Below are 56,324 nucleotides of genomic sequence, written 5' to 3' on the forward strand. Positions count from 1 at the left end.
TCATCAGCGTGCTCGCGATCGTGGTGTGCACGGTTGCCGCGTGGTTCATCTACTACCACGCGCTGGAGATCCTGAAGCACCCGTTCGAGGAGGCCGTCAGGCCGTTCGCGGAGAAGCGCGGCCTGAAGCCCCAGCTGACCTTCCAGGGCGTCGGCGACCCGCTGACGTTCCGGATCAAGGTGTCGGCGCTGCTCGGCCTGATCGTGGCCGGGCCGATCTGGCTGTTCCAGCTGTGGGCGTTCATCGCGCCCGGCCTGCACCGCAGCGAGAAGAAATGGGCGTACCTGTTCGCCGCGATCGCCGCGCCGCTGTTCGCGACCGGCATCCTGCTCGGCTACTGGACGCTGCCGAAGGGCATCAACATCCTGCTCGGCTTCACCCCGGACCAGGTGCAGAACCTGATCGAGCTCGGCAAGTACCTCGACTTCGTGATCCGGACGCTGCTCGTGTTCGGGATCGCGTTCCTGATCCCGCTGGTCGTCGTCCTGCTGAACATGGTCGGTGTGGTGCCGGCCAGTGCGCTGTCCAAGTTCCGGCCGTACATCATCTTGGTGATCTTCGTGTTCGCCGCCGTCGCGACCCCGTCCGGCGACCCGTTCACGATGTGTCTGCTGGCGCTCCCGATGTGCGTACTGTTCTTCGCCTCCGAGGTCATCGCCCGGATCAACGACAAGCGCCGCAAGGCCCGTAGCGACGCGTTGCTGGCCGACTGATGACTGTGTCATGGCCGCGACTCCGTCGCGGCGGGTCATGGCGCTGTGCCTCCCGGCCTTCCCTCGTCGCTCCGGTCGCTTCGCTCCCTGCGCTCCTCAGTCCAGGCCGGGAGGCGCCATGACCAGGCGGATCGCGCTGGTGGTGAATCCCACCAGCGGTCGAGGACGTGGTGCCCGGATCGCCCCGGCGGTCCGCGAGCGGCTCGCCGGCGCGGGGCTGAGTGTCGACGTGCACACCACCACGTGTGCCGAGGATGTCGGGCGGATCTCCGCCGAGGTGGTCGCCTCCGGCGCGGACGCGGTCGCCCTGATCGGCGGTGACGGTACGGTCCACCTCGGTGCGCAGGTGCTGGCCAACTCCGGGATGCCGTTCGGCATCATCCCGGCCGGTACCGGGAACGACTTCGCCCGCGGCCTCGGCGTACCGCTGAAGGACCCGGGCGCCGCGGCCGATCTGGTGATCGCGGGCCGGACCCGCGCCATCGACCTCGCGGTGTCCAAGGACGAGTTCATCACCACGGTCGTCGCCGGCGGCTTCGACTCCTTGGTGAACAAGCGCGCCAACGCGATGACGTGGCCGAAGGGCAACGCGCGCTACACGGTCGCGACGTTCGCCGAGCTCCGGACGTTCAAGCCGCTGGAGTACGTCGTGACCGTCGACGGCGATCCGATCGAGACGCCGGCGATGCTGGTCGCGGTCGGTACCGGGCCTACGTACGGCGGGGGACTGCAGATCTGCGCCGAGGCCGTGCTCGACGACGGGCTGCTGGATGTGACGATCATCGAGCCGGTCTCCCGGCTGACGCTGCTGCAGATGTTCCCGAAGCTGTCCAAGGGCACCCATGTCGGCCATCCCGCCGTCCGGATGCTGCGCGGCCGTTCGGTACGGATCGAGTCGCCGGGCATCACGGCGTACGCCGACGGTGAGCCGCTCGGGCTGCTGCCGGTCGATATCGGTATCGCACCGGGCGCCTTGACCGTCTTCCACTGAACCGGACGGCGCGGACCGAGACGAAATCTTTGAGCTCCGGGGTGTTTCCTCACTGCCCGAGATCTGATAGGAAAGCTTCCTAACAGTTTATTTCCTCGGACGCCCCTCGGAGGACCTCATGGAGAACCGCCCCACCCGCCGGACCGCGCTGCTGCTCGGTCTGTCCCTGGCTGCCGTCCCGGCCGCCGGGTTCACTGCCTCCCGCTTCGCATCGCCGGCCGATGCCGCGGTGCGCGCGACCGGCCTCGACGATCCCGCGAAGAAGGAGATCGCGATGCAGATCGTCTGCAGCGCAGAGAACTCGTCGCTGGACTGGAAGGCGCAGTACAAGTACATCGAGGACATCGGCGACGGTCGCGGCTACACCGCGGGCATCATCGGGTTCTGCTCGGGGACCGGCGACATGCTCGAGCTGGTCGAGCTGTACGCCGACCGGAAGTCGGGCAACGTACTGGAGAAGTACCTGCCGGTCCTGCGCGACGTGGACGGGAGCGACTCGCACGACGGCCTCGACCCGAACTACACCAGGGACTGGAGGACCGCGGCCGGCGATTCCGTGTTCCAGCAGTGCCAGAACGACGAGCGCGACCGGGTGTACTTCAACCCCGCGGTGGCGCAGGGCAAGTCGGACGGTGTCCGTACGCTCGGCCAGTTCTGCTACTACGACGCGATCGTGATGCACGGCCCCGGGAGCGACTCGACCAGCTTCGGCGGGATCCGCAAGCGCGCGCTGGGAAACGCGAAGCCGCCGTCGCAGGGTGGTAACGAGACCGCGTGGCTGAATGCGTTCCTGGATGCGCGCGTCTGGGCGATGAAGCAGGAAGAGGCGCACAGCGACACCAGCCGGGTCGACACTGCCCAGCGGGTCTTCCTCCGCAACGGCAACCTCAACCTGGACACCCCGCTGGACTGGAAGGTCTACGGCGACCCGTACCACATCGGCTAGCCACCGGACCGCAGCCGGGCTCTCACCAGGGAAGAGAGCCCGGCTGCGTCACGCCGGAGTGGACCTGTGCCACTCATCAACCTCCGTAATGGCCCCGACCGCTGTCGCCGCTGAGCGTGGGCGGTGTCAGTTGTTGCTGGTTGATGAGTGGTGGCGGTCCGTGCGCGGATCGAGTTCGGCGCGCTGCCTGAGCATCGAGAGGGTGGAGCCGAGTTGCTCGAGGACCGCGGCCGGCAGCACCGATCCGAGCCAGATCTGCAGCTCGGCCTCGACGGTCGGCGTGGCGGCGGCCAGGATGTCGGCGCCTACGGGCGTGAGTTCGAGGAGTGACGAGCGTCGGTCGGAGGGGTTTGCCGTACGGCGGATGCGGCCGGCGGACTCGAGCCGGTCGACGGCCTTGCTCGTGGCTCCGACGGTGATCGCCATCTCCCGCGCCAGGTCGAAGACCCGGGTTGTGCCGTGAGCGGAGATGAAGCGCAGGAACTCGAACTGCCCGAGCGGGAGCTCGTGCTCGGCCTTCAGTCGGGCGTCCAGCGCGTTGTAGAGCCGCGTTTCCAACCGGACCAGGTCCGTGAACAATGCTGTGAGATCAGTCACGGAATTAGATTCCTAAGAATGTAGTTGGAGAGAACTATATTCCTCGGAATCTATCACTGGGAGTCAGACGATGAGCGTTGCACAACGTGAAGCAGCCCGCGGCATGATGCAGAAGGCCGAGCTCGGGCATACCCCGGAGGAGCAGCGGGCCGGGTTCGACGAGCTGTTCGCCGGCCGCCCCCTCGGGGACGACGTCGAACTGGTCGAGCGCACGCTCGGCGGAGTACCGGCCCTGGAGGTCCGCGTCGACGGGGCCGCTACCGACGGAGTCATCCTCTACCTGCACGGCGGTTCGTACGTCGTCGGCTCCGCCCGGACCGGCGCCAACTTGGCCACGCCCTTGTCCCGTCGCAGCGGCGTACGGGCGATCTCGCTGGACTACCGGCTCGCGCCGGAGCATCCCTTCCCGGCCGGCGTCCACGACGCGCTGGCGGCGTACCGGGAACTGGTCGAGGGTGGTCAGAACGTCGTCATCGCGGGCGATTCCGCAGGTGGCGGTCTGGCGCTGGCGACGCTGATCGCGGCGCGGGCCGAAGGGCTGGCGCAGCCGGCGGGCGTGGTGCTCCTGTCGCCGTGGACCGATGTCTCGCTCAAGAGCCCGAGCATGGACAGCCGTGATGAGGCAGACCCGCTGTTCAGCCGGGCCAACATGGCCGAGTCCGCCGAGCTGTACCTGAACGGCGCCGACCCCGCGAACGAGCTGGCCAGCCCGGTCTTCGGCGACCTGAGGGGGCTGCCGCCGCTGCTCGTCCAGGTCGGTACGGCGGAGATCCTGCTCGACGACTCGCTCCGACTGGTCGCCCGGGCCGCGGAGCAGGACGTGGACGTCAGCCTCGACGTGATCGCGGGAGCGCCGCACGTGTTCCAGTACTTCGCCGGCTTCCTGTCCGAGGCCGACGAAGCCCTCGATCGCGCCGCGACGTTCGTCAAGAACCGGCTCCAGGACAAATCTGTAGGTGTCGTCGCATAGATTGGGGCCCATGAGCACCCCGTCCGAGAAGTACGCCGTTTTCCGCTCGGACCAGGAGCATCCTGCGGTGCAGGAGTTCCGGGCGCTCTACGACTTCGCGCTGGACGACTTCCAGTTGCGCGCCTGCGCCGCCCTCGAGGACGGTCACCAGGTGCTCGTCGCCGCGCCGACCGGATCCGGCAAGACGCTGGTCGGTGAGTTCGCCGTGCACCTGGCGCTGGAGCGCGGGCAGAAGTGCTTCTACACCACGCCGATCAAGGCCCTCAGCAACCAGAAGTACGGCGACCTGGTGAGCAGGTACGGCGCGGACAAGGTCGGCCTGCTCACCGGCGACAACTCGGTGAACTCCGAGGCCCCGATCGTGGTGATGACCACCGAGGTCCTGCGGAACATGCTGTACGCGGGATCGCGGACGCTGCTCGGCCTGTCGTACGTCGTGATGGACGAGGTGCACTACCTGGCCGACCGGTCCCGCGGCGCCGTCTGGGAAGAGGTCCTCATCCACCTGCCCGACTCGGTGTCGGTGGTGTCGCTGTCGGCCACCGTGAGCAACGCGGAGGAGTTCGGCGACTGGCTGGAGACGGTCCGCGGCAACACCGTCGTCGTGCTGGAGGAGAAGCGGCCGGTCCCGCTGTTCCAGCACGTGATGGTGGGCAAGCGGCTGCACGACCTGTTCGCCGGCGAGGCGCCGACCGCGCGGACCGCCGCACCCGACAAGCCCGGCAGGTCCGGCAACCCGGCGAAGGCGAACGAGCCGGTCAAGGCCGATGTGAAGGACCTGGTCAACCCGCAGCTGGTGCGGATCGCGCGCGACGACAACCGGATCTTCCGCGACGACTCGCGCAAGCCGCGCCGGCGCCGCGACCTGCCGAGGAACCGGCCCGCGAAGTCCCACTTCACGCCGTACCGCTCGGATGTGGTGGAGGAGCTGGACGCGGGCGCGCTGCTGCCGGCGATCTACTTCATCTTCTCCCGCAAGGGTTGTGAGGACGCGGTCGTGCAGTGCCTGCGGTCCGGGCTGCGGCTGACCAAGCCGTCCGAGCGCGATGAGATCAAGCGCGTCGTCGCCGAGCGGACGGCCGACCTCCCGGACGAGGACCTCGGCGTGCTCGGGTACCACGACTTCGCCGAGGCGCTCAGCCGGGGCATCGCGGCGCACCACGCCGGCATGCTCGCGGCGTTCAAGGAGGTCGTCGAGGAGCTGTTCGAGCGCGGTCTGATCAAGGTCGTGTTCGCCACCGAGACGCTTGCCCTGGGCATCAACATGCCGGCCCGTACGGTCGTCCTGGAGAAGCTGTCCAAGTGGAACGGTGAGGCGCACGTCGACATCACCCCGGGGGAGTACACGCAGCTCACCGGGCGTGCCGGGCGGCGCGGGATCGACGTCGAGGGGCATGCGGTCGTGCTCTGGCAGCCCGGGTTCGACCCGCGTGAGGTCGCCGGCCTGGCCAGTACGCGGACGTATCCACTGCGGTCGTCGTTCTCACCGTCGTACAACATGGCCGTCAACCTGGTGCGCCAGGTAGGGCGGACGCGGGCGCGGGACATGCTCGAGCTGTCGTTCGCGCAGTTCCAGTCCGACCAGGCCGTGGTCGGGCTGGCGCGGCAGGTGCAGCGCAACACCGAGGCCCTGGAGGGGTACAAGGAGTCGATCGACTGCCACCTCGGCGACTTCCTCGAGTACGCCGACCTGCGCCGCCGGATCGGTGACCGCGAGGCCTCCGGGTCGAAGCGCCGCAAGCTGGACCGCCGCGTCGAGGCGCAGGAGTCGATCGAGAAGCTGAAGACTGGTGACATCATCCGGATCCCGGCCGGCCGGAGCGCGGGCTGGGCGCTGGTGCTCGACCCGGGCATGCGGTCCGAGCGGGAGGGGCCGCGGCCGACCGTGCTGACGCTGGACCGCCAGGTGCGGAAGCTGTCGATGGTGGACTTCCCGACCCCGGTCGAGGCGATCGGCGTGCTGCGGATCCCGCGGAAGTTCAACCCGCGCAACCCGCAGCAGCGCCGCGAGCTGGCCCAGGTGCTGCGGAACCGGACAGACCTGCTGGGCGAGGACGGGCCGCCGTCGTCGCGGCACCGCGACGTGATCTCGCACGCGGACGATCCGGAGCTGCAGGAGATGCGGGCGCAGTTGCGGGCGCACCCGTGCCACGGCTGCTCGGACCGCGAGGACCACGCGCGCTGGGCGGAGCGCTACTTCCGGCTGGACCGGGAGAACCGCGACGTCCAGCGCAAGATCGAGCAGCGGACGAACACGATCGCCCGCCAGTTCGACCGGGTCTGCCAGGTGCTGGACGCACTGCACTACCTCGACGGCGACAAGACGACCGAGGCCGGCGACCGGCTCGCGCGGATCTACACCGAGCTCGACCTGGTCGCGGCCGAGTGCCTGCGGCAAGGAGTTTTCGACGACCTGACGGTGCCGGAGCTGGCGTCGTGCCTGGCCGCACTGGTCTACGAGTCGCGGTCGAAGGACGAGCCGACCTCACCGCGGTTGCCGCGCGGCGACGTACGGCAGGCCCTCGAGCGGATGGGATCGATCTGGCGGGACCTGTCCGCGCTGGAGCGGGACATGCGCGTGGACTTCCTCCGGTCGATGGATCTCAACTTCTGCTGGCCCGCGTTCCGGTGGGCGTCGGGCGCCTCACTGGCCGAGGTGCTGTACGAGTCCGACCTGGCCGCGGGCGATTTCGTCCGGTGGGTGAAGCAGCTGATCGACCTCACCGAGCAGATCGCCGACGCGGCCGGCGACAGCGAATTGCGGCGGACCGCACGCGCTGTCGTCGATCAGATCCGTCGCGGTGTGATCTCGTACGCAACCGTGGTCGAGTAGACCTCTTCGGGTGACAGACTTCCTTCGTTGTAAACCCCTGCTCTGAAGGAGAACACGTTCGTGGAGCTGTCGCGCCGGAACTTCGGGAAGCTTGCGGTTGCCACTGGTGCCACCGCCGCAGCCGGTACCGGAGCCGGTTATCTGATCGGGCGGCCTGCCGATGCGGCCGCCACCTGGAAGACGACGGGTACGGCGGTGCCGGCGCTGGCCGGGTTCGACAACCAGATGAAGACGTACATGCAGGCCCGCGGGATCACCGCCGGGCAGGTCGCCGTGACGTACAAGGGCCGGCTGGTGCTTGCCCGCGGCTACAGTGCGTCGACCGCGCTGACCGTACAGCCGACCTCGCTGTTCCGGATCGCGAGCCTGTCGAAGTCGTTCACCGCGGCCGCGATCGTGAAGCTCGTGCAGGACGGCAAGGTGAGCCTGTCCACGCCGGTCGCGAACATCATCGACATCACGCCCGCGACCGGCCTGACCCGGGACCCGCGCTGGTCGCAGATCACGCTGTGGAAGGTGCTCCAGCACCTCGGCGGCTGGGACCGTGACGTGTCCGGCGACCCGGAGTGGAAGGACGCCACGATCTCCCGGACGCTCGGCGTACCGATGGAGCTGCACACGTCCGACGTGATCAAGTACGTCGCCGGTCAGAAGCTCGACTTCAACCCGGGCACCAAGTACGCCTACTCGAACTTCGGCTACACCCTCGCGGGCCGCGTGATCGAGAAGGTCAGCGGCCTGAGCTACGAGGAGTACGTCAAGCAGAAGCTGCTCGCCCCGCTGAAGATCAAGCGGATGGCGCTCGGCTGGAGCATCGCGAAGCACAGCGGCGAGACGTCGTACGAGTCGCAGTACACCGGCAAGACCGTGCTCGACATGTCCGGCAAGACCGTGCCCGCGCCGTACGGGTCGTTCAGCATGCGGATCCAGGACGCGAACGGCGGCTGGGTCGCGAGCGCGCCGGACCTGGTGCGCTGGGCGAAGATGTACGACGCGTCGTCGAGCGTACTGAACAGCACGTCGCTCGGCCACGTCTGGGCGAAGCCGTCCATCGGCGTGAACTCCGACGGCTGGTACTACGGCCTCGGCTGGCAGATCCGCCCGGTCACCGGCGGCACCGGCCGCAACACGTGGCACACCGGCAGCATGCCCGGCACCTTCTCGATCATCGTGCGCACCTACAACGGGATGAGCTGGGCGGCCGTCTTCAACCGCCGCGACGACCCGAGCGGCAAGTCGTACGGCGACATCGACGCGGCCCTGTGGACCGCCGCCAACGGCGTGAAGTCCTGGCCGGCGAACGACCTCTTCCCGCAGTACTTCAGCTGACCCCGTACTGGTCAGAACATCAGTGCGCGGAAGTGCGGCGTGCTGATCTGGGCTTCGCCGGCCATCTCGGTGAGGACGTCGCGCAGCGCATCGACGGCCTCGTCGCCGAGGCGGCCGCGGAGCCGGCGCTCGTACGCCTGGTGGAAGCGGCGGGCCGCGGACAATGCCGCCTGCCCGCGCTCGGTCAAGTGCAGCAGGCGGGCGCGGGCGTCGCTCGGGTCCGGGCGGCGTTCGACGTACCCGCGGCGCTCCATGTCGTCGACGATCTGACCCGCGCCCTGCTTGCTGATCTCCAGCCGCTCGGCGAGCCGGCTGATCGTGGTCGGGCCGTCGTTCAGCGTCCGGAACACGAAGCCGTCCGAACGGCCCTGGTCGTCGAACCCCTGGGCGGTCACGTGCTCGCGCAGTTCGCGGACGAACTCCTGATCGGCCAGGAGCAGAAGGATGCCGATGTCCGGCTTGCCCGATCGCGTCATGGAGGTCATGATAGTCAAGCTGGCTTGGTCAAGCTAACTTGTCTAAATGGTTGGGGGAACGATGCACGTCATTCGAGCGGCCGAGGCACCGCAGTTCCAGTTGCCGGGCGGCGTCGGGTTCACCGGGTATGCGGCGCCGAGCCGGGGTTCGGCCGGGCTGTGCACGTGGCGGCTCACCGTCGACGTCGGTCACGGCGGCGACGCGCCGCACACGCTGGACCGCGACGAGGTATTCATGGTGCTGACCGGCACGGTGCAGGTCGGCGAGGAGAAGCTCGGCCCGGGCGACGCCCTCGTCGTACCGGCCGGGGAGCCGATCGCACTGGCCAACCTCGGCGAGGACACGGCGGAGCTGATCGTCGCCGTCGCCGCGGGGTTCACCGGCTTCATGGCCGACGGCACCACGGTGCAGCCGCCCTGGGCCCAGTAGCCGGTCCTTCGATTCTGATCGAAACGAGTGCGGTGTGGATGGGCCGTTCCTATCGTCGCTGGTGACCCGCTGGACGACAGCGGGCACTGCGATCGGGAGGGAATCCATGAGAGTACGGCAGATCCTCGCCGCGGGAGTCGGAGTGCTGGCGAGCGCGATCACCGTCGGCGGCACGGTTGCGCAGGCCGACCCGCCGGCCGATCCGGACGGCACCCGCGTCACTGTGGTCGATCCGAACGGCACCCGGGTCACGTCGGTCGACCCGGACGGCACCCGGGTCACCTCCGCGGACCCGGACGGCACGCGCGTCACCTGAGCGGGCGCACCGTGCCCGGTTGCTGACCGGTGCGATCTCCGGCATTAGGTTGATTCCTGCGAGCTGTTCAGCGAGGAGGGATCGTCGATGCCGGAGATCGTGGAGTTGGAGGAGCGGCCGTACGTCGCTCTGCGGGGCAAGGTGCGGATGGACGGGATCAGCGCGTTCGCGGACCGGATGCGCGAGGTCGTCGACTGGCTGGCCGCCAAGGAGATCGCGCCGAACGACGCGCCGTTCTTCAAGTACGACGTGGTCGACATGGAGTCGGAGCTGACGCTCGAGATCGGGTTCCCGGTCGACGACCTGCGCTCCGGCGAGGGGGAGATCGTCACCGGCGTCCTTCCCGCGGGCCGCTATGCGACCGTCACGCACCACGGTCATCCCGCAAGCCTGGTCGACGCTACCCGCGACCTGCTGGCCTGGGCCGACGAGCAGGGCCTGGTCTGGGACGCCGAGGGCGACCGCTGGGCCGCGCGCCTGGAGATCTACCACTCGAATCCCCGCGAGGTCCCCGACCCGAACGACTGGGTCACCGACCTCCAGTTCAAACTGAAGGACTGAGTGCCAACTGTTCTCGCAGGTGTTGGCCAGCTCGATCCTGACCGGATCCGCCATGTTGCTTCACCGCTGATCGAGCTCGGTTCAGCCCTGCACGTGCTGGCCGAGCCTGCGCACCACGACCGCACTGACTGGGCGGCCGCAGTGCCGCTGTCGGCGGAGCTCCGTGAGGAGCTCGCACAGTGGAGCTGGACCGTGCGCGCGGTCCGGGCCCGCTTCTTCGCGACCTCCACCGCGACAGGTATGCCGTCGTGGGACGAGGAGCTCACGGCGCTCCGTAAGCGTCCGCCGGAGGACGTGGCCGCGGAGCTCGTACGCCCGCTCCGTGGCCGACCGTTGAGCAGCCGCACCACCGACACCACCGCGGTACTCCACTGGGCTCGCAGCCGCGGCCGGTCCACCGCAGCGCTCGTCGAGTCGTTGCTGACCGACCCCGCTGATCCCGTACGTCGTTTCGCGGACCTGCTGGACTCCTGCTGGCGGGAGTGGTTCAGCGACGTCTGGGCGGAGTCACGCGACGCACTGGCCGCTCGTGGCCGACAGGACCGCGACCTGGCAGTACGTGATGGTGTCAGCGCCATGCTGCGCTCGCTGGACGGCTCCGTCGCCGTACGAGATGCCGACAGCGTCGTGGTGCAGAAGGTGCAGAGCAAGCGGATCGACGTCAGCACACGCTCGCTGTTGCTTGTCCCGAGCAACTACATCGCCCCGCACCTGTTCGTGGGTGAGGTGCCGGGCGAGCCGATCACGATCATCTACCCGTCCGCTGGCCGGGTGGCCGACGTACCGAGTGCACAGCTGATTCGTGCCCGGCTGGACGCGCTGGCGTCACCGGACCGCCTGCAGGTCTGCCGGGCAGTGGCCAGCGAGCCGCGGACCGCGGGAGAGATCGCCGCGCTCTGGGGCCTGCACCCGACCCAGGTCACCCGCCACCTGCGCGCGCTGACGCGAGCCGGGCTGGTGACGGCCGAGCGCGAGGGCCGCTTCGTGGCGTACCGCCTCGACAACGACGTGCTCACCACCCTAGGCGCCGACCTGCTGACGCTGATCATGCGCTGACGGATCTGCGCAGTCGAACGGCCGGCCCGGCCGGCAGGTCGTTGGATGAGCAGCTGTGACCGAACACTTCACTCCTGCCGTTCGACGGCTCATTGCCGCAACCCTGATCAACACCCTGGGCAACGGTGTCTACGTAGCCGTCGGTGCGCTGTACCTGACCCGCGCCGTCGGCCTGTCCGTCGCGCATGTCGGTGCAGGGCTGACGATCGCGGCACTGGTCGGTCTGATCGTCAGCACACCCCTGGGCGTCGTCGCCGACCGGCTGGGTCCCAAACGGGCGTACGTCGGGTTCCTGCTGCTGCAGGCCGTCACGATGACCTCTCTGACCCAGGTGCGATCGTTCGAGTGGTACGTGGTGGTGGCCGCGGTGACTGCCGTCGCCGACTCGGGACAGCGTGGTGCGAAGGGTGCGCTGATCGCAGGCGTTGCGCCGTCCGATCAGCGGGTACGTACGCGTGCGCTCCTCCGGGTCGTGACCAACATCGGCATCGCGGTGGGTACTGCGGCCGCCGGTGTGGTGCTGACGATCGACCGTCGGGAGGTGTACGTCGCCGCACTGCTCGCGAACGCTCTGACGTACATGGTGGCGGCCGCAGTGGTGCGGTTCGGAATGCCGGCCGTCGCGAAGGTGCCCGCGAAGTCGGGGCCGTCAGGACTGACTGCGTTCCGCGACCGGCGGTTCCTGGTGTTCGTTGGGCTGGACGGTGTGCTGAGCATGCATCCCGCACTGTTACAGGTCGGCGTCCCGCTGTGGATCGCGACGAGGACGGACGCGCCACGGTGGATGATCTCGGTGCTCCTGGTGCTTAACTCGGTCGCGGTGATCCTGCTGCAGGTCCGGATCTCCCGCGGCACCGAGAACCTGTCCGGCGCGGCTCGGGCCGGTCGGAAGGCCGGTGTGTTGCTGGCGATCACCTGCGTCGGCCTGGCCCTGACCGACGTGACCTCAGGCGTCGTGACGATCGGCCTGCTGATTGCGGCGGCCCTCGCGCACGTACTGGGTGAAATGCTGCAGTCCGCCGGCGGGTGGGGCATCAGCTTCGAGCTGGCGCCGCCTGGTGCACAAGGGCAGTACCAGGGTGCGTACGCGATGGGGCATCAGGTGGGTGATCTGGTCGCGCCTCTGCTTGTCACGACGGTCGCGGTGTCTTGGGGCTGGCCCGGCTGGTTGCTGACAGCAGGTCTCTTCTTGGTGGCCGGCCTGTTCGTACCGGTCGTGGTCCAGGAGCCGGAGCTCGTTATGCAGCCACAGGTCTGAGGAGGTTCCGCAGCGCGCGGGCGGCCGTGAAGCCCGCCCGGTTGGCGCCGATGGTGCTGGCCGACGGCCCGTACCCGACCAGGTGGATGCGCGCGTCGGCGACGGTCGCGGTGCCGTCCATCCGGATGCCGCCTGAGGCCTCACGGAGGTGCAGCGGGGCCAGGTGAGCGAGGTCGGCGCGGAAGCCGGTCGCCCACAGGATGGTGTCGACGTCCTGGTGGCTGCCGTCCGCCCAGTCCACACCGTGCGGCGTGATCCGCGAGAACATCGGCAGGCGCGTGTAGACGCCACGATCCCAAGCAGCCTGCTCCTGTGGCCGCAGGTGCAGGCCGGTCACGCTGACGACGCTGCGTGGTGGCAGACCGGCTCGGACGCGCTCCTCGACCCGGGCTACGACCTGACGCCCGTACTCCGGTGTGAAGTCGTCACCGGTGCGCCACTCAGGCGGACGCCGCGTGACCCAGGTCGTCGTCGCGACCGCGGAGACTTCAGCCAGCAGCTGTACGGCGGAAGCGCCCCCGCCGACAACCAGCACGTGCTGTCCGGACAGCTCAGGAGCGCCACGGTAGTCAGCGGTGTGCAGCTGCCGTCCCTGGAACCTCTCGATGCCCGGATACCACGGGATGAACGGCCGGTCCCATGTCCCCGTCGCGTTGACCAGTGCGGCAGCGAAGTACCTCCCAGCGGACGTGTCCAGCTCGAACCCGCCGTCGGCCTCCCGCACGCTCTCAACCGCAACAGGTCGTACGACGGGAAGCTCGAAGCGCTTCTCGTACTCGGAGAAGTACGCCGGAACGAACTCGTTGGCCCGCTCCGCACCGGCACTCGACGGCACTGGTACGCCGGGCAGGTTCGCGATCCCGTGCACGTCGTGCATCGTCAACGAGTCCCACCGGTGCTGCCACGCACCACCTGGTTCGGCATTGCGGTCCAGCACCACCAACTCGTCGTACGGCGCGAATCCGAGCCGCAACAGGTGATACGCCGCCGACAACCCCGCCTGCCCCGCCCCGACCACCGCTACCTCGAGCACATCAGCACCAACGTCGGCGAAGCACTACATCTTCCCGGCCGGCTCAGCGGATGAGCTGGTCCACGTAGTCGGCGCCGAGGCCGTTGGATGCGTAGTGTTCGCGGCAGAGCTGGATCTTGGTGAAGGTGTCCTCGTAGCCGGTCTGGTTGCCGGCGTCGTCGACGTAGATCATCGCGCCGGAGATGTTGAAGAACGTGATCATCTCGGTGCAGTCCTCCGGGACCCGCAGGGTGTGGATCTCGCCGGGTGGCTCGTACACGAACGAGCCGGTGTCGGCGACCCAGCCGTGCTCGTCGTACTGCCACTTGCCCTTGATCACGTAGCCGAAGACGGCGCTCGGGTGCCGGTGCCGCGAGACGATGCCGGCCCGGGTGACCTTGAGCAGGTTGCACCACTGGCCGGTGACCGTGTTCAGCATCAGCGGCCGGAACCACACGCCGGGGGCCTGCGGCACCCAGAGCCGGTCGTCGTCGGGCACGGCCTGGACGGCGATCTCCGCCGGGACACCTGCGGATACCGGGATCATCAGGTTCTCCTCACATGCTCTGGTAGCCGCCGTCGACGGGGACGACGGCGCCGGTCACGAATCCCGCGTCCGCACCGGTCAGGAACGCGATCACGCCGGCGACCTCGTCGGGCGTACCCCAGCGGGCCATCGGCGTACGCGACAAGATCCGGCCGGACGCGACCGGGTCGGACTGCAGGGCGGTCGTCAGGTCGGTGCTGATCCACCCGGGCGCGACCGCGTTCACCCGGATGCCGTCGGTGGCCCACGCGACCGCGAGCGACTTGGTCAGCTGGACGATCCCGCCCTTGGACGCGCTGTACGCCGGCACCAGCGGCCCGCCGAAGAAGCTCAGCATCGAGGCCACGTTGACGATGCAGCCACCGCGCACCGCGAGCAGATCGTGCGCGGCCTCGGCCGCTCGCAGCGCGCCGGTCAGGTTGATCTCCACGACCTCGCGGAACACCTCGGGCCGATGCTCGTCTCCGCGCCGGATGATGCCCGCGGCGTTCACGAGTACGTCGAGACGCTCGAGCGACCCGATCAACTCCTCGACCGAGCCCGCCGCCCGCAGATCGAGCTCGACGCCGGACGGGCCGGCGCCCAGACCGGCCGCGACCACGTGCATCCCGTCCGCGGTAAGGCGCCGCGCCGCAGCCGCCCCGATCCCACTGGTACCCCCGACAACGAGTGCGGTAGCGGTCATGCAACTAGTCTGCCGGTCGCGCGGAGCCGGCGCCCGGGTCGGCGAGCCGGGGGTAGGGATGCTCGGGGGAACGGTTCTGGAAGGACAGGATGCCGGGATTGCGGATGGCGCCGGCCTCGATCTCGATCGCCCGGCTGAGAGTGGCGTCGGCGTGCCAGGCCTCCGGGCCCTGCAGCACCGCGGGCAGGAACGGCAGCAGCGCCTCGCTGATCTCCCAGGTCGCCGAGTTCCACAGGTACGACGGGCTGTGGTCGACGCCGTAGTACGTGACGTTGTCCCCGACCACGAACGTCGGATCGTCGAACCCGGTCGGCCGCGCCCAGCTGAACCCCATGCCGAGGTCGCAGGAGACGTCGATGATCAGGCTGCCCGGCTCGAGCAGCGCCAGGTCCTCCTCGATCAGGAAGGTGAGTGGCGCGTCCGGGTCCTGCAGCACGCAGTTCACGATGATGTCGTGCTCGGCCAGGAACCCGGCCAGCGGCACCCGGCCGTCGTCGGTCAGCGCGTGGCTGCGGCGGGGGTCGAAGGCGGCGCCGGGCTCGACCTCGTCCTGGTCGTACTGGACCATCCGCGCCGAGTGGATCGGTGAGCCGACGGCAGCCACGTCACGGCCGGTGAGGACGTCGACGTCGTGCACGCCGTGCGCGTTCAGCGCGGTGACGGCGCCGCGTGCGGTTGCGCCGAACCCGATCACCACCGCCCGCAGCCGGCGTCCGTAGTCGCCGGTCGAGCCGATCAACTCGAGTGCCTGCAGCACGGAGCAGTACCCGGCGAGCTCGTTGTTCTTGTGGAAGACGTGCAGACTGAACCGGCCGTCGGAGGTCCAGTGGTTCATCGCCTCGAACGCGATCAGCGTGAGTCGGCGGTCGATCGCGAGCTGCGTGAGCTGCTCGTCCTGGACGCAGTGCGGCCAGCCCCAGAGCACCTGCCCGGTCCGGAGCTGGGCAAGGTCTTCGTGCTGCGGCTTGGGCAGCACCACGACGTCGGTGGTGGCGATCAGTTCGTCCCGGCCGACGACGCCGGCCACCGACTTCGCCAGCTGCTCGTCGGAGATCCCGAACCGCTCGCCGTACCCTGCCTCGAGGAAGATGCGCCGCCGCAGCTCCTCGTCGATGCGTTCGAAGTGGTGCGGATGGATCGGCAGCCGATGCTCGTTCTCTTTGCGGGAACGGCCGATGACGCCGAGGGTTAGCTGGTCCACGAAGGCCCCTTTGGTTACCGCCTGTTCTAGCACAGCAACCCACACGGCCCCCTCAGCCGGACAAGCCCGCGTAACTACCGGGTACCCGGTAGGACACCAGTGCGACGGTGAGTCAGAGGAGTTGGTCGATGCGGTCGTGGTAGCGGCGGCCGGACTTGCCGCCGACTATTGCGGCGACCAGGGTGAGGATCAGCAAGGCGGCGGCTGCGGCGGCGCTGCCGAGCAGGAGCGTGTTGTCGGTGAGGGCGACATCTGGGCGGTTGAGGTTGTCGACCAGGCCGTACTGGCTGTCCAGGAACCAGCCGAGACCGCCGGCGAGTACTGCGACGAGCAGGGCGATCATCCACACGCCGAAGCCCTGCCGGCCGCCGTCGAAGCGTGCCAGGCGGCCCGCGACGTACCCACCGGTGTAGAAGGCCAGGGTGAGCATGAAGATCGTGACGGCGGCCGCGGTGATCGAGGCGGCGCCGGGCTGCGCCTTAGCGTCGGAGGTGGTGTAGTCGAGGACCTCCGCGGTCCCGAGGGCGGCCCCGGCCACGGCGGCCATCAGCAGCACGGACATCGAGATGGCGATCAGCCAGCCGAAGAACGCCGCACCGAACTTGAACCCGCGGTACGAGAGCAGTTCGGTGTCGACCGCAGGCTGCTCGCTGGTCGCCGGTGGGGTCCGCAGCGGCTCGTCCGGGTTGACGGCGATCGAGTTCATCGCCAGGCTCGCCGCCGCGCGTGCTTCCTCGTACCGCTGGGTGCTGGCGTCGCCGGCGGGGTGGGTGATCGTGGCGGTGTCGCCGGGGTACTGCTGACTCATGTCCGCTGGCTCCTCACAGATCGGCTTCCGGGGCGGTCCCTACCCGTCCACGCGGCGCCCGACACAAGCAGACAGCGGACTTAACCGACTCCTGGGGTGTCTTCACTGACCGTTGCCGGGTAGCGGCGCGGAGTGAAGACCAGCGGGCCGGCCGGGCGGGGCACAGTACGGGTCTGTGACGAGCCGACCAGCAGCAGGCACCGCATGTCAACCGTTTGCGGGTCGAGTTCGGCCAGAGTTGTCACGGTGACCGCCTCCTCCGGGCCGCCGACATCACGTCCGACCACGACCGGCGTACGGGGGGAACGGTGTTCGAGCAGCAGGTCACGGGTCGCGGCCACCTGCCATGTACGGGACTTGGAGGCGGGGTTGTAGATCGCAATGGCCAGGTCAGCCCGCGCAGCCGCGGTCAGGCGCTCGGCGATCACCTCCCACGGCTTCAACCGGTCCGAGAGCGACAGGACGCAGTAGTCGTGCCCCAGCGGCGCCCCGACCCGGCTGGCGACCGCCTGCGCGGCTGTCATCCCAGGCAGCACCTGTACGGCGATATCGGCGTACTCCGGCTCCGCCGCAACCTCTGTGACCGCACTGGCCATGGCGAAGACGCCCGGGTCGCCCGAGGAGACCACGACGACGCTGGAGCCCTTGCGGGCCAGATCCAGCGCGAACGCGGCCCGCTCGGACTCGACGCGGTTGTCTGAGCCGTGTTTGCGCTGGCGGGCGCGGTCAGGCAGCCGGTCGACGTACGTGGTGTACCCGATGACGTCGTCGGCACCCGCGATCGCGGCACGTACCTCGGGGGTCATCCACTCCGGTCCGGCCGGGCCGAGGCCCACCACGGTGACCGAGCCGTCGGACGCGGTCCGCCTGGAGGCCGGGGGAGCGAACGTGTTGTTGATGGGGCTTGGGAGGAGCGCCAGGGAGAAGTACGGGACGTCGTCCGGGTCGACCTCGTTGAGCGGGGCCGTGCGCTGGGCGTCGGTGGTTGCGCGCTCGACGTACCACGCCTCGTCGGCGCGCCCGGCGAGCTCGAACGCCTCGCGGACGCCGGCGAACGTACGGCCGAGCTTCATGACCGCGGCAGCGTCGGTGGAGCGCAGGCGGTCCGCGAGTACGTCCGGTGGGAGAGTGCCGGGGAGAACGGTGAGGATCTCGTCGCGTTCGCAGAGCGGGCGCCCGAGGACGGCGGCCGCAGCGCTGACCGACGTCACGCCGGGGACGACCTCGCACGGGTAGCGGTCGGCGAGACGCTTGTGCATGTGCATGTACGAGCCGTAGAAGAGCGGGTCGCCCTCCGCGAGGACGACGACGTTCCGGCCGGCGTCGAGGTGCGCGGCCAGGCGGGCGGCGCAGTCGGCGTAGAAGTCGTCCATCGCGCCCTGGTAGCCGCCGGGGTGGTCGGTGGTCTCGGTGGTGAGCGGGTAGACCAGGTGCTCCTCGAGCTGGCCTTCGGTCAGATACGGCGCGGCGACCGAGCGGGCGATGCTGCGCCCGTGCCGCGCGCTGTGGAACGCGATCACGTCCGCGGCCCCGATCAGCCGCGCCGCCTTCACGGTGACAAGCTCAGGATCGCCCGGCCCCAGGCCGACCCCCCACAACCGTCCGGTCGGCTCTGACTTCGTACCCATCACTCTGCCTCGCTTGCGATTGCGTTGACGGCCGCCGCGGTGATCGCGCTGCCGCCTCGTCGTCCTCGGACCACCAGGTACTCCAGCCCGAGCTCGTTCGCCGCCAGCGCCTCCTTGGACTCGGCCGCGCCGATGAACCCGACCGGAATACCAAGCACCGCCGCCGGCCGCGGACCGCCTCCCGCGAGCACCTCCAGCAACCTGAACAGTGTGGTCGGAGCGTTGCCGATAGCAACGACCGCGCCGTCCAGATGATCCGCCCAAAGGTCCACGGCGGCAGCGCTTCGCGTGGTCTGCAGGTGCTGAGCCAGCTCGACCGTCCGCGGGTCCTGCAGCGTACAGATGACCTCGTTGTCCGCAGGCAGGCGCCGCCGGGTGATGCCGGCCGCGACCATCTGCGCGTCGCACAGCACCGGTGCGCCGCCCTGGAGCGCGGCGCGGGCGTTCTTCACGACATTAGGCGACCACGCCAGGTCCGAGACCAGGTCGGTCATCCCGCAGGCGTGAATCATCCGTACGGCGACCTGTGACACGTCTGCCGGCAGGCCGTCGAGTGCTGCCTCGGCGCGGATCGTGGCGAACGACCGCCGGTAGATCTCCGAGCCATCACGCTCGTACTCGTAGCTCACACTCGTTCCCCGTCCACCTGGTAACCGTCACCGACAGCAAGCACATCCACGTACGACCCGGCCGGTTTCCCGCACCGTCGCTCACAACCCGACCAGTGCACCCGCCGCCCACGCCCGAACACCCGAGGCAGCCCATCACCCGCCGCGTCGGCCACCAGCCGCGTGGCGTCTGCCCGTACGTCGGCCAGCGCCTTTGCACAGCCCGGCTGACCGGCACAGGCGGTTACGCCCTCCCAGCGCGAGCCAGATGTGGTCACCAACCCGACCTCCTCGAGCCCACGCGCAACTGCAGGCACCACAACGGACCGCCAGGGAGTGATGCGTACCTCGGGCGCTACCTGTGCAAGGACAGCAGCCTGCTCCTGCGTCAGACTGCCCAGCGGCACCGTGGCGACCAGTGCAGTCCCGTGTCCACCAGCCACAACCCGTGTGCTCTCAGCAGGCAGCGGCTCAGTTGCCTGCAGCCCCAGTTCCTCAAGGATGCGCTCCGCGCCGTCGGGCACCTCAGCGATCCGCCACTCCTGGTCACGCACCAGCAGGAACGCAGCGGCCGCAGCAACCATCAGTGCGGGCACTCGAGCCCACTCCACGGGCACACCGCGGTCGCCGAGGCTCAGCAGACCAGTGCGGTCGTCCAGCGCGCGTACGGTCACATCGGCTCGCAGGTCTGCCAGATCGCCGCGGCCGTCGTCGAGTGCGAACAGGAACCGCCCAGGAAGGCCTGCCAGGGCAGGGTGTTCGCACAGCGCCTGATCAAGTGCAGCAACCACCGGCATCACGTCGTACCGCGACTCCTGGTCCAGACCGGACAGCGGTGACGCCAGGATGTTCCGTACGCGCTCATGAGCGAGGGAGGGCAGCAGTCCAGCGGCGAAGAGCCGGTCCGACAGGTCCTGCGGTCCGTCAGCGTCCAGCCCGCGGAGCTGCACGTTGCCGCGCGAGGTGAGCTCCAGGCGCCCGTCGCCCAGTTCGGTGGCAGCGAGTCGCAGTACGTCGAGTTGCGCCGCGGTCAGGCGCCCGCCGGGCAGCCGTACTCGTGCGAGACCTCCGTCAGCCGCCTGGTGCACTGCCAGCACACCAGGGCACCGGTCGACTTCGGTCCTCGCCACAGGCGTGATGCTACGTCCCCGAAACCTCCTGTGTTCTGGACCACAGCAGTACTCCGACCGTGAGCAGCGCGCAGGCACCACCGGCAACCATCACCACCGACACGGACCACTTGTCCACCACGAGGCCACCCAGCAGTGCGCCCGTCGACAGGACCGCCTGGAACGAGGACGTGAACCAAACAGTTGCCGCCTCCCGCGACTCCGGGACGGACCGGGCGAACATGCTCATGGAGCAGACCGGTACGCCGCCGTACCCGAGTCCCCAGACCACGAGCAGCAGCAGAGCTCCAGCCGAACTGCGACCGAGCACCGGCATCAGCAGCGTCGCCGTGGCGATCAAGGCGGCACAGGCCATGAAGGTGGTCGTGAGCCTGCGTGGCGCGTAGGTGCCCGCGATGGCGTTGCCGACGAGACCTGCGGCTCCGTACACGAGCAGGAACAGCCCAATCAGCTCTGGCCGCACCACTTCACGCAAGAACGGGGTGATGTACGTGTAGGTCGCGAAATGGGCCGTGACGATCAGGCAGGTGACGACCAGCGCCATCGGGCTGCTGCGCAGAGCCTTCCCGAGTACGGCGGCGCGGGTGACCTGTACCGGCGGCAGTGGGGGCACTGTGGTGCGCAGTGCTGCCAGGGCGATCAGTGCGAGTACGCCGAGTGCAGCGAACGACGTACGCCAACCAGCCAGCTCGCCGAGGAACGTGCCAGCGGGTACGCCGAGCACCGAGCCGAGCGGGACTGCGGAGAAGATGACGGCCGTCGCCCGGGTCGACCGAGGACCGGGGACGAGTCGTCCGGCGAGACTCGCGCCGATCGACCAGAAGGCACCGAGCGTGAGCCCGACGAGGAAGCGCGCGACCAGTTCGAGCCAGAACGCCGGCGCCGCGGCCGCGATGAAGCCGGCCGCCGCCAGCAGGATCATCAGGCTGCACAGCATCAGGCGCCGGTCCAGCCGGGCGGTGACGAGCGTGACGACCGGGGCGGCGACCGCCGCGACCAGGCCGGGCATCGTCATCAGCCAGCCGGTGCGACCGGGCGTGAGCGCGAAGTCCGCGCCGATCGGGGTGAGCAGGCCGATCGGGAGGATCTCGGTGGTGGCGATCACGAAGATCCCGAGCGTCACCGCACCCACGCCGTACCACTGCCGGGTCGAAGGCCGGGTTGCCGTCTGCGTTGTCATGTTCTCCAGGCAACCGGCTGCCGCCCTCGCGGGCTCGCGGTTTCACGCCACCGCGGTTCCACGCCGTCAACCTGTCGTTTTCCCGCGACCGCGGGCCGCGCACGAGACCAGGGATGATCCGGCTCGGGATCATCCCGGGGCAGATAGTCGCGCGTTACCCTCGGAGGTATGGCGCAACCCCCGGAACGCACCGTCCCCGACCTCAGCGGCTACCTGACGCACGCCGGCCACGTCCTGGAGACGCAACTGTCCGCGGCGCTGGCGGAGATCGGGCTGACGCTGCGGATGCAGTGCGTCCTGCGGCACGCGCTCGAGGCGGAGCGTACGCAGATCCAGATCGCCGAACTGTCCTACATGGACAAGACCACCATGGTGGTCACCGTCGACGCCCTCGAGAAGGCCGGCTACGCCGAACGCCGGCCGTCGGCCACCGACCGCCGCGCCCGGATCATCGCGGTCACCGACTCCGGCGCCCGAATCGCCGCCGAGGGGCAGCGGATCGTCGACCGGTTGCACGCCGAGGCCTTGGCCGCCCTCGCCGGACCGCTCCGGGAGCCGTTCATCGAGGCCGTCACCACGCTCGTCGAGGGTCCGCTCGCTACCGCGGTCACCGCCCAGCCCGTCCGCCGCTCCCGCCAGCGCACGCGCTGAACAGGATTCACTCCCAGTTCCCAGGGCCAGCGCTGTGCTCGTTGTGGCCCTCTTGTCCCCAGTCTGCTCCGGAGTACAGCTACTGTTGTCGGCCGTGAGTAGGACGAGAGATCCCGACCGGTTGGTGCTCTTCACGGATGCGGTCGTGGCGATCGCCATCACCCTGCTGGTGCTGCCACTGGTCGAGCTGGTGCCGGATGTCGCGGCAGAGGGCGGCAGCGCGCACAGTGTGATCAGCGAGCACTGGCAGCAGATCTCCACGTTCCTGCTCAGCTTCGTGGTGATCGCCAACTTCTGGCTGGGTCATCACCGGCTCTTCGAACACGTCCGCGCCTACACCTCGGCCATGCTGCGGCTCAATCTGCTCTGGCTGCTCGTGATCGTCTTCCTGCCGTTCCCGACCGAGATCATCGGCGCGTTCCAGAGCGGCAGGTTCATGGCCGGGCTGTACATCGGCACGATTCTGGTGCTCAGCCTCTGTCAGTCCGCGCTCGCCTGGATGATCCACGGGCACCAGGAGATCGAGAACCCGGACAACCCGGTCAGCAACCGGGAGCTGATCGGCTCCTTCTCGCTGACCGGGCTGACCCTGGTGGCCTTCCTGCTGGCGTCGCTCGTGCCGGGGGTCGGCTTCTACTCGATGTTCCTGCTACTGCTGTCGTCGGTCACGATGCGGGTCTGGCGCCTCAAACACCCAGACGAGCCCAGAACCCGCACTGGTGCTCAGAGCTGAGGTTGACCGGCTTGACGCCGCTCCCGTCCGCCGAGTCCAGTGACAGGCCGTTGATCGTCCGTGCGCCGGTCGGCGACCAGTGCGGACGGTCCGGTCCGTTCGGGTTGCCGGTCCGGGCGAACGCCGTCCAGTAGTCGATCATCTGGTTCGACAGCTGCTGCTGGGCGGGCGAGAGCGGGTAGTCGAAACCGCCGAGCCGGAACAGGAACGGCAGCTCCGTGGCGTGCGCGGCCCCGTTGCCCCCTGAGATCGGCGAGTGCTTGTCCGCGAACTCGTACGCGTACACCGGCACCCTGTTCGCGGCCTGTTGGTCGGTTGCCACCTGGTTGCACGACCAGATCCGGTCCGTGGTCACAGCACCCCACGCCGCGGCGGGCGACTCGTAGCGCGACTGCGGGTACTGCTTCAGCACCTGTGCAGCCTTCGAAGCGCCGACCATGTTCCTGACCAGGCCGGGGTAGTCCTTGATCTCGCCGAAGGCTCCCAGCCACGCGTTCCCCTCGTCGTGGTTGTTGCCGGAGATCATCGGCACCCGGTGGAACAGTCCGGCCTTCATCGCCTTCGCCGGGCTGAACGGGAGCGTCGCCGATCCGCCGTACCCGGGCTGGATGAACTGCTGGACGTCCTCGTACAGGACCTCGGTCTTCGCGCCACGCAGGCAGTCGAGCATCGCCTGACCGGGCTTGCAGCCGAGCTCCGCCGTCTTGCCGGCGGCCCACTCCTTGCCGTTGGCCTCGACCCGGCTGACCGGGATGAACATCGAGTCGGCAGCCTGGCCCGGATACTGGCTGTTGTCCGCCCAGTTGAACCCGCACGTGCCGCTCTGCATGACCGCCTTCGCGAACAGGCCGGTCGAGGTCGGGGACGTCAGCTGCGCACACGTACTCATGCCGCCGGCCGACTCACCGGCGAGCGTGACGTTCCGCGGGTCCCCACCGAACGCCCGGGCGTTGCGCTGCACCCAACGCAGTGCGGCCTGCTGGTCCTGCAGCCCGAACGTTCCGGAGCCCGGCAGGCCCGGGTAGCCGAAGAAGCCGTAGATGCCGAGCCGGTAGTTGACCGTGACAACGACCACGTCGCCGCGGTTCGCGAACTTCGACGCCTCGTAGCTGCTGCCGGCGCCGGAGAAGAACCCGCCGCCCGGCACCCAGACCACCACGGCGCGCGGCTTCGCCGACTTCTTCGCGGGCGTGGTCACGTTCAGGTAGAGGCAGTCCTCGATCGAGGATCCCTTCGGCGCCTCGGAGTTTGGTTGCTGTGGGCACACACTGCCGGCCTTCGACGGTCGTACGTCCGTCCAGGCCTTCGCCGGCTGCGGCGCCTTCCAGCGCAGCGCGCCGACCGGGGGAGCGGCGTACGGGATCCCGTCGTACACCAGTGCATCGCCAACGGTTCGGCTCGCCACGAGCCCTTTGTCGGTCCGTACGACGTCCGGTTGCGGCGCGGCCGGCTGGGCGGCCTGCCCAGGCCCCGCGAAACCCACCAGCAGTCCGGCCGGCACCACTGCGGCCGCCATCATCGCCAAGATTCTCTTCATACCGAAAGCCTCGTGCAGACGACGCCGCGCCGACTTCGGTCGGGAGACCAATCCGACTAAGACTTTGGTCTACTCGTCCGCCGCAGGAGGTAGGTGTCCATGATCCAGCCCTTGCGATCGCGGGCCTCGGCGCGGACCTTCTCGATCTCCGCCGCGACCTCGTGGAGTGGACCGGAGACCAGTAGCTCGTCGGGGGTGCCGAGGTAGGCGCCCCAGTAGATGTCGGCGTCGGTGCCGAGGTGTTCGGTGAAAGCGGTGTGGGCGTCGAGCATCACGACGACGTCGTCCACGCCGTCCGGCCACTGTTGCGCGAGCCGGCGGCCGGTGGTGATCTGGATCGGCTTGCCGACCTGGTTCAGGCCGACGCGGTGCCGGGCGGCGAGGGTCGAGACGCTGCTGATCCCGGGGATCACCTCGACGGCGAACGTCAGCTCGCCGCGCGCCAGGATGTCGTCGAGGATCGCCAGCGTGCTGTCGTACAGCGACGGATCGCCCCAGACCAGGAACGCGCCGACCTCGTCCTCGCCGAGCTCGTCAGCGATCATCGCCGCGCACACGTCGGCGCGGCGGCGGCGCCAGTCGTCGACAGCCTCGACGTACTCCGACGTGGTCCGGTCCCGTTCCGGATCGCGGCCGACGACGACCCGGTACTGCTTGCAGGTCGCGTACCGCCGGAGGATCTCCGACCGCAGGTCGACCAGCTCCTGCTTGACCTCACCCTTGTCGAGCACGAAGAACACGTCGGCCCGGTTCAGCGCCGACACGGCCTGCATCGTCACCTGCTCCGGGTCACCCGCACCGGCACCGATGACCAGAATCTCCCGCATGCCTACTCCCGCCACTCCCGCTCGAACGGCAGGCGCCAGGCGCGCGGCGCGATCAGCTGGTGGATCGCGTTCGGCCCCCAGGTGCCGGGCTGGTACGGCTTGGCCGGCGGCGGGTCGTCGAGCAGCGGCGCGGACCGGTCCCAGAGCGACTCGATGCCCTCTGCGGTGGTGAACAGCGTATGGTCCCCGCGCATCGCGTCCAGGATCAGCCGTTCGTACGCCTCCAGCACGTCGGCCGCCCCCGCCGTCTCCTGGGTGGAGAACTGCATCGACAGCTTCTCCAGCCGCATACCGGGGCCGGGACGCTTGCCGTAGAACGACAGCGACACCCGCGACGAGTCGGCCAGGTCGAACGTCAGATGGTCCGGGCCTTCGGACCCGACGCCGGAGCCGGCCGGGAACATCGTCTTCGGCGCCTCCTTGAAGGCGATCGAGATGATCCGCTGGCCCTCGGCCATCTTCTTGCCGGTGCGCAGGAAGAACGGCACGCCGGCCCAGCGCCAGTTGTCGATCTCGACCTTCAGCGCGATGAACGTCTCGGTGTCGGAGTCCGGCGCGACGCCGTCCTCGTGCCGGTACCCGGAGTACTGGCCGCGGACCACGCAGGCCGGATCGAGCGGCAGCATCGACCGGAAGACCTTGTTCTTCTCCTCCGAGATCGCCCGCGGCTCCAGGGCCGTCGGCGGCTCCATCGCGACGAACGACATCACCTGCATCAGGTGCGTGACGACCATGTCCTTGAACGCACCGGTCGGCTCGTAGAACGTGGCGCGCTGGTCCAGGCCGAGCGATTCGGGGATGTCGATCTGCACGTGGTCGATGAAGTTCCGGTTCCAGATCGGCTCGAACAGCCCGTTCGCGAACCGGAACGCGAGGATGTTCAGCGCCGCTTCCTTGCCGAGGAAGTGGTCGATCCGGAAGATCTGCGACTCGTGGAAGGTCTCGTGGACGAAGTCGTTCAGCTCGATGGCGCTGGCCAGGTCGTCGCCGAACGGCTTCTCCATCACGACCCGCGCGCGCTCCACCAGACCGGCGTCGCGGAGCATTGCGATCACCGCCTGCGCTGCCTTCGGGGGCACCGACAGGTAGTGCAGCCGCCGGGCGTCCGGGCCGAGCAGTTCCTCCGCCGCCTTCACCGCGGCCGCGAGCGCCTCCGGGCCGGCGGTCACCGGTACGTACTCGATCCGGTCGGCGAACTGGGCCCACTGCTCGTCGGTCATCTTGTGGGTGCCGAACTTCTCGATCGCCTGCCGCGCGCGGTCCCGGAACTCGTCGCAGCTGAGGTCCTCGGTCGCGGTCCCGATGATCCGGACGTCCGGCGCGAACTTGGACTGCTGCAGGTACGCCAGGCCGGGCAGCAGCTTGCGCTTGGCGAGGTCGCCGGTCGCGCCGAACAGCACGATCACGTGCGGCGCCAACGGCTCCGGATCCCGCCGCGACGGCCGCGATCCGGGAGCCGGATACGCGATGGTCTGGGTACGGTCAGGCATTCGGTCCTCCCGAGGACGCCGCTGCAAACACACCCGGCAGTCTAGGGCGCGCCGGTGACAGGCAGGCATCAGGCTGATGACCGATGCCCGGAGAAATTCTCGGCGCGGGTGTCTGTTCGCGGCTTCGGTGTCCGTCGGTGGTGTGAGAGAGAGGATGGACACATGAAGTACCTGCTGATGATCTGTGGTGACGAGTCGGCCGCTGCGCATGCCAACGACGGGTGCGGCGGGTGGTCGGAGGAGATGGAGGCCCGCGGTGTCGTGGCCGGTGGGGCCGGGCTGCGGCCGCCGGACGAGGCGACCACGGTCCGGGTGCGGGAGGGCGACCTCCTGCTCACCGACGGGCCGTTCGCGGAGACGAAGGAGCAGATCGGAGGCTTCGTGCTGATCGACTGCGCCGACCTCGACGAGGCGATCGAGATCGCGGCGAAACACCCTGCGGCCGGGTACGGGACGATCGAGATCCGGCCGGTGCTGGAACCGCCGGTGTGACGTTCGAGGAGATCTACCGCCAGGAGTGGGGCCAGCTGGTCGCCACCCTGATCCGGCTGACCGGCGACTGGCAGCTGGCGGAGGAGTGCGCGCAAGAAGCGTTCGCCGCCGCCCTCCAGCGCTGGCCGCACGACGGCGTACCGGACCGGCCGGGTGCCTGGCTCACCACGACCGCACGCAACCGTGCGATCGACTGGCTGCGTCGGGAAGCGGTAGGCGCACAGAAGTTGCAGGAGGTGGCTGCGATGACACATGAGCAGGAGCCGTCGTACGACGTACCGGACGACCGGCTGCGGTTGATGTTCACCTGCTGCCATCCCGCACTGGCCATCGAGGCACGGGTGGCGCTGACGCTGCGCACGCTGGCCGGTCTGAGTACGGGGGACATCGCGCGCGCGTTCCTGGTGCCGGAAACGACCATGTCGAAGCGGCTGACCCGGGCGAAGCAGAAGATCCAGTACGCCGGCATCCCGTACCGCGTACCGCCCGCGCACCTCCTGCCGGAGCGCACGCCCGCAGTACTGGCTGTGCTGTACCTGCTGTTCAACGAGGGGTACTCCGACGTCTCCCGGAGCCTGCTGACGAGTGAAGCGATCAGGCTGACCCGGCTGCTCGTCCAACTGATGCCCGACGAACCTGAGGCGTCGGGACTGCTCGCACTGATGCTGCTGCACGATTCACGCCGAGAGACCCGCCTCGCTCCGGACGGCGCACTGGTCACCCTGGACGAGCAGGACCGCACCCGGTGGGACCACGCCCAGATCACTGAAGGCACTGACGTACTGGAATCAGCCCTCAGACGTGGTGCACCAGGCCCGTACCAGGTGCAGGCGGCCGTCGCGGCTTGCCACGCGACCGCCCGTACGGCCGACGACACCGACTGGCCGCAGATCGCAGCCCTGTACGCGCAACTCCCGCAGACACCCGTGATCGCGCTGAACCGTGCCGTGGCAATCGGCATGGCCGACGGCCCCGCTGTCGGCCTACGGCTCGTCGACGAGTTGGCAGCCGGCCCCCTGACCGACTACCACCTGCTCCCAGCCACCCGCGCCGACTTCCTCCGCCGCCTCTCCCGCCACCCCGAGGCAGCAAAGGCCTACCGCGAAGCCCTCGCCCTGGCCACCACGGACGCAGAACGGCTCTATCTACAGAAGAGATCGCTGGAGGTAAGTGGATAGGGTTGGAGCCATGACGTCGGAGCCTGCGCCGCGGGACAAGTTCATGGTGATCTTTCGCGGCGGTGCTGTCGGCGAGCACGACCTGTCGCCCGCGCAGCTTCAGGCCCATCTCGAGAAGTGGCACCGCTGGTCCGACGCGCTGGCCCGCCAGGGCCGGAACAACACCGGCACCGCGCTGGACGACCAGGGGGTCACGGTCCGGGGTCGTGAACGGGTAGTCACCGACGGCCCGTACGCGGAATCGAAAGACCTCGTGACCGGCAGCATGATCTTCGAGGCAGACTCACTCGAAGATGCCCTCGAGGTGGCGCGTGGATGCCCGACCTACGAGTTCGGTGGTTCGGTCGAGGTGCGGCCGATTCCGGGCGATTGAGGCCCTGCACCTGATGGACGAAGAGCCCGCTACGACTGTGCTGGTCGAGGACCTGTTCCGCAGCGAGTACGCGCATCTGGTCAGCGCGCTGACCAGGGTTCTCGGTCCGTCCAACATCGCGCTCGCCGAGGACGTGATCCAGGATGCGCTGGTGAGTGCGATGCGCGCCTGGCGCTTCGGTCCGCCGCGGGACCCGAAGGCATGGATCATCCGCGCCGCCCACAACCGGGCGATCGACATCATCCGCCGGGACCGGCGGCACCGCTCGCTGCTGCCCGGACTGACCACGGTGGCGGCGCTGACCGACACGATCGAGGCGGCCCTGACGCCGGCCGAGGAAGGCGCCGGCCAGCTGGCGATGATGTTCGCGGTGTGCGACCCGGCCCTGAGTCGTGAGACGCATGTGACCCTGATCCTGCGCTGGCTGTGTGGCCTGTCGCCGAAGGAGATCGGCCAGGCGTTCCTGGTCGACACCCAGACCATCGACCGGCGCCTGCACCGCGGCCGCGGGCGGCTGCGGCAGTTGGACCGGCTGACCGACGTGGACGACCTGCCTGACCTCGAGACCCGCCGGACCTCGGTGCTGCAATCGCTCTACCTGCTGTTCAACGAGGGCTACCACGGCAGTAACCCACAGGATCCAGTACGTCCCGCGCTGTGCGATGACGCGCTGCGGCTGACCGAGCTGCTGCTGGGCGCTACTGCGACCACGCATCCGGATGTACACGCGCTGGCCGCCTTGTTCTGCTTCGACGCCGCACGGCTGTCGACCCGTCTGGACCAGGAGGGTGTGTTCGTTCCCCTTGCCGACCAGGACCGCAGTCGCTGGGACGGAAGCCGCATCATGCGCGGTCTGGACCACCTGTCCCGCGCGGCCAGCGGGGACCACCTGTCTCGCTGGCATCTGGAGGCCGGCATCGCCTGCGAGCATGCGATAGCGCCATCGATTCAGGAGACCGACTGGAATCGGATCGTCGGCTTCTACGAGGCCCTGGCCAGGCAGTCCTGGAGCCCGATCGTTGCGCTGAACCGTGCACTCGCGCTGGCCGAGCGCGACGGCGTCGAGGCAGGCCGCCGCGAGCTGATCGCCCTCGCCGACGAGCAGAAGCTGTCCCGCTACCCGTTCTACTGGGCGGCCCGTGCTGACCTGGAACGACGGGCCGGCCACCACACCGTGGCCCGGGAAAACTACGGCCAGGCCGTCGCGCTGTCCCGCAGCCCGGCCGAACGACTGTCCTACCAGCGGCGAATCGAGCAGCTGGAAAATTCCTGGTGAGCGTGTCCGGTTCCTGCGTTCCCCGGTCGTCGTTCCCCTGAGATCACCGATCGGTGACATCAGACAGGAGCGGGAAATGAACGAGCTACTCGAGTACGCGGTTGCCGCGCACGGCGGCCTGGACCGGTGGAACGCGGTCAGGTCGATAACCGTCGACGCCTCGATCACTGGCGCCCTCTTTCAGGCCAAGGGCCAGGCCGACGCGCTCAAGAACGTCCGCCTCGAGGTGGACACGACGCGCGAACTGGTGACGATCGACTTCGTCGGCGAGGACCACCGGGCGGTCTTCGTACCCGGGCGCGTCGTCCTGCAGGGACCGGACGGGACGGTCATCGAGGGCCGCGACGAGCCCGAGCGCTCGTTCGACGCGCACGGGTTCGAGACGCCGTGGGACGACCTTCACCTCGCCTATTTCACCGGGGAGGCGGTGTGGACGTACCTGAACATGCCGTTCCTCTACACCTGGCCCGGGTTCGGCACGGAGGAGATCAGCCCGATCGAGGTCGACGGTGAAACGTGGCGGCGGCTGCAGGTGACGTTCCCCGACCACCTCAAGACCCACACCCAGCGGCAGGTCGCCTGCTTCGGCCCGGACGGCCTGCTGCGCCGCCACGACTTCACCATCGACATCCTCGACGGCGCGCCCGGAATGCTCTATGCCACCGGCTACCGCGACGTCGACGGCATCATCGTCCCGACCACCCGGCGGGGTTACGCCTGGCACGGCGACTACCAGCTGGTCCCGGAACCGCAGTTGGTCGGCATCGATCTCAGCGAGATCTCCCTGCACTGACGACAACTAGACGACAACTAATGGCTTGCCGGCTAGAGGAGGTGGCGGGTGAAGGTGCTCGCGTTGCGGGTGCCGGTGGGGTGATAGCGGAACAGGCGGCCGCCGTAGCGGAGCCACTCGACCTGGCCGGTGGTGCCACGGACGAAGCTGGCGCGGGCGTGGGTGGACGAACCGTCCGGGTTCAGTGCGAGGACGAAATCCTTGCGGTAGAAGGCGAAGCCGAACAGGTTCTGTCCGCCCACCCCCGCGGCCAGCTGGCCTCCGTCGGCCGTGATGTCCAGGCCCAGGTCCTCCGGCTTGCCGTCCAGACCGATCTGCTGCGAGACGTACGTACCCACGTACTCCGCCAGCCGGCGCGGCGGCAGCTCCCGCGGCACGGCGGGCAGGTTGTTGACCCCTGCGAACTCCTGCAGCGCCCAGTCGTCGGCGAACAGCTCGGCCAGCAGCGCCGGCCCACTCTCCGAGTTGGTCAGCAGCGTGATCGCGAAATCCCGCTTCGGCACAAACAGGAAGCCGGAGTGCTGTCCCGTCCAGTCACCGCCGTGCTGCACCACAGTTGGTCCCTGAGCGGTAGGCCGCAGCATCCAGCTGACGCCCACACCGTTCAGCTCCACGAACAGCGTGCCGCCAGGACCAGGGTGTGCCTGCATGGCGACCCGGCCGCGGTCGCTCAGCAAGTGGGGGAGTCCACGGTGGCCGAGGTGGTACCGCGCGTACCGGAGCTGGTCGCGGGCGCTCGAGATCAGACCACCGACCGGGTGCAGCGCCCGCGGCATCGCGTCGAACGACGGCTCGACCACTGGCTTGCCGTCGACGATGTTGTGGGACGCGGCCACGCTGAACCCGTCGAGCTCGCTGCGGAAGAACCGGGTGTGCGCGAGCCCGAGCGGATCGACGACCAGTTCGCGGGCGGCGGTCTCGTACGGCTTCCCGGTCACCACCTCGATGATCCGCCCGGCGACGCCGATCGCTGCGTTGTTGTACGAGAACACCTTCCCGAGCGGGGTGAGCTGCGGGACCTTCGTCATGCCGGCGACGTACCTCGTGAGCGCGTCGTCGCCCTGGCCGGTGTCCTCGAAGTAGTCGCCCTGCCAGCCGGCCGAGTGGTTCAGCAGCTGCCGTACGGTGACTCGCGCCGCGACCGACGGGTCCGAGGTCGCGAAGTCCGGGAGGTACGCGCGGACCGGCCGGTCCAGGCTGATCAGGCCGCGCTCCACCAGCCGCATGATCGCGGTCGCGGTGAACGTCTTGGTGGTCGACGCGATCCGGAACACGGTGTCCCCGGTCACCGGGTCGCCGGTGTCCACGCTGGTGACGCCGAAGCCGCGGACGTACTCGCGGCCGCGGTACCAGACGCCGAGCCCGGCACCGGGGATCGCGTACTTCGCCATCCCGGCCTGGATCTTGTCGGCCAGCCGCCCGATCGCGGCCGGCTCCCGGACCGGCGTGGCCGACGAGGGCAGAGTATGTAGACCGGCCACCGGTACGGCGGCTGCGGCAGCTTTGAGCACGGTACGACGGGTGAGCGACACGTCAACGTCTCCTCAGGCGAACGATGAATGCTTCCGATGCCGCTATTATTACCAACGTTGGTATCAATGGATACCCTGAAAGAACCCTGATGGAGAGCCGATGGAGGAGTCGCCGACCCCGGTGCTGGACGTCCTGCTGCACCCGATCCGGTGGCGCATCGTGCAGCGTGCACTGGGCCGCGAGGTGACCACGACGGACCTCCGGCAGGAGCTGCCCGACGTGCCCGTGACCACCCTCTACCGGCACGTCGCCGCGCTGATCGACGCCGGCTACCTGACCGTGGTCCGGGAGCGGAAGGTCCGCGGTACGACCGAACGGACGCTCACGCTCGACCAGACCACGGCAGGCCGCATCGACGAGCGCGAGGCGCGCACGATGACACCGGACCAGCACCGGCAGGCGTTCCTGATGCTCCTGACCCGGCTGGCCGCCGACTTCGACCGCCTGGCCGACAGCGGCGAGCTGTATCCCCGGATGCACCAGCTGGGCTACTCACAGCTGGCGCTGTACCTGGACCAGAACGACATGGACGTGTTCCGTGCGCGCTTCACCGAGCTGGTCGAGCCGTACCTGGCAGAGGCGCCCGGCAAGGACCGCATAGTGCTGTCGACGTTCTCCCTGCCGGACAGCTGATTCTCAGCGGCGAGTGAGACGCAGTTGGGCGACGTCGAGGTAGCCGGAGGCGAAGCCGGCCTCGCTGTACGCCAGGTAGTACTCCCAGGCGCGCCGGAACGTCTCGTCGAAGCCTTCCGCCCGGACAGCCTCCCAGTTGGTGACGAAGGCGTGCCGCCACCGGCGGAGCGTCTCCGCATAGTCCGCACCGAACCTGTGGTCCTCGTCGACCACCAGTGCAGTGTGTCGCGCCAGCGTCTCGTCGATCGCGGTCCGGGACGGGATCAGTCCGCCCGGGAAGATGTACTTCTGGATCCAGCCGTACGAGTTGCGGGTGGCTAGCATCCGGTCGTGATCCATCAGGATTGCCTGCAGACCGATCGTCCCGCCCGGTGCGAGCAGGCGGTCCAGCGTGCGGAAGTACTCCGGCCAGTACTCCTCACCGACCGCCTCGATCATCTCCACGCTCACGATCGCGTCGTACGACCCGGTCACCGCGCGGTAGTCCTGCAACCGCAGGTCGACCAGCTCGGTCAGCCCCGCCTCGGCGACCCGCTTCGCGGCCAGCGTCAGCTGCTCGCCCGACAGCGTGATGCTGGTGACGTGTGCACCGCGCCGCGCCGCCGCGATCGCCAGCGTGCCCCAGCCGGTCCCGATCTCCAGTACGCGCGTACCCGGGCCGACACCGGCCTGGTCGAGGATGCGCTGCACCTTCCGCGTCTGTGCCTGCTCAAGATCCTGGCTGGGCCGCGGTACGCCCTGGTCGAACAGGGCGGAGCTGTACGTCAGCCCTGGATCCAGGAACGCCGCGAACAGCTCGTTGCTCAGGTCGTAGTGCGCACTGATGTTCTCGCGCGCACCGGTTGGCGTATTGCGCTGCCGTCGCGGGATGCGCTGCTCGACCACACGCCGGAAACGCAGCAGCCACGGGGGAAGGAGCTGTGCGAGCTGTGCCGCGAAGGGCGTCAGCAGTACGCCCAAGTCGGTGTCGTCGCCTGCCGTCCAGTCGCCGGCCATGTACGCCTCGCCGATCCCGATCTTGGGGTTGTGCGCGAGCCGTTCGAACATCCGGTCCGGCCGGACGAGCCGCAATACGGGAGCGTCCGGACCGCCGGCTCCGCGGACCGTGCCGTCCGGGTAGACCGCTCGGACCGGAACCCGGTCGAGCATCCGGTCGACGATCACCTTGGCAAGCCGGTTCATCGCAGTCCCTCCTGGAGTGAGTGGGCCGGCCGCTTCCGCACCCGCAGCCGCCGCGCCCACAGCCACACCCCGTGCAGCCGGATCAGCGCCGACACCCGCTGGGGCATCAGTGGCATCCGTACGGCGGCCGCCAGCATCGCCCTGCGCGTAGCCGGCCGCGGTACGCCGTCGAAGCTGGCGCCGAACGTGGCCCTGCTGCCGTGCGACAGGCTCACCTCGACCCGTACCCGCTCACGGTTCAGCTCGAACCGCAGGTGGTAGTCACCCGACACGTCGTTGAACGGCGAGACGTAGAACGCCTTGGCCGTCTCGGCGGTCCCGTCGGCGTCCGGTGCGAGCAGGTACGCGTGCCGTTCGCCGTACGTGTTGTGCACCTCGGCCACCACGTACGGGCTGTCGACGCACCAGAACACGGTGATCGGGTCGAAGACGTACCCGAACACCCGCGCGTTCGCGAGCATCAGTACGCGGCCGTCGTACTGGACGCCCTGACTGGCCAGGAAGCGCTCCAGGCTCGCCTTGATCGTCGGGCCGCGGCCGTTGAGATGGTCGCGGACCTCGAACCGGGCCAGCGGGCGCAGGTATCGAGGGAGGCGTGGCAGGTCATCGAGATCGACCAGCCACTGGTACATCCGGTGCCGGAACGCGTGCCGGATCGGCACCGAACGCCCGTGCCGGACGAAGCCGGTGACGATCGCCGGGAGTGTGGGGATCTCACCGACGACCGTCACCAGCGGACTCCGAAGGACTCGGCTGCCGCGACGCCGGCGCGACAGCCGTCCTCGTGGAAGCCCCAGCCGTGATACGCCCCCGCAAACGCGATCCGGCCGGTGTGGAGACCCATGAGCCTGCGCTGCGCGGCGACCGCCTCCGGAGTGTAGATGGGGTGCCGGTAGTCCATCCGGGCGATCACCTTCGCCGGATCGACCGCCTCCGCACCGTTCAGCGTGACCAGATAGTTCTCGTCCGACTCCAGTCCCTGCAGCCGATTCATCCAGTACGTCGTCAGCGGCGACCCGGACCGGACGACGTAGTTCCACGACGCCCTCGCGTTCTTGGTTGCTGGCAGCAACGATGCGTCGGTGTGCAGCACCGTCTGGTTGCGGCTGTACTCGAACGTGCCGAGCACCGCCTTCTCGTCCGGAGTCGCGTCGGCCAGTACGTCGAGCGCCTGGTCCGCGTGTGTTGCCAGTACTACCCGGTCGAAGTCGACGGTGTTGCCGTCAGCAACGGTCACTGTGACCCCATCGGGATGGCGCTGTACGGCCTGCACTGCGAGCCCCGCACGGATCGCGCCGAGCCGGCCGGCGAGCGCGTCGACGTACTGCCGGGAGCCGCCGGTGACAGTCATCCACTGGGGCGAGCCGCTCACCGACAGCATCCCGTGATGGTCGAGGAACCGGAACAGGTAGCGCGCGGGGTAGGTCAGCGCGGAGGTGCCGCCGCACGACCAGACACAGGCCACGACAGGTACCGCGTACAGCCGGACGAACCCAGGGCTGAAGTGCTCGGCCCCGAGGAACTCGCCGAAGGTCGCGAGATCGTCGTCCGTGGTCCGCGCGATGTAGTCGGCCGCGCACCGATGGAAGCGGCGGACCTCGGTCAGCAGACGCAGGAAGCCGGGGTCGGCCGCGCGGCGGCGTTGCGCGAAGATCCCGCTCAGGCCGCGACCGCCGGCGAACTCCAGGCCGCTCGCGGGATCGCTGATGCTCATGCTCATCTCGGTCGGCCGGGTCCGGACGTCCAGTTCGCCGAACAGCCGGCGCAGCAGCGGATAGGTCCGCGTGTTGTGCACGATGAAGCCGGTGTCGACCGCCAGCCGGCGACCGCTCGGGTCGGTGATTTCGTGCGTGTGCGCGTGACCGCCGAGGCGCGGCTCGGCCTCGAACAGGGTGACGTCGTAGCGTCGCGAGAGCAGGTAGGCAGCGGTCAGGCCGGACACCCCGGCCCCGATCACAGCCATGGACTCGGTCATCGGCAGGGCCTCCAGGCTGTCTAAGGTCTGTCTAGAGATTAGGGCGACTTGTCGACCTCTGTCAAAGGTCTGTCCAGGGTCTGTATAGTGTCGGCTGTGGAGACTTCGGTGCCGGGCGGTCTGCGGATCGGTGCGCTGAGCAAGCGCGCCGGGGTGAGCGAGCACGTCCTGCGCGCCTGGGAGAGCCGGTACGGGCTGCTGTCGCCGGCCCGCTCGTCCGGCGGCTTCCGGCTGTACTCGGAGGACGACGTGCGCCGCGTGCAGCGGATGCGGGCGTACCTGGCGCAGGGGCTGTCCGCCTCGGAGGCAGCGCGCGCGGTCCTCACCGACGGAAACCCGGTTCCGCCGTCGACGTCCCGGGCCGAGTCGAGCTGGGAGCCGAGCAGCGGCACCGCCGACCTGCAGGCAGCGTTGGACGAGCTCGACGAGCGGGCTGCGCACATCGTCCTCGACCAGCTCTTCGGTGCCTTGAGCATCGAGTCCGTGATCCGGGACGTGCTCATGCCGTACCTGCACGAACTGGGCGAGCGCTGGAGCCGCGGTGAGGTCAGCGTCGGCCAGGAGCACTTCGCGAGCAACGTGATCCGCTCGCGGCTGACCGCGCTCGCGCCCGGCTGGGGGAGCGGCCACGGCCCGCGGGCGCTGCTGGCCTGTCCGCCCGGCGAGCTGCACGACATCGCCCTGTTGTCATTCGGGCTGGTCCTGCGTCGGTTCGGCTGGCGGGTCGTCTTCCTCGGTGCGGACTCGCCGATGGCCGACGTCGAGCGGTCGGCCGGCGTTCTCGGACCGGACCTCGTGATGCTGGCTGCGTCCGACCGGGCCCGCCTCGACCCGATCCGCCCTCAGGTCGTCCAGTTGGCGCGCAGTTACTCCGTCGCGCTGGCCGGAGCCGGCGCCTCCGCGGAGTACGCCGCCGCGGTCGGAGCGCAGTACCTCGAGAACGACCCGGTCACCGCCGCGGAGCGATTGGCCGAACGATGACCCGCGTCCTGGTGACCGGAGCCACCGGCTACATCGGCGGGCGGCTGGTCCCGGAGCTGCTCGCGGACGGGTACGACGTCCGCGTCCTGGCGCGTCGTCCCGAACGGCTCGACGACCGGCCCTGGCGGGCGCGGATCGAGGTTACCGAGGGCGACGCGTCCGACCCGGCGACGCTCGCGCAGGCCCTGGACGGCATCGACGTCGCCTACTACCTGATCCACTCGCTCGGGACCGGACAGCGCTTCGAGGAGCGCGACCGGCGGACGGCGCTCGCGTTCGGAGTCGCCTGTCGCGAGTCCGGGGTCGGCCGGATCGTGTACCTCGGCGGGCTGTACCCCGAGGGCGAGGACCTGTCGCCACACCTCGGGTCCCGGCGTGAGGTCGGGGAGATCCTGCTCGCGAGCGGCGTACCGACGACGGTGCTGCGGGCGGCGGTGATCCTCGGGTCCGGCTCCGCGTCGTTCGAGATGCTCCGCTACCTGACCGAGCGGCTGCCGGTGATGGTCACGCCGCGCTGGCTGGACACACGGATCCAGCCGATCGCCGTTCGCGACGTACTGCATTACCTGGTCGGTTCGGCGCGGATGCCCGCGGACGTGAGCCGGGGCTTCGACATCGGCGGTCCGGACGTACTGACGTACCGGGCGATGATGCAGCGGTACGCGGCGGTCGCCGGGCTCCGGCCGCGCCGCATTGTGAGCCTGCCGCTGTTGAGCCCTGGCCTGTCGAGTCATTGGGTCGGGCTCGTCACACCGGTCCCCAGCGGCATCGCGCGACCTCTCGTCGACAGCCTGGTGCACGAGGTCGTGTGTAAGGACCACGACATCGACCAGTACGTCGATCCCCGGACCGGCGGCGGGATCGGGTTCGACGGCGCCGTCGAGTTGGCGCTGAAGAAGGTGCAGGACCTCGATGTCAGTACGTCCTGGGCCTCCGCCGCGACACCGGGTGCGCCGAGCGATCCACTCCCGAGCGACCCGGACTGGGCCGGCGGCTCGCTGTACGTCGACGAACGCGACTGCGTGGTGGACGCTCCGCCGGAGCGGCTGTGGAGGGTTATCGAGGGCATCGGCGGCCAACGCGGCTGGTACTCCTGGCGCTTCGGCTGGCGCACCCGCGGGCTGCTCGACCGTGTCGTCGGCGGTCCGGGGCTGCGCCGCGGGCGGCTGCACCCGGACACGCTGTCGGTCGGTGACCCGCTGGACTGGTGGCGGGTGGAGACGCTCGAGCGTGGCCGGCTGCTGCGGTTGCGTGCCGAGATGCGGCTGCCAGGGGAGGCCTGGCTGGAGCTGCGCAGCGGGACCGACGACGAGGGGCGGACGCTGTTCAGGCAGCGGGCGCTGTTCCATCCACACGGTCTGCCGGGAGAGCTCTACTGGGCGGCGATCCGGCCGTTCCACGACATCGTCTTCGGCGGCATGCAGCGCAACATCGCGCACGCCGCCGAACAACCGGAGGAGCCCCGATGATCGTCATCGAACGCGAGGTGGCTGTCGCCGCCACGCCCGAACGCGTCTTCGACTACCTCGCGGACTTCCGCAGTACGGAGGAGTGGGACCCCGGCACAGTGCGCACCACGCTGGTCTCCGGCGACGGTGGTGTCGGTACGACGTACCGCAACACGTCCCGCTTCAACGGCCGCGAGACCGAGCTGACGTACGTGGTCGAGGACTTCACGAGGCCGGAACGCATCGTGCTGCGCGGTGAGAACCGTACGGTCGTTGCCCGCGACACGATGACGCTGCGTACCGAGGAACACATCACCCGTGTGATCTACCGTGCGGAGTTCCAGCTCAAAGGGCTGGCCCGGCTCGCAGAGCCCTTCCTGCGCAGGCCTTTCGAGCACCTGGGGGAGGAGGCCGAGGAGGGTCTCCGCAACGCGCTGGGGAAGCTGGCCGCCTGATGCTGGACACCCTGCTCGATCGCAGTGTCGTACTGGGCTACAGCAAGCTCGGCTACCGCCTCCGCAGCCGTACGTGGCCCGCCGACGACCCGGCCCCGAACGCACTGGCCGGCAAGACCGCAGTAGTCACCGGAGCCCGTACTGGCCTGGGTAAGGCCACAGCCGCCGGTCTCGCACGGCTGGGCGCCACCGTGCACCTGGTAGTCCGAGACGCAGCTAAAGCTGCCGCAACCGTCGACGAGCTCCGGGGCGAGGTCCCTGACGCCACGCTGATCGTCGACGAGTGCGACATCGCCGACCTGGACGCCGTACGCCGCTACGCCGCCACCCTCACCACCGACATTCACGCCCTGATCCACAACGCCGGCGTGATGCCAGCTGTACGTACTGAGTCTCCCCAAGGCCACGAGCTGACCTTGGCCACCCATGTCCTGGGCCCACTGCTCTTAACTGAGCTCCTGCGAGACCAACTGCGCTCAGGGCGAGTGATCCTGGTCGCCTCCGGAGGCATGTACACGCAGCCGCTCCCCACAGACCCCGAGTACCGAGGGGCTCCCTACAAACCAGCCATCGCGTACGCCCGCACCAAGCGGATCCAGGTAGCCCTGACGCCACTACTGGCGACCCACCTGGCCCCCACCTTCGTAGCCACTATGCACCCCGGCTGGTCGACAACCCCCGGCCTGACGACGTCCCTTCCCACCTTCACCAAGCTGACCCGTCCCCTCCTGAGAACCCCCACAGAAGGCGCCGACACCACCACCTGGCTGGCAGCAACCACCCCAAACCCACCCACAGGCAACTTCTGGCACGACAGAAGAATCCGCCCCACCCACTACCTCAAGAAAACCCAACACACCCCAGAGGCGACCCATGCTCTCTGGACCTACTGCCGTACTGCAGCAGGTATCTGAACCGGCTCGTCACGATCGAGGGAATGGTTCGCAGTGTTGCGAGCAGCGGCCAGTCGTCGCCAGGGTAAGTAGCGGGTGACGGTGGGATCGGTGGACAGTCGGACAGGAGGTGTGTGGTGGTCGGGTAGTGCAGTTGAGCGTGAATGCGCTCGCGTGTACACCGTCTCACCGGTGCACTACCTGTCCAACTGTCCGGCCGTCGAGGTTCCGCCGCTCACGGCTGCGGAGTACGGCCGGGTGGTGAACCACCGAAACGGGGACGCCCAGCCCCGCTGCTGGCGGCTGTTGCCGAACCGCGGCCTGGCCAACCTCGGCCTGGCCAACCGCCGCGCGTAAACAACTGCGCGTAAACAGCAGCCTCAGCCAGCACCTGATCGCGCGGAGCGGCGCGGGGGCGGGGGGCTCCGGCGCCCAGAAAACACAGTAGCCGATCAGAGTCCGCGCTTTCTGCGGACAAAGATCGGCCGGATCGGTCGCGCCCCCGGCAGGATTCGAACCTGCGCACCCGCCTCCGGAGGGCGGTGCTCTATCCCCTGAGCTACGGGGGCTCAGGAACGTGCAGAACAGTAGCAGGAAGTTCGCCGAATTCCCGAATTGGGGTGGCGGGTGGGACCCCGTTCCAGGATCACCCTGAGTAGACCCTGGAACCGCGTCCGGGTGGGACCGAATCGGCCGTGGGCACCGTCATAGTGGACGTAAGCCCAACGGTGGAAAGGAAATCGGTCATCATGGCAAGCACTCTGGTTCGCCCGTCACACGATCGCTGGATCGGCGGTGTCTGCTCCGGACTGGCTCGCCGGTTCGGTATCTCCGCCAACACGATGCGCCTGATCTTCGTGATCAGCTGCCTCCTGCCCGGCCCGCAGTTCCTGATCTACATCGTGCTCTGGATTCTGATGCCGTCCGAGCGCTGACCCCCGGCAGCCGGCCGTCGCGGTGCACCTGGCAACCTGCTGTTCATGAGAGCAGGCAGGTGGCGCCGGGCGGTCGGGCTGCTCCTGCTGGGCCCCGTCGTGGGCGCCGTGCTGGGCAGCACGACCGGCTGCCAGGTCGGCCCCGCGCCGCCGGCAGCCGCCGAACTGCGGACCGGGGCCCCGCCCTGGGACGCACCGCGGGATGCCGTCTCGTACATCGACAAGGCCGGCTTCGAGCGGCTCCCGCTGGACTTCTCCGGCCCGTCGCCCTACACACTGACCGTCACGGTCACCGTCGACGGCACCCCGGTGCAGGTCGCCGCCGGAATCGGCATCGACAAGCTGCGCGCCGAGCAGGCCGCCGTGCACACCCACACCACCGACGGCGTCGTCTGGGTCGAAGCCAAGACCACCACCGAGCGCCCGACCCTCGCCCAGTTCTTCACCCTCTGGGGAGTCCGCTACGACGCGAACTGCCTGGCGGACGCCTGCCAAAACCTGAAAGTCAGCATCAACAACACACCCGCCCCCTGGAACACCCCCCTACCACCCAACACCCACCTCACCGTCACAGTCCGTCACTGAGCAACGGGGTCGCTGCGCGAGGGTGTACCGGGCTGTGGATGGTGAGTCAAGGGTTTGGGGGGCGGGCCATTAGGCTGATCCGGTGACTCCGGAACAGCTCGCTGAGAAGATCCTGCAGGCCCTGGCCGCGCTCGCCGCCGACGGCACCATCACCGTCGAGGGCGGGCTGCCGCGCGAGCTGAAGGTCGAGCGGCCCAAGAACCCCGAGCACGGGGACTATGCGACCAACGTCGCGATGCAGCTCGGCAAGCGCGCCGGGCTCAATCCGCGGCAGTTCGCCGAGCTGCTCGCCGCCAAGCTCCGGGACGATGCGGCGATCACCGCCGTCGACATCGCCGGCCCCGGTTTCATCAATCTGCGGGTCGCGGCAGATGCCCAGGGCAAGGTCGCGCAGTCGATCCTGGACGCCGGCCCGGCGTACGGCACCGGCGACAGCCTGCAGGGCCGGACGATCAACGTCGAGTTCATCTCGGCGAACCCGACCGGCCCGCTGCACCTCGGCCACACCCGCTGGGCTGCGGTCGGCGACGCGCTGGCCCGGGTCCTGAGCGCGGCCGGCGCGAACGTGACCCGCGAGTTCTACATCAACGACCGCGGCAACCAGATGGACAAGTTCGGCGCCAGCCTGCAGGCCGCCGCGAACGGCCAGCCGATTCCCGAGGACGGCTACCACGGCGAGTACATCGTGGACCTGGCCAAGCAGATCGCCTCCGAGGTCCCGGGGATCACGGAGCTGCCGGTCGACGAGCAGGTGATCGCGTTCCGCGAGGCGGGGTACGAGCGGCAGCTCAAGGAGCAGCAGGACCAGCTCGAGCACTTCCGGACCAAGTTCGACGTCTGGTTCTCCGAGCGCAGCCTGCACGAGCAGGACGGCGTACCGCACGCGATCCAGAAGCTCCGCGACCAGGGGCACCTGTACGAGGCCGACGACGCGCTGTGGATGCGGACGACGGACTTCACCGACGACAAGGACCGGGTGCTGATCCGGTCCAACGGCGAGCCGACGTACTTCGCCTCCGATGCCGCCTACTACGTGAACAAGCGCGACCGCGGCTTCGACATCTGCGTCTACATGCTCGGCGCCGACCACCACGGCTACGTGAACCGGCTGAAGGCGATCGCGGCCTGCGCCGGCGACGACCCCGAGCAGAACATCGAGGTCCTGATCGGCCAGCTGGTGAAGATCCTCAAGGGCGGCGAGGAGATGAAGCTGTCCAAGCGGGCCGGCACCATCGTCACGCTCGCCGAGCTCGTCGAAGAGGGTGGTGTCGACGCGCTCCGCTACACGCTGTGCCGCTACCCGGCGGACTCGCCGCTGACGCTGGACATCGAGGAGATGACCCGCCAGGCGAGCGAGAACCCGGTGTTCTACGTGCAGTACGCGCACGCCCGGCTGGCCTCGATCCTGCGCAACGCCGACGAGCTCGGCATCAAGCTGGACGAGTTCGATCCGGGCCTGCTCAGCCACGAGCGCGAGGGCGACCTGCTCCGCGCGCTGGCCGAGTTCCCACGGGTCGTCGCGACCGCCGCCGAGCTGCGCGAGCCGCACCGGATCGCGCGGTACCTCGAGGACACCGCGTCCGCGTTCCACAAGTTCTACGACAGCTGCCGCGTGCTGCCACGCGGCGACGAGGAGGTGGAGCCCGTGCACAAGGCTCGCCTGACCCTGGTCTCCGCGACCCGGACCGTGCTCGCCAACGGGCTCGACCTGCTCGGCGTCTCCGCACCGGAGCGGATGTGAGGGCGCACGAGGCGGGCGCGCTGCACGCCGACATCGGCCACCGGGCACCGCCCTGGCTGCGCGCGCCGCGGGACCCCAACGACCTGGTCACCCCGCTGTGGTCCCAGACCGCGAAGAAGAACGCCGAGGGCGCCCTCGAGGTCGGCGGCGTCGACCTGCGCGAGCTGGTCGCCGAGCAGGGCAGCCCGGCGTACGTCCTGGACGAGGACGACTTCCGCGCCCGGGCCCGGGCGTTCAAGCACGCCTTCAAGGACTTCGACGTGTACTACGCCGGCAAGGCGTTCCTGTGTACGACGATCGTCCGCTGGGTGCTGGAGGAGGGGCTGAACCTCGACATCTGCAGCGGCGGCGAGCTCGCGGTCGCGCTCCGCGCCGGCGCGGACCCGAAGCGGCTCGGGTTCCACGGCAACAACAAGTCCGAGTCCGAGCTGGCTCGCGCGCTGGAGGCCGGCGTCGGCCGGATCATCGTCGACTCCCAGCACGAGATCACCCGGCTGATCGAGCTGGCCGGCGAGCGCGGTGTGGTCGCGCCGGTGATGATCCGGGTCACCGCGGGCGTCGAGGCGCACACCCACGAGTACATCGCGACCGCGCACGAGGACCAGAAGTTCGGCTTCTCGATCACCTCCGGCGCGGCCTTCGAGGCTGTTGCCCGGGTCAACGAAGCACCTGAGCTCGAGCTCCTCGGCCTGCACTCGCACATCGGCTCGCAGATCTTCGACTCGTCCGGGTTCGAGGTCGCCGCGAAGCGCGTGATCGCCTTGCACGCAAGGGTTTCCGACGAGCTCGGCGTGGACATGCCGGAGCTCGACCTGGGTGGCGGTTTCGGGATCGCGTACACCACCCAGGACGACCCCTCCGACCCGGCGCAGCTGGCCACCGAGATGGGCAAGATCGTCGAGCACGAGTGCCGCGCGTTCGGTGTCGACGTACCGAAGGTGTCGATCGAGCCCGGCCGCGCGATCGTCGGTCCGGCGATGTGCACGGTCTACGCGGTCGGCACGGTCAAGGAGGTCGAGCTGGACGCGGGCGCCGCCCGGACGTACGTCTCCGTGGACGGCGGGATGAGCGACAACATCCGGACCGCGCTGTACGACGCCGACTACTCCTGCACGATCGCCAACCGGTACTCCGACGCCGCGCCGACGCTGGCCCGCGTGGTCGGCAAGCACTGCGAGGCCGGGGACATCGTCGTCAAGGACGAGTTCCTGCCGTCCGACGTGCGGCCCGGTGACCTGGTCGCCGTTCCCGGTACGGGTGCGTACTGCCGCTCGATGGCGAGCAACTACAACCACGTACCGCGGCCGCCGGTGATCGCGGTGAAGGACGGCCGAACGCGCGTCGTCGTACGCCGTGAGACCGAAGACGACCTGCTGGCACTGGACATGGGGATCGCCGATGAATGACGAAAAGCCTCTCAAGGTAGGCCTGCTCGGTTGCGGAGTGGTCGGCACCGAAGTGGTGCGGATCCTGACCGAGCAGGCGGACCATCTCGCGGCCCGCGTCGGCACCCGCCTGGAGATCGCCGGGATCGCCGTCCGCCGGGCCGGCCGGGAGCGCGACATCGCGGTCGACCCGGCACTGGTCACCACCGACGCGCAGGCGCTGGTGTCGCGCGGTGACCTGGACCTCGTGATCGAGGTGATCGGTGGGATCGAGCCCGCACGCGGCCTGATCCTGACCGCGCTCGAGCACGGCGCCTCGGTCGTCACCGCGAACAAGGCCCTGCTCGCCGAGGACGGGCCGACGCTGTTCGCGGCCGCGGAGAAGTACCAGCGCGACCTGTACTTCGAGGCCGCGGTCGCCGGGGCGATCCCGATCCTGCGGCCGCTGCGCGAATCACTCGCCGGTGACGACGTGATGCGCGTGATGGGCATCGTCAACGGCACCACGAACTACATCCTCGACAAGATGGACACCACCGGCGCCGGCTTCGACGAGGCGCTCGAGGAGGCCCAGGCGCTCGGGTACGCCGAGGCCGACCCGACCGCCGACATCGAGGGGTTCGACGCGGCGGCGAAGGCCGCGCTGCTCGCCAGCCTCGCGTTCCACACCCGGGTCTCGATCGCCGACGTGCACCGCGAGGGCATCACCGAGGTGACCGCCACCGACATCGCCTCGGCCCGTGAGATGGGCTGCGTGGTGAAGTCGCTGGCGATCTGCGAGCTGGACGAGCGGACCGACTCGGTGAGCGCCCGGGTGTACCCGGCGATGATCCCGCTCACGCATCCGTTGGCCAGTGTTCGGGACGCGTACAACGCGGTGTTCGTGGAAAGCAAGGCGGCCGGACGGCTGATGTTCTATGGTCGTGGTGCCGGCGGCGCCCCGACGGCCAGTGCAGTCCTCGGGGATCTGGTGTCCGCCGCGCGCAACCGGCTCAAGGGTGTGCCGGGGGTCGGTGAGTCGTCGTACACCCAGCGGACCGTACGGCCGATGGGTGACGCGATGACCCGCTACCACGTGTCGCTCGACGTGGCCGACAAGGCCGGTGTGCTGGCGGCGGTGGCCCAGGCCTTTGCCGAGCACGACGTGTCGATCCAGACCGTCCGCCAGGAGGGCCGGGGCAGCGACGCGCAGCTGGTGGTGGTGACGCACACCGCGACCGACGCCGCGTTGTCCGCGACCGTGGAGGGCCTGCGGGACATGGACAGTGTTCGGGAAGTCAGCAGTGTGATGCGGGTAGAAGGCGAGTAATTCAAATGGTTCACCAGTGGCGTGGCGTGATCGAGGAGTATCGAGACCGGCTTCCCGTTTCGGCGGACACACCGGTGGTCACGCTCGGCGAGGGCGGGACGCCGCTGGTGGCCGCGCAGTGGCTGAGCGAGCAGACCGGCTGTGAGGTGTGGCTGAAGGTCGAGGGCAACAACCCGACCGGCTCGTTCAAGGACCGCGGGATGACGGTCGCGATCTCGCTGGCCGCGCAGGCCGGTGACAAGGCTGTTGTCTGCGCCTCCACCGGGAACACCTCGGCGTCGGCCGCGGCGTACGCGGTGCGCGCCGGCATGCTGCCGCTGGTGGTGATCCCGGCCGGCCGGATCGCGAAGGGCAAGCTGGCCCAGGCGGTCGTGCACGGCTCGAAGCTGGTGCAGATCGACGGCGGGTTCGACGACTGCCTGCGGATCGTCCGCGAGCTGGGGAAGAACTACCCGGTCGCGCTGGTCAACTCGATCAACCCGGTCCGCCTCGAGGGCCAGAAGACGGCGGCGTTCGAGGTCTGCGACGCGCTCGGCGACGCGCCGGACCTGCACCTGCTGCCGGTCGGGAACGCGGGCAACATCTCCGCGTACTGGAAGGGCTATCAGGAGTACGCCAAGGACAAGCTGGCGACGCGGACCCCGGCGATGTGGGGGTTCCAGGCCGAGGGCGCGGCCCCGATCGTGCGGGGCGCGATCGTGGCGAAGCCGGAGACCGCCGCGACCGCGATCCGGGTCGGGAACCCGGCGTCCTGGACGCTGGCCGAGGCCGCGCGGGACGAGTCCGGTGGGCGGATCGACCTGGTCACCGACGAGCAGATCCTCAGCGCGCAGGGCGAGCTCGCCGCGCGGGAAGGCGTCTTTGTCGAGCCGGCGTCCGCGGCCGGCGTCGCCGGGCTGCTGGTTGCCAAGGCCGAGGGCCGGTTGCCGGGTGGATCGACGGTCGTGATCACCGTCACCGGTCACGGGTTGAAGGATATCGACACAGCGCTCGGCCATGCGACGTTCGAGGAACCGCCGGTCACTGCGGCCGACACAGACGCCGTCGCCCGCGTCGCCGGACTGGCCTGAGCCGGTGGCGGGCGACAACATGACCGGCACCGCAGGGGAGCAGCGGCGCGGGTGCGATCAGGTTCGGGTTCGGGTTCCGGCGACGAGTGCGAACCTCGGGCCGGGGTTCGATGCGTTCGGGCTGGCTCTGACGTTGTACGACGACCTGGTCGTCACGCCGGGTGGTTCCGGCGTGCACGTGTCGGTCAGCGGCTGTGGCGAGGGCGAAGTACCGCTCGATGCGACGCATCTGGTGGTGCGGTCGATCCAGGCGGGTCTGGAGGCGCTCGGCGCTCCGGTGCCCGGGTTCACGCTCCGCTGCGAGAACCGGATCCCGCACGGTCGCGGGCTGGGTTCCTCGTCGGCCGCGATCGTCGGCGGACTCGCGGCGGCGTACGCGCTGGCCGGCGAGCCGCTCGACCGCGACCGTCTCGTCGTCCTCGCGAACGAGCTCGAAGGCCACCCGGACAACGTCGCCGCGGCGGCCCTCGGCGGGTTCACGATCGCTTGGACGGAAGGCGGAATCGGCCGCGCGGTGAAGCTGGAACCGGCGGCCGGATCGGCTGCGGTTGCTTATGTACCGGACAATCGGGTGCTCACCAAGGAGGCGCGCGGGCTGCTGCCGAGCGTTGTTTCCCACACCGACGCCGCGGCGAACGCGGGCAAGGCCGCGCTGCTCGTCGCGGCGCTCACCGGCAGGCCCGAGTTGCTGCTCACCGCAACCGAGGACCGGCTGCACCAGGAGTACCGCGAGCCGGCGATGCCGGAGAGCCTCGCACTGGTCCACAAACTGCGCGGCAGTGGGCTCGCCGCGATCGTCAGCGGGGCCGGCCCGACAGTCGCCGTACTGGTCGGTCACGACGACAAGAGCGCAGGTCAGGACGTGTTTTCGGGTGGTACGCCGGACGCTCCGGACGGCTGGACGAAGTACGAACTGGGGATCGATCCAGTCGGCGTACAGGTCTGGTCGATGGAAGCGGGCTGACGTGCAGCGCCGCCGGCGGAATGCTGGGAGTCGGACACGCGTTGGACCCTGGTGAGTCGGCAGAAGGACCTCTAGTGGTGCTAGTCTCGACTCACCCGATCCCCTCCAGGTGATCGGCGTGCTCTCGCCACGATCCGGGCTGTGCTCCCGGCACCCTGTGTTGTGTGGCGACCCTCCTGTGGATGTGACCTTGCGCCGCCTGCGTCGGAGATGTCCGGGGGGACTCAGATCGAGCGAGAGACCTCTTGTACCCCGCGTGCCCGTTGTGTGGCCGTGGGTGGAATGAAATTTGGTCGATGAGCCGTGCAGGCCTTCGACGATCCGTGTGGGAAGGACCTCACGTGACAGAAACTGTTGAAGCCTCCAGCGGAGCAGACGCAGCGGCAACCCCCGCAACGCGTCGCCGGAAAGCTGGCGGCGGCCTCGAGGGCATGCTGCTCCCCGAGCTCAAGCAGCTCGCCGGGACGCTCGGCATCAAGGGCACCGGCGCGCTGCGCAAGGGCCAGCTGATCGAGGCGATCAAGGCCGCTCAAGCGGGTTCCTCCGCGGGCGGCCCGACCGGTGGTGGCCGGGGGAAGGCGACACAGCCGACGCTCGACGAGGCCGCCGAGTCGTCGGCGCCGGCGAAGACCGCCGATGCGCCGGCCAAGCGCGAGGGCGGTAGCCGCCGGACTCGCGCCGCCGCCCAGAAGGACGCGACCGACGTCGCGCCGAGCGAGGCGGCCAAGGGCGCCGCACAGGACAACGCCCGGCAGAACGGTGCCGCCCCCGAGGCCGCCCCCGAGGCCGCCGTCGAAGCGCCGGTGGCGAAGCAGCAGCCCGACACGGCCGCCCAGAACGGTGTCGCCCAGAACGGCGCTGTGCAGAACGCTGCTGCTGAGGCTCGTACTGACGAGCGTGGCGACGACCGTGGTGAGAGCCAGGGGCGCAGCCGCGACCGGAACAGCAGCCGCAGCCGTGACAACCAGGCCCGCGAGACCCAGGCCCGCGAGACCCAGAACCGCGAGACCCAGGCCCGCGAGGCTCAGGGGCGCGACACCCAGGCCCGGGACAACAACCGGGACGGGCAGCGCGACGGACAGGGCGGCCGGGACGGCAACCGCGACGGCCGCGCTGACAACCAGCGCAACCGGCAGGACCGCCAGGGCCAGGACAGGCAGGACCGCCAGGACCGCTCGGACCGCCAGGACCGGCAGGACCCGAACGATCGGGGCGAGGAAGGCGAGGGCCGTCGCCGGCGTCGCCGGGGCCGCGACCGGGACCGCAACCGCGACGGCCAGGGCGGCCGCGACAGCCGTGACGGTCGTGACGGTCGTGACAACGGCCGCGACAGCGGACGGGACAGTGGTCGTGACAGCAGCCGCAGCCGCGGCCGCGGCGAGCGGTACGACGCCGAGCCGACGATCACCGAGGACGACGTCCTGGTGCCGGCCGCCGGCATCCTCGACGTCCTCGACAACTACGCGTTCGTCCGGACCAGCGGCTACCTGCCGGGCCCGAACGACGTGTACGTCGCACTCTCGATGGTGAAGCGCTACGGCCTGCGCAAGGGTGACGCGATCACCGGTGCGGTGAAGCAGCCGCAGGAGGGCGAGCGCAAGGAGAAGTTCAACCCGCTGGTCCGGATCGACACCGTGAACGGTGCGGACCCGGAGATCGCCAAGCAGCGGCAGGACTTCAACAAGCTCACCCCGCTGTACGCGACCGAGCGGCTCCGCCTGGAGACCGAGCCGGGGATCCTGACGACCCGGATCGTCGACATCGTCAGCCCGATCGGCAAGGGCCAGCGTGGCCTGATCGTCTCGCCGCCGAAGGCCGGTAAGACGATGGTGCTGCAGGCGCTCGCGAACGCCATCACCACGAACAACCCCGAAGTACACCTGATGGTCGTGCTGGTGGACGAGCGGCCCGAAGAGGTCACCGACATGCAGCGGACCGTGAAGGGCGAGGTCATCGCCTCGACCTTCGACCGGCCGGCCGACGACCACACCACGGTCGCGGAGCTCGCGATCGAGCGGGCCAAGCGGCTGGTGGAGCTCGGGCACGACGTCGTCGTCCTGCTCGACTCGATCACCCGGCTCGGACGGGCGTACAACATCGCGGCCCCGGCCAGCGGCCGGATCCTCTCCGGTGGTGTGGACTCGTCCGCGCTGTACCCGCCGAAGCGGTTCTTCGGTGCGGCCCGCAACATCGAGGACGGCGGCTCGCTGACGATCCTCGCGACCGCGCTGATCGAGACCGGCTCGAAGATGGACGAGGTGATCTTCGAGGAGTTCAAGGGCACCGGCAACATGGAGCTCCGGCTGCGCCGCGAGTTCGCCGACCGGCGGATCTTCCCGGCGATCGACGTGGTCGCCTCGGGCACCCGCCGCGAGGAGCTGCTGATGTCCAAGGACGAGACCCAGGTGGTCTGGAAGCTGCGCCGCGTGCTGTCCGCACTCGACGGCCAGGCGGCACTCGAGCTCCTGATCGGCAAGCTCAAGGAGAGCAAGTCGAACATCGAGTTCCTCCTCCAGGTCAACAAGACGACCCCGTCGACCGGCTCCACGCACAACTCCACCAACGGCGACTGATCGCTCCCGCCGCGCACCATCTCAGGGGTTAACCCCTGAGCTTGCCGGTTGGCCCCTCGCATGCGGAGGGCGAACCCGCCAGCTCGGGGGTTGACCCCTGAGACATTCGGGGCTGAGAGGACCCTCAGCTAGCTGAGAGAACATGCTTCTGGGGTTCATCTCGCCCTCACCGAAGGTTTCTCCCCGCAGGGGATGGCTGTCCCGTCAAGTAATCACTTCGGCGGGAGTTGGAATGCGCACAAGTTGGCGACTGGTGTCGGTCGTCGGGATCGCGCTGGTGGCGGCGACAGGGGTCGCGGCCGCGAACGTGCTGCCCGGGAACGGCAAACAGGCGGGCCCGCGGCCCGACGGCTCGGCGATCACGACGTACGGCTGGCGGGTCACGCCGGCCGGTGGCCAGACCAAGCTCGGCGAGAAACCGTTCGGGTCGGCGCTCAGCCCGGACGGCAAGTACCTCGCGATCAGCAACGACGGCACCCGGACGCAGAGCCTCTCGCTGGTCGAGGCCGCGACCGGCAAGGTCGTCCAGAGCCTCGAGTACGTGAGCCCACAGGCGCTGTTCATCGGCCTCGCCTGGAGCCCGGACGGCAGCAAGCTGTACGCCGCCGCGGGCGGCAACGACAAGATCCGGACCTACACGTTCGCGAACGACCGGCTCACCGAGGCGGCCCCGATCGCGCTCCCGAAGGGCTCCTTCCCGGCCGGCCTCACGGTGAACGCCGACGGCAGCAAGCTGTACGTCGCCGACAACGGCAACGGTGCGATGTCGTCCGTCGACACCGCGACCGGCACCGTCCTCGGCAAGGTCGCGACCGGCCCGAACCCGTTCACCGTCGGCCTGACCGCCGACGGCAAGACCGCGTACGTCTCGAACTGGGGCACCAACACCGTCTCCGCCGTCGACACCGCGACGCTGACCGTCCGCAAGACCCTCACGGTCGGCAGCCACCCGACCGCCATCCTGCGCAACCCGGCCACCGGCGAGATGCTCGTCGCGGTCACCGACGCGGACAAGGTGATCGGCATCAACCCGGCCACCGACGCGATCACCCGGACGATCGAGCTCGCGCCGTACCGGCACGCCCCGGTCGGCTCCAGCCCGCAAGGCCTGGCGATCGACGGCAGCACGCTGTACGTCGCCAACGCCGGCAACAACGACGTCGCCGTGGTGAACCTGACCAGCAACCACGTCACCGGGCTGATCCCGACCGGCTGGTACCCGACCACGGTCACCGTGACTGGCACGAAGGACCGTCAGCGGCTCCTGGTGACCAACGCGAAGGGCCTCGGCGCCGGTCCGAACCCGGGCGGTCCGCAGCCCACGAACCCGGTCGTCGACTACTCGCAGTACGTCGGCTCGATGATCATGGGCACGCTGTCGAACATCGCCGTGCCGAGCCGTGACCAGCTCGCGCACTACACCAAGCAGGTGCGCGAGAACGACGGCTTCGACGGCGCCAAGCACCCGAACGGCCCGGCGAACGTCGTCCCCGTACGGCCGGGAGATGCGAGCCCGATCAAGCACGTGATCTACGTGGTGAAGGAGAACCGGACGTACGACCAGGTGTTCGGATCGCTCGGCAAGGGTGACGGCGACCCGTCGCTGAACCTGTTCGGCGACGACTCGGCCCCGAACCAGCGCCAGCTCGCCCGCCAGTTCGTCACGCTGGACAACTTCTACGCCGACGGCGCCGTCTCGTCGGACGGCTGGGAGTGGGCGACCGGCTCGGAGTCGAACGGGTACAACGAGCACCTGTGGCCGGTCGCGTACAGCGGCCGCGGTCGCAGCGACGACGTCTACACCAACCAGGCGACCGACCCGGGCAAGATCACCGGCGACTCGCGGATCTGGGACCGCCTCGACGACGCCGGCATCTCGTACCGCAACTACGGCATGTGGGCCGGCGGTCCACTGCCGGCCAAGGTGTTCGCGACCGAGCCGCGGCTGTCCGCACACACCGACCCGAACTACGCCGCCCAGAACGGCGACATCCGGGACAACACCCGGGTGGACGAGTGGCTGACGGAGTTCAACGCCTCGACCAGCCTGCCGGGCATGCAGTTCATCCGGCTGGCCAACGATCACACGTTCGGTACGTCGGTGGGCAAGCCGACGCCGAAGGCCGCGGTGGCCGACAACGACCAGGCGCTCGGCCGGATCGTCGACGCGGTGTCGCACAGCAAGTACTGGAAGGACACCGCGATCTTCGTCACCGAGGACGACGCGCAGAACGGGCCGGACCACGTCGACGCGCACCGTACGGTCGCGCTGGCGATCAGCCCGTACACGCAGACCGGCAAGGTCGACTCGACGATGTACAGCACGGTCTCGATGATGCGCACCATGGAGCTGATCGCCGGGATCGGGCCGCTCACGCAGTTCGACGCCGGCGCGACCCCGATGACCGCGAGCTTCACCGGCAAGCCGGACTTCGCGCCGTACGACGCCCGGACGCCGTCGCAGTCGCTCGACGAGAAGAACACCGCGAGCTCGCCGATGGCCGCGGAGTCGTCGAAGATGGACTTCAGCCAGGCCGACGTCGCGCCCGAGCAGCAGCTCAACGAGGCGATCTGGAAGAGCGTGAAGGGTGCCGACAGCCCGATGCCGGCGCCGCGCGGCGCGCCGGAGAGCGGGGCGGAGGCGGCGGAGGAGGGCGGGCGCTGACCCGGATTTCGCCCGGATTACCCGGTCGTGGCACACTAGATGGCTGGTTCCGGTTCACGTTCGCACCGTGCGGGCGACCCGGGGCACCTGAAACCTAGGAGACTGTCTTGAAGAGCGACATCCACCCGACGTACGTGCAGACCCAGGTGACCTGCACCTGCGGCGCGCAGTTCACCACGCGCTCGACCGCGGAGAGCGGCACCATTCACGCCGACGTGTGCTCGCAGTGCCACCCGTTCTACACCGGCAAGCAGAAGATTCTGGACACCGGTGGCCGGGTCGCCCGCTTCGAGAAGCGGTACGCCAAGAAGTAGCTTTCGAGCCGCGCGCCGGTTCTGCCTGTCAAAGGGCGGAACCGGCGCGCGGTTTGTTCTGTCCAGGCTTGTGAAGGGAGGAGTGCGGCATGTTCGAGGCTGTTGAGACGCTGAAGGCGGAGTACGCCGAGTTGGAGCGGCAGATGGCTGAGCCGGAGTTGCACTCCGACCAGGCCAACGCCCGCCGGGTCGGCAAGCGGTACGCAGCGCTGGCGCCGGTGGTGCGGACGTACGACGAGTGGCTGCAGACCGGCGACGACATCGAGGCGGCTCGCGAGCTGGCCTCGGAGGATCACGCGTTCGCGGAGGAGGCCACGCGGCTGACCGCGCGCCGTGAGGAGCTGGCCGAGCGGCTGCAGACGCTGCTGGTCCCGCGGGACCCCAACGACGACAAGGACGCGATCCTCGAGATCAAGGCGGGTGAGGGCGGCGACGAGTCCGCGCTGTTCGCCGGCGACCTGCTGAAGATGTACCTGAAGTACGCCGAGTCGCAGAACTGGAAGACCGAGGTGCTCGACTCCGCCGAGTCCGACCTCGGCGGGTACAAGTCGATCACGGTCGCGGTGAAGGCGAAAGGTACGCCGGAGCCGGGCGACGCGCCGTACGCGAAGCTCAAGTTCGAGGGCGGCGTGCACCGGGTGCAGCGGGTGCCGGTGACCGAGTCGCAGGGCCGGATCCACACCTCCGCGGCCGGCGTGCTGGTGCTGCCGGAGGCCGAGGACGTCGACGTCGAGATCGACCAGAACGACCTGCGGATCGACGTGTTCCGGTCGTCGGGGCCTGGTGGGCAGAGCGTGAACACGACCGACTCCGCCGTCCGGATCACGCACCTTCCGACCGGCATCGTGGTCTCGATGCAGAACGAGAAGTCGCAGCTGCAGAACCGTGAGCAGGCGATGCGGGTGCTGCGGTCCCGGCTGCTGGCGGTGGCGCAGGAGGCGGCCGACCAGGAGGCGTCCGACGCGCGGCGCTCGCAGATCCGCACGGTGGACCGGTCGGAGCGGGTCCGGACGTACAACTTCCCGGAGAACCGGTTCTCCGATCACCGGGTCGGCTACAAGGCGCACAACCTCGACCAGGTCCTGGGCGGCGAACTGGAGCCGGTCATCTCCGCCCTCACCGAAGCGGACTTGACCGCCCGCCTAGAGGCCGTCGAGTCCCAGTGAGGACTCTGCTCGCGGCGGCTGCAGCGAAACTGGCTGCGGCGGGGGTTGCTTCGCCTGAGTACGACGCTGGTGAGCTGCTTGCGTTTGTTACTGGGTCCAGTCGGATGCATCTGGCTGAGCCGACTGCGGAGCAGGTGCGGGTTTTTGGGGAGTTGATTGAGCGGCGGGCTGCTCGGGAGCCGTTGCAGCATCTGACGGGTACGGCGGGGTTCCGGTATCGGGAGCTGGTTGTCGGGCCCGGGGTGTTCGTGCCGCGGCCGGAGACCGAGGTGATGGTCGGGTGGATCCTCGAGCGGATCGCCGGCGTGAAGAACCCGTTGGTGGTCGATCTGTGTTCGGGGTCGGGCGCGATCGCCGGCGCGATCGCGACCGAGCGGCCGGCCAGCACGGTGCATGCCGTGGAACTGTCACCGGACGCGGTCGCATGGGCCCGGCGGAACCTGGACGGTACCGGCGCGATCCTGCACGAGGGCGACATCGACGGGTGCCTGCCGGAGCTCGACGGTCAGGTGGACGCGGTGATCTCCAACCCGCCGTACATCCCGTTGACCGCCTGGGAGTCCGTGACGGCCGAGGTTCGCGACCACGATCCGGCGCTGGCGCTGTGGTCCGGTGACGACGGCCTCGACGAGATCAAGGTTGTCGCCGCCACAGCCGGCCGACTGCTGAAGCCGGGCGGCTGGTTCGCCTGCGAACACGCGGACGTCCAGGGCGAGTCGGCGCCCGCGGTCTTCACCGCAACCGCCCTGTTCACCGAAGTCCGCGACCAGCTGGACCTTTCCGGCCGCCACCGCTTCAGCACCGGCCGCCGCATCTGACCCGCACGTCTAGCCGCGGGTGAGGCCTCGGTGGGGACGTGTGTGGGTGGGTGGTTTGGCTAGGTCTTGTTCTCGGATGCGGCCGACGCCCGGTGCGTCCAGCTGCCGGAGGTCGAGGCGGCAGACGACGGGGAAGTGGTCCGCGCCGGGGACTTGCCGCACCTCGAAGTCGCGGGTGACCAGGTCTCGGGTTGAGAACAGGCGGTCGATCGAGCGGCCGTCCGGTGTCGTCGCCGGCGGCGGATCGCCGAACGCGTCGACCAGGTCGAGCCGCCCGAACACGTCCTGCGGGTTCGGCATGTTCAGATCACCCACCACTACGGCCCGAGTGATACCGCGCGCAGCAAACTCCTGCCGCAGGTACGCCGTCAACTGCTCGCCGGCCTCGCGCCCCACGCCCTCCTGGTACGTGTACTCGACCCCCTCAGCGCTCCGGAACATATGGATCGGGCACACCTGACCGCCGACAATGTCGACCTCGCCCAGCGCCCCGAAATCGCCGCGGGCAACCACGAAACCCTTCGGATGCGGATCCATCGGCTCACCGGTCCGCCAGTGCAGGAAGTCGATCGGTGGATCCGGCAGGTCGATCCGGTCCAGTTCGGTCAGTGGGTACGGGGATGCGATCCCCACGCCCAGCCGCGCGACGCCGGGGATGTGCGAGTCCGAGAACCCGTGCCGGACGAGGTTCGCCGGCCGTCCGGGCATCGCGGCCGCGGCAAGCCGTTCGAGCTGATCGTCGTCGGTGTCCAGCTCGGTCACGACGAGCACGTCGGGCCGCATCGCGGCGAGCGCCCGCCCGAAGTCCGCCGTACGGTCGGCCGCCAGGTAACCGTCCGGGCCGACCAGGCGGCCGCCGGCGACGTTGGCGAAGGCGATCGAGATCATTCGTAGACCACCAGTTCCGGCCGGGGTTTGAGCGCGAGGACCTGTGGCGGCGTCATCAACGGACCGTGCCGCGTGTCCTCGGTGTAGAACAGCTTGAACCCCGCGTGCGCAGCGGGCGGCAGCTTCGTCGTGAGCTTCGCCCAGGTCTTGAGCTTGTCCGTCCGCGCGCCGATGCCGTCGACCGAC

Annotated in this window: 56 protein-coding genes and 1 tRNA gene (2 of these 57 cut by a window edge); 36 read left to right on the forward strand and 21 right to left on the reverse strand. The window is 69.2% G+C overall.

The features are described from left to right. The 3 genes from tatC to ACGFI6_RS25535 all read left to right on the forward strand — a co-directional run. Window positions 1-713 carry the 3' portion of a twin-arginine translocase subunit TatC gene (gene tatC, locus ACGFI6_RS25525; protein ID WP_393122638.1) on the forward strand. It extends 43 nt beyond the left edge of the window, so the window shows 713 of its 756 coding nt (coding positions 44-756); its start codon lies beyond the left edge, outside the window; its stop codon occupies window positions 711-713. Between the two features lie 118 nt (window positions 714-831). Beyond that, on the forward strand, window positions 832-1,704 hold the full coding sequence (locus tag ACGFI6_RS25530; RefSeq protein ID WP_393122640.1) for a diacylglycerol/lipid kinase family protein: 873 nt from the start codon (window positions 832-834) through the stop codon (window positions 1,702-1,704). 118 nt (window positions 1,705-1,822) lie between these two features. Next, entirely contained in the window at window positions 1,823-2,650 is an 828-nt protein-coding gene (locus ACGFI6_RS25535; RefSeq protein ID WP_393122642.1) for a chitosanase, read from the forward strand. Between the two features lie 126 nt (window positions 2,651-2,776). On the opposite strand, the gene ACGFI6_RS25540 is transcribed toward ACGFI6_RS25535, so the two are convergent. Next, window positions 2,777-3,247: a MarR family winged helix-turn-helix transcriptional regulator gene (locus tag ACGFI6_RS25540; protein WP_393122644.1), complete on the reverse strand. Its 471-nt coding sequence runs from the start codon at window positions 3,245-3,247 to the stop codon at window positions 2,777-2,779. A 70-nt stretch (window positions 3,248-3,317) separates the two neighbouring features. Here ACGFI6_RS25540 and ACGFI6_RS25545 point away from each other — a divergent pair, with 70 nt between their 5' ends. Genes ACGFI6_RS25545 through ACGFI6_RS25555 form a run of 3 tightly spaced genes read left to right on the forward strand, consistent with a single transcriptional unit; the run spans window position 3,318 to window position 8,379 of the window. Further along, a complete protein-coding gene (locus ACGFI6_RS25545) occupies window positions 3,318-4,217 on the forward strand; it encodes an alpha/beta hydrolase (RefSeq protein ID WP_393122646.1) in 900 nt (299 codons plus the stop codon). Window positions 4,218-4,227: 10 nt separating this feature from the next. After that, entirely contained in the window at window positions 4,228-7,050 is a 2,823-nt protein-coding gene (locus tag ACGFI6_RS25550) for a DEAD/DEAH box helicase (RefSeq protein ID WP_393122648.1), read from the forward strand. 60 nt (window positions 7,051-7,110) lie between these two features. Further along, the gene (locus ACGFI6_RS25555; protein ID WP_393122650.1) at window positions 7,111-8,379 is read left to right on the forward strand and encodes a serine hydrolase domain-containing protein; all 1,269 of its coding nucleotides are present in this window, start codon (window positions 7,111-7,113) and stop codon (window positions 8,377-8,379) included. 11 nt (window positions 8,380-8,390) lie between these two features. On the opposite strand, the gene ACGFI6_RS25560 is transcribed toward ACGFI6_RS25555, so the two are convergent. Continuing rightward, window positions 8,391-8,855, reverse strand: coding sequence for a MarR family winged helix-turn-helix transcriptional regulator (locus ACGFI6_RS25560; RefSeq protein WP_393122651.1), 465 nt, complete (start codon window positions 8,853-8,855; stop codon window positions 8,391-8,393). Window positions 8,856-8,916: 61 nt separating this feature from the next. On the opposite strand from ACGFI6_RS25560, the gene ACGFI6_RS25565 reads away from it, so the two are divergent. From ACGFI6_RS25565 to ACGFI6_RS25585, 5 genes are all read left to right on the forward strand, one after another. Continuing rightward, the gene (locus ACGFI6_RS25565) at window positions 8,917-9,285 is read left to right on the forward strand and encodes a cupin domain-containing protein (RefSeq protein ID WP_393122653.1); all 369 of its coding nucleotides are present in this window, start codon (window positions 8,917-8,919) and stop codon (window positions 9,283-9,285) included. Window positions 9,286-9,391: 106 nt separating this feature from the next. Then, a complete protein-coding gene (locus ACGFI6_RS25570) occupies window positions 9,392-9,601 on the forward strand; it encodes a hypothetical protein (RefSeq protein ID WP_393122655.1) in 210 nt (69 codons plus the stop codon). 87 nt (window positions 9,602-9,688) lie between these two features. Then, the gene (locus ACGFI6_RS25575; RefSeq protein WP_393122657.1) at window positions 9,689-10,162 is read left to right on the forward strand and encodes a GyrI-like domain-containing protein; all 474 of its coding nucleotides are present in this window, start codon (window positions 9,689-9,691) and stop codon (window positions 10,160-10,162) included. Then, window positions 10,163-11,218, forward strand: coding sequence for a DUF5937 family protein (locus tag ACGFI6_RS25580; RefSeq protein WP_393122659.1), 1,056 nt, complete (start codon window positions 10,163-10,165; stop codon window positions 11,216-11,218). Between the two features lie 55 nt (window positions 11,219-11,273). Then, window positions 11,274-12,476 carry an MFS transporter gene (locus ACGFI6_RS25585; protein ID WP_393122661.1) on the forward strand — a complete coding sequence of 401 codons (1,203 nt, stop codon included), beginning with the start codon at window positions 11,274-11,276 and terminating at the stop codon, window positions 12,474-12,476. Here the strand turns inward: ACGFI6_RS25585 and ACGFI6_RS25590 are convergent. The 9 genes from ACGFI6_RS25590 to ACGFI6_RS25630 form a co-directional block, all read right to left on the reverse strand. Then, window positions 12,457-13,509 carry an NAD(P)-binding domain-containing protein gene (locus ACGFI6_RS25590; protein WP_393122663.1) on the reverse strand — a complete coding sequence of 351 codons (1,053 nt, stop codon included), beginning with the start codon at window positions 13,507-13,509 and terminating at the stop codon, window positions 12,457-12,459. The genes ACGFI6_RS25585 and ACGFI6_RS25590 overlap by 20 nt on opposite strands. Before the next feature lie 43 nt (window positions 13,510-13,552). Next, window positions 13,553-14,035 (reverse strand): 2,4'-dihydroxyacetophenone dioxygenase family protein, encoded by a 483-nt coding sequence (locus tag ACGFI6_RS25595; protein ID WP_393122664.1) that lies wholly within the window; start codon window positions 14,033-14,035, stop codon window positions 13,553-13,555. 10 nt (window positions 14,036-14,045) lie between these two features. Then, window positions 14,046-14,720, reverse strand: coding sequence for an SDR family NAD(P)-dependent oxidoreductase (locus tag ACGFI6_RS25600; RefSeq protein WP_393122666.1), 675 nt, complete (start codon window positions 14,718-14,720; stop codon window positions 14,046-14,048). A gap of 4 nt (window positions 14,721-14,724) precedes the next feature. Continuing rightward, window positions 14,725-15,921, reverse strand: a complete 1,197-nt coding sequence (locus ACGFI6_RS25605; protein ID WP_393122667.1) for a N(5)-(carboxyethyl)ornithine synthase — start codon at window positions 15,919-15,921, stop codon at window positions 14,725-14,727. A gap of 112 nt (window positions 15,922-16,033) precedes the next feature. Then, window positions 16,034-16,729, reverse strand: coding sequence for a hypothetical protein (locus ACGFI6_RS25610; RefSeq protein WP_393122669.1), 696 nt, complete (start codon window positions 16,727-16,729; stop codon window positions 16,034-16,036). A gap of 80 nt (window positions 16,730-16,809) precedes the next feature. Then, window positions 16,810-18,357, reverse strand: a complete 1,548-nt coding sequence (locus ACGFI6_RS25615; protein ID WP_393122671.1) for a precorrin-2 C(20)-methyltransferase — start codon at window positions 18,355-18,357, stop codon at window positions 16,810-16,812. Beyond that, complete coding sequence (locus tag ACGFI6_RS25620) at window positions 18,357-18,986, reverse strand: precorrin-8X methylmutase (RefSeq protein ID WP_393122673.1); 630 nt, start codon at window positions 18,984-18,986, stop codon at window positions 18,357-18,359. Before ACGFI6_RS25620 ends, ACGFI6_RS25615 begins: the two co-directional genes overlap by 1 nt. Next, window positions 18,983-20,095 carry a precorrin-3B synthase gene (locus tag ACGFI6_RS25625; RefSeq protein WP_393122675.1) on the reverse strand — a complete coding sequence of 371 codons (1,113 nt, stop codon included), beginning with the start codon at window positions 20,093-20,095 and terminating at the stop codon, window positions 18,983-18,985. Before ACGFI6_RS25625 ends, ACGFI6_RS25620 begins: the two co-directional genes overlap by 4 nt. Before the next feature lie 10 nt (window positions 20,096-20,105). After that, a complete protein-coding gene (locus ACGFI6_RS25630) occupies window positions 20,106-21,275 on the reverse strand; it encodes an MFS transporter (protein ID WP_393122677.1) in 1,170 nt (389 codons plus the stop codon). A gap of 168 nt (window positions 21,276-21,443) precedes the next feature. On the opposite strand from ACGFI6_RS25630, the gene ACGFI6_RS25635 reads away from it, so the two are divergent. Then, window positions 21,444-21,926, forward strand: a complete 483-nt coding sequence (locus ACGFI6_RS25635) for a MarR family winged helix-turn-helix transcriptional regulator (protein ID WP_393122679.1) — start codon at window positions 21,444-21,446, stop codon at window positions 21,924-21,926. A gap of 94 nt (window positions 21,927-22,020) precedes the next feature. Beyond that, window positions 22,021-22,659: a TMEM175 family protein gene (locus tag ACGFI6_RS25640; protein ID WP_393122681.1), complete on the forward strand. Its 639-nt coding sequence runs from the start codon at window positions 22,021-22,023 to the stop codon at window positions 22,657-22,659. Here the strand turns inward: ACGFI6_RS25640 and ACGFI6_RS25645 are convergent. The 3 genes from ACGFI6_RS25645 to zwf are packed head-to-tail and all read right to left on the reverse strand — an operon-like array spanning window position 22,613 to window position 26,513. Then, entirely contained in the window at window positions 22,613-24,196 is a 1,584-nt protein-coding gene (locus tag ACGFI6_RS25645; RefSeq protein WP_393122683.1) for a carboxylesterase/lipase family protein, read from the reverse strand. The genes ACGFI6_RS25640 and ACGFI6_RS25645 overlap by 47 nt on opposite strands. A gap of 56 nt (window positions 24,197-24,252) precedes the next feature. Continuing rightward, window positions 24,253-25,023, reverse strand: a complete 771-nt coding sequence (gene cobF / locus ACGFI6_RS25650; RefSeq protein WP_393122685.1) for a precorrin-6A synthase (deacetylating) — start codon at window positions 25,021-25,023, stop codon at window positions 24,253-24,255. A gap of 2 nt (window positions 25,024-25,025) precedes the next feature. Beyond that, complete coding sequence (gene zwf / locus ACGFI6_RS25655) at window positions 25,026-26,513, reverse strand: glucose-6-phosphate dehydrogenase (RefSeq protein WP_393122687.1); 1,488 nt, start codon at window positions 26,511-26,513, stop codon at window positions 25,026-25,028. Between the two features lie 162 nt (window positions 26,514-26,675). On the opposite strand from zwf, the gene ACGFI6_RS25660 reads away from it, so the two are divergent. The 5 genes from ACGFI6_RS25660 (at window position 26,676) to ACGFI6_RS25680 (ending at window position 30,625) form a co-directional block, all read left to right on the forward strand. Further along, on the forward strand, window positions 26,676-27,005 hold the full coding sequence (locus ACGFI6_RS25660) for a YciI family protein (RefSeq protein WP_393122689.1): 330 nt from the start codon (window positions 26,676-26,678) through the stop codon (window positions 27,003-27,005). Further along, the gene (locus ACGFI6_RS25665) at window positions 27,002-28,183 is read left to right on the forward strand and encodes an RNA polymerase sigma factor (RefSeq protein ID WP_393122691.1); all 1,182 of its coding nucleotides are present in this window, start codon (window positions 27,002-27,004) and stop codon (window positions 28,181-28,183) included. Before ACGFI6_RS25660 ends, ACGFI6_RS25665 begins: the two co-directional genes overlap by 4 nt. Window positions 28,184-28,193: 10 nt before the next feature. Beyond that, window positions 28,194-28,556 (forward strand): YciI family protein, encoded by a 363-nt coding sequence (locus tag ACGFI6_RS25670; protein ID WP_393122693.1) that lies wholly within the window; start codon window positions 28,194-28,196, stop codon window positions 28,554-28,556. A 13-nt stretch (window positions 28,557-28,569) separates the two neighbouring features. Next, window positions 28,570-29,832, forward strand: a complete 1,263-nt coding sequence (locus ACGFI6_RS25675; RefSeq protein ID WP_393122695.1) for an RNA polymerase sigma factor — start codon at window positions 28,570-28,572, stop codon at window positions 29,830-29,832. Between the two features lie 76 nt (window positions 29,833-29,908). Then, window positions 29,909-30,625: a hypothetical protein gene (locus tag ACGFI6_RS25680; protein WP_393122697.1), complete on the forward strand. Its 717-nt coding sequence runs from the start codon at window positions 29,909-29,911 to the stop codon at window positions 30,623-30,625. A 32-nt stretch (window positions 30,626-30,657) separates the two neighbouring features. On the opposite strand, the gene ACGFI6_RS25685 is transcribed toward ACGFI6_RS25680, so the two are convergent. Beyond that, window positions 30,658-32,157, reverse strand: coding sequence for a serine hydrolase domain-containing protein (locus ACGFI6_RS25685; protein WP_393122699.1), 1,500 nt, complete (start codon window positions 32,155-32,157; stop codon window positions 30,658-30,660). A 100-nt stretch (window positions 32,158-32,257) separates the two neighbouring features. Here ACGFI6_RS25685 and ACGFI6_RS25690 point away from each other — a divergent pair, with 100 nt between their 5' ends. Then, entirely contained in the window at window positions 32,258-32,791 is a 534-nt protein-coding gene (locus tag ACGFI6_RS25690) for a helix-turn-helix domain-containing protein (protein ID WP_393122701.1), read from the forward strand. Window positions 32,792-32,794: 3 nt separating this feature from the next. Here ACGFI6_RS25690 and ACGFI6_RS25695 read toward each other — a convergent pair whose 3' ends face one another. From ACGFI6_RS25695 to ACGFI6_RS25705, 3 genes are read right to left on the reverse strand one after another with little or no spacing between them, the layout of a single operon-like run. Then, complete coding sequence (locus ACGFI6_RS25695; protein ID WP_393122703.1) at window positions 32,795-33,973, reverse strand: class I SAM-dependent methyltransferase; 1,179 nt, start codon at window positions 33,971-33,973, stop codon at window positions 32,795-32,797. Next, window positions 33,970-34,704, reverse strand: coding sequence for a DUF1365 domain-containing protein (locus ACGFI6_RS25700; protein ID WP_393122705.1), 735 nt, complete (start codon window positions 34,702-34,704; stop codon window positions 33,970-33,972). Before ACGFI6_RS25700 ends, ACGFI6_RS25695 begins: the two co-directional genes overlap by 4 nt. Then, a complete protein-coding gene (locus ACGFI6_RS25705; RefSeq protein WP_393122707.1) occupies window positions 34,701-35,948 on the reverse strand; it encodes an NAD(P)/FAD-dependent oxidoreductase in 1,248 nt (415 codons plus the stop codon). The genes ACGFI6_RS25700 and ACGFI6_RS25705 overlap by 4 nt, the downstream gene beginning before the upstream one ends. A gap of 96 nt (window positions 35,949-36,044) precedes the next feature. Here ACGFI6_RS25705 and ACGFI6_RS25710 point away from each other — a divergent pair, with 96 nt between their 5' ends. The 5 genes from ACGFI6_RS25710 to ACGFI6_RS25730 all read left to right on the forward strand — a co-directional run bounded on the left by ACGFI6_RS25710 (window position 36,045) and on the right by ACGFI6_RS25730 (window position 40,082). Further along, entirely contained in the window at window positions 36,045-36,929 is an 885-nt protein-coding gene (locus ACGFI6_RS25710; RefSeq protein ID WP_393122709.1) for a MerR family transcriptional regulator, read from the forward strand. Beyond that, entirely contained in the window at window positions 36,926-38,398 is a 1,473-nt protein-coding gene (locus ACGFI6_RS25715) for an SDR family oxidoreductase (RefSeq protein WP_393122711.1), read from the forward strand. Before ACGFI6_RS25710 ends, ACGFI6_RS25715 begins: the two co-directional genes overlap by 4 nt. Continuing rightward, a complete protein-coding gene (locus ACGFI6_RS25720; RefSeq protein ID WP_393122713.1) occupies window positions 38,395-38,832 on the forward strand; it encodes an SRPBCC family protein in 438 nt (145 codons plus the stop codon). Before ACGFI6_RS25715 ends, ACGFI6_RS25720 begins: the two co-directional genes overlap by 4 nt. Next, the gene (locus ACGFI6_RS25725) at window positions 38,832-39,746 is read left to right on the forward strand and encodes an SDR family NAD(P)-dependent oxidoreductase (protein ID WP_393122715.1); all 915 of its coding nucleotides are present in this window, start codon (window positions 38,832-38,834) and stop codon (window positions 39,744-39,746) included. The genes ACGFI6_RS25720 and ACGFI6_RS25725 overlap by 1 nt, the downstream gene beginning before the upstream one ends. Window positions 39,747-39,899: 153 nt before the next feature. Next, window positions 39,900-40,082 carry a hypothetical protein gene (locus ACGFI6_RS25730; protein ID WP_393122717.1) on the forward strand — a complete coding sequence of 61 codons (183 nt, stop codon included), beginning with the start codon at window positions 39,900-39,902 and terminating at the stop codon, window positions 40,080-40,082. Window positions 40,083-40,222: 140 nt separating this feature from the next. On the opposite strand, the gene ACGFI6_RS25735 is transcribed toward ACGFI6_RS25730, so the two are convergent. Further along, a tRNA-Arg gene (locus ACGFI6_RS25735) sits at window positions 40,223-40,294 on the reverse strand. Between the two features lie 180 nt (window positions 40,295-40,474). On the opposite strand from ACGFI6_RS25735, the gene ACGFI6_RS25740 reads away from it, so the two are divergent. The 12 genes from ACGFI6_RS25740 (at window position 40,475) to prmC (ending at window position 55,250) form a co-directional block, all read left to right on the forward strand. Further along, entirely contained in the window at window positions 40,475-40,660 is a 186-nt protein-coding gene (locus ACGFI6_RS25740; RefSeq protein WP_393122719.1) for a PspC domain-containing protein, read from the forward strand. A 45-nt stretch (window positions 40,661-40,705) separates the two neighbouring features. Further along, on the forward strand, window positions 40,706-41,245 hold the full coding sequence (locus ACGFI6_RS25745; RefSeq protein ID WP_393122721.1) for a hypothetical protein: 540 nt from the start codon (window positions 40,706-40,708) through the stop codon (window positions 41,243-41,245). 82 nt (window positions 41,246-41,327) lie between these two features. After that, window positions 41,328-42,986 (forward strand): arginine--tRNA ligase, encoded by a 1,659-nt coding sequence (gene argS / locus ACGFI6_RS25750; RefSeq protein WP_393122722.1) that lies wholly within the window; start codon window positions 41,328-41,330, stop codon window positions 42,984-42,986. Then, window positions 42,983-44,392 carry a diaminopimelate decarboxylase gene (lysA, locus tag ACGFI6_RS25755; protein WP_393122724.1) on the forward strand — a complete coding sequence of 470 codons (1,410 nt, stop codon included), beginning with the start codon at window positions 42,983-42,985 and terminating at the stop codon, window positions 44,390-44,392. Before argS ends, lysA begins: the two co-directional genes overlap by 4 nt. After that, window positions 44,385-45,680: a homoserine dehydrogenase gene (locus tag ACGFI6_RS25760; protein WP_393122726.1), complete on the forward strand. Its 1,296-nt coding sequence runs from the start codon at window positions 44,385-44,387 to the stop codon at window positions 45,678-45,680. Before lysA ends, ACGFI6_RS25760 begins: the two co-directional genes overlap by 8 nt. Before the next feature lie 5 nt (window positions 45,681-45,685). Beyond that, window positions 45,686-46,750, forward strand: coding sequence for a threonine synthase (thrC, locus tag ACGFI6_RS25765; protein WP_393122728.1), 1,065 nt, complete (start codon window positions 45,686-45,688; stop codon window positions 46,748-46,750). Window positions 46,751-46,769: 19 nt separating this feature from the next. Further along, window positions 46,770-47,714, forward strand: coding sequence for a homoserine kinase (gene thrB / locus ACGFI6_RS25770; RefSeq protein ID WP_393122730.1), 945 nt, complete (start codon window positions 46,770-46,772; stop codon window positions 47,712-47,714). A 341-nt stretch (window positions 47,715-48,055) separates the two neighbouring features. Beyond that, window positions 48,056-50,287, forward strand: coding sequence for a transcription termination factor Rho (rho, locus tag ACGFI6_RS25775; RefSeq protein ID WP_393122731.1), 2,232 nt, complete (start codon window positions 48,056-48,058; stop codon window positions 50,285-50,287). 232 nt (window positions 50,288-50,519) lie between these two features. Beyond that, a complete protein-coding gene (locus tag ACGFI6_RS25780; RefSeq protein WP_393122733.1) occupies window positions 50,520-52,952 on the forward strand; it encodes a glutaminyl-peptide cyclotransferase in 2,433 nt (810 codons plus the stop codon). Window positions 52,953-53,059: 107 nt separating this feature from the next. Then, the gene (gene rpmE, locus ACGFI6_RS25785) at window positions 53,060-53,266 is read left to right on the forward strand and encodes a 50S ribosomal protein L31 (RefSeq protein WP_393122735.1); all 207 of its coding nucleotides are present in this window, start codon (window positions 53,060-53,062) and stop codon (window positions 53,264-53,266) included. Between the two features lie 89 nt (window positions 53,267-53,355). Continuing rightward, the gene (gene prfA, locus ACGFI6_RS25790; protein WP_393122737.1) at window positions 53,356-54,432 is read left to right on the forward strand and encodes a peptide chain release factor 1; all 1,077 of its coding nucleotides are present in this window, start codon (window positions 53,356-53,358) and stop codon (window positions 54,430-54,432) included. Continuing rightward, window positions 54,429-55,250, forward strand: coding sequence for a peptide chain release factor N(5)-glutamine methyltransferase (gene prmC, locus ACGFI6_RS25795; protein ID WP_393122739.1), 822 nt, complete (start codon window positions 54,429-54,431; stop codon window positions 55,248-55,250). The genes prfA and prmC overlap by 4 nt, the downstream gene beginning before the upstream one ends. A gap of 9 nt (window positions 55,251-55,259) precedes the next feature. On the opposite strand, the gene ACGFI6_RS25800 is transcribed toward prmC, so the two are convergent. Both ACGFI6_RS25800 and ACGFI6_RS25805 read right to left on the reverse strand, forming a co-directional pair. Next, window positions 55,260-56,138 carry an endonuclease/exonuclease/phosphatase family protein gene (locus ACGFI6_RS25800; RefSeq protein WP_393122741.1) on the reverse strand — a complete coding sequence of 293 codons (879 nt, stop codon included), beginning with the start codon at window positions 56,136-56,138 and terminating at the stop codon, window positions 55,260-55,262. Next, window positions 56,135-56,324, reverse strand: partial view of a hypothetical protein gene (locus tag ACGFI6_RS25805; protein ID WP_393122743.1) — the 3' end only. Its footprint extends 716 nt past the window's final position; only the last 190 of its 906 coding nucleotides appear in the window; the start codon falls outside the window, past its right edge — the gene reads right to left on this strand; its stop codon occupies window positions 56,135-56,137. The genes ACGFI6_RS25800 and ACGFI6_RS25805 overlap by 4 nt, the downstream gene beginning before the upstream one ends.

Source organism: Kribbella sp. NPDC048928 (assembly GCF_043197975.1).
GTDB lineage: Bacteria > Actinomycetota > Actinomycetes > Propionibacteriales > Kribbellaceae > Kribbella.

Bases quoted from the DNA above. Each gene is read 5' to 3' on its own strand.
- thrC (WP_393122728.1), top strand. From the start codon at position 45,686: ATGGTTCACCAGTGGCGTGGCGTGATCGAGGAGTATCGAGACCGGCTT.
- thrB (WP_393122730.1), top strand. From the start codon at position 46,770: ATGACCGGCACCGCAGGGGAGCAGCGGCGCGGGTGCGATCAGGTTCGG.
- ACGFI6_RS25630 (WP_393122677.1), bottom strand. From the start codon at position 21,275: ATGACAACGCAGACGGCAACCCGGCCTTCGACCCGGCAGTGGTACGGC.
- ACGFI6_RS25660 (WP_393122689.1), top strand. From the start codon at position 26,676: ATGAAGTACCTGCTGATGATCTGTGGTGACGAGTCGGCCGCTGCGCAT.
- ACGFI6_RS25600 (WP_393122666.1), bottom strand. From the start codon at position 14,720: ATGACCGCTACCGCACTCGTTGTCGGGGGTACCAGTGGGATCGGGGCG.
- ACGFI6_RS25695 (WP_393122703.1), bottom strand. From the start codon at position 33,973: ATGAACCGGCTTGCCAAGGTGATCGTCGACCGGATGCTCGACCGGGTT.
- cobF (WP_393122685.1), bottom strand. From the start codon at position 25,023: ATGCGGGAGATTCTGGTCATCGGTGCCGGTGCGGGTGACCCGGAGCAG.
- ACGFI6_RS25670 (WP_393122693.1), top strand. From the start codon at position 28,194: ATGACGTCGGAGCCTGCGCCGCGGGACAAGTTCATGGTGATCTTTCGC.
- ACGFI6_RS25545 (WP_393122646.1), top strand. From the start codon at position 3,318: ATGAGCGTTGCACAACGTGAAGCAGCCCGCGGCATGATGCAGAAGGCC.
- ACGFI6_RS25760 (WP_393122726.1), top strand. From the start codon at position 44,385: ATGAATGACGAAAAGCCTCTCAAGGTAGGCCTGCTCGGTTGCGGAGTG.
- ACGFI6_RS25575 (WP_393122657.1), top strand. From the start codon at position 9,689: ATGCCGGAGATCGTGGAGTTGGAGGAGCGGCCGTACGTCGCTCTGCGG.
- ACGFI6_RS25780 (WP_393122733.1), top strand. From the start codon at position 50,520: ATGCGCACAAGTTGGCGACTGGTGTCGGTCGTCGGGATCGCGCTGGTG.
- ACGFI6_RS25725 (WP_393122715.1), top strand. From the start codon at position 38,832: ATGCTGGACACCCTGCTCGATCGCAGTGTCGTACTGGGCTACAGCAAG.
- zwf (WP_393122687.1), bottom strand. From the start codon at position 26,513: ATGCCTGACCGTACCCAGACCATCGCGTATCCGGCTCCCGGATCGCGG.
- ACGFI6_RS25675 (WP_393122695.1), top strand. From the start codon at position 28,570: ATGGACGAAGAGCCCGCTACGACTGTGCTGGTCGAGGACCTGTTCCGC.
- ACGFI6_RS25615 (WP_393122671.1), bottom strand. From the start codon at position 18,357: ATGGGTACGAAGTCAGAGCCGACCGGACGGTTGTGGGGGGTCGGCCTG.
- ACGFI6_RS25530 (WP_393122640.1), top strand. From the start codon at position 832: ATGACCAGGCGGATCGCGCTGGTGGTGAATCCCACCAGCGGTCGAGGA.
- ACGFI6_RS25705 (WP_393122707.1), bottom strand. From the start codon at position 35,948: ATGACCGAGTCCATGGCTGTGATCGGGGCCGGGGTGTCCGGCCTGACC.
- ACGFI6_RS25535 (WP_393122642.1), top strand. From the start codon at position 1,823: ATGGAGAACCGCCCCACCCGCCGGACCGCGCTGCTGCTCGGTCTGTCC.
- ACGFI6_RS25745 (WP_393122721.1), top strand. From the start codon at position 40,706: ATGAGAGCAGGCAGGTGGCGCCGGGCGGTCGGGCTGCTCCTGCTGGGC.
- ACGFI6_RS25550 (WP_393122648.1), top strand. From the start codon at position 4,228: ATGAGCACCCCGTCCGAGAAGTACGCCGTTTTCCGCTCGGACCAGGAG.
- ACGFI6_RS25715 (WP_393122711.1), top strand. From the start codon at position 36,926: ATGACCCGCGTCCTGGTGACCGGAGCCACCGGCTACATCGGCGGGCGG.
- ACGFI6_RS25690 (WP_393122701.1), top strand. From the start codon at position 32,258: ATGGAGGAGTCGCCGACCCCGGTGCTGGACGTCCTGCTGCACCCGATC.
- ACGFI6_RS25560 (WP_393122651.1), bottom strand. From the start codon at position 8,855: ATGACGCGATCGGGCAAGCCGGACATCGGCATCCTTCTGCTCCTGGCC.
- ACGFI6_RS25800 (WP_393122741.1), bottom strand. From the start codon at position 56,138: ATGATCTCGATCGCCTTCGCCAACGTCGCCGGCGGCCGCCTGGTCGGC.
- ACGFI6_RS25570 (WP_393122655.1), top strand. From the start codon at position 9,392: ATGAGAGTACGGCAGATCCTCGCCGCGGGAGTCGGAGTGCTGGCGAGC.
- ACGFI6_RS25740 (WP_393122719.1), top strand. From the start codon at position 40,475: ATGGCAAGCACTCTGGTTCGCCCGTCACACGATCGCTGGATCGGCGGT.
- ACGFI6_RS25645 (WP_393122683.1), bottom strand. From the start codon at position 24,196: ATGAAGAGAATCTTGGCGATGATGGCGGCCGCAGTGGTGCCGGCCGGA.
- prfA (WP_393122737.1), top strand. From the start codon at position 53,356: ATGTTCGAGGCTGTTGAGACGCTGAAGGCGGAGTACGCCGAGTTGGAG.
- ACGFI6_RS25595 (WP_393122664.1), bottom strand. From the start codon at position 14,035: ATGATCCCGGTATCCGCAGGTGTCCCGGCGGAGATCGCCGTCCAGGCC.
- ACGFI6_RS25680 (WP_393122697.1), top strand. From the start codon at position 29,909: ATGAACGAGCTACTCGAGTACGCGGTTGCCGCGCACGGCGGCCTGGAC.
- ACGFI6_RS25635 (WP_393122679.1), top strand. From the start codon at position 21,444: ATGGCGCAACCCCCGGAACGCACCGTCCCCGACCTCAGCGGCTACCTG.
- ACGFI6_RS25720 (WP_393122713.1), top strand. From the start codon at position 38,395: ATGATCGTCATCGAACGCGAGGTGGCTGTCGCCGCCACGCCCGAACGC.
- ACGFI6_RS25610 (WP_393122669.1), bottom strand. From the start codon at position 16,729: ATGAGTCAGCAGTACCCCGGCGACACCGCCACGATCACCCACCCCGCC.
- ACGFI6_RS25565 (WP_393122653.1), top strand. From the start codon at position 8,917: ATGCACGTCATTCGAGCGGCCGAGGCACCGCAGTTCCAGTTGCCGGGC.